General features: G+C 55.3%; 51 protein-coding genes, 1 tRNA gene and 1 riboswitch (1 of these 53 running past the window's edge). Of the genes, 25 read left to right on the forward strand and 27 right to left on the reverse strand.

Annotation, left to right across the window (positions count from 1 at the left end; all coding sequences use genetic code 11):
* Positions 1 to 1,143: 1,143 nt before the first annotated feature.
* The 4 genes from ACPUC8_RS00490 to ACPUC8_RS00505 all read right to left on the reverse strand — a co-directional run bounded on the left by ACPUC8_RS00490 (position 1,144) and on the right by ACPUC8_RS00505 (position 4,274).
* Positions 1,144 to 1,220, reverse strand: a tRNA-Pro gene (locus tag ACPUC8_RS00490).
* A 125-nt stretch (positions 1,221 to 1,345) separates the two neighbouring features.
* Complete coding sequence (gene eptB / locus ACPUC8_RS00495) at positions 1,346 to 3,037, reverse strand: kdo(2)-lipid A phosphoethanolamine 7''-transferase (protein ID WP_039335003.1); 1,692 nt, start codon at positions 3,035 to 3,037, stop codon at positions 1,346 to 1,348.
* A gap of 246 nt (positions 3,038 to 3,283) precedes the next feature.
* Complete coding sequence (locus tag ACPUC8_RS00500) at positions 3,284 to 3,712, reverse strand: organic hydroperoxide resistance protein (protein WP_494925423.1); 429 nt, start codon at positions 3,710 to 3,712, stop codon at positions 3,284 to 3,286.
* Positions 3,713 to 3,809: 97 nt separating this feature from the next.
* Positions 3,810 to 4,274: a MarR family winged helix-turn-helix transcriptional regulator gene (locus ACPUC8_RS00505; protein WP_039335005.1), complete on the reverse strand. Its 465-nt coding sequence runs from the start codon at positions 4,272 to 4,274 to the stop codon at positions 3,810 to 3,812.
* A gap of 61 nt (positions 4,275 to 4,335) precedes the next feature.
* Here ACPUC8_RS00505 and ACPUC8_RS00510 point away from each other — a divergent pair, with 61 nt between their 5' ends.
* Complete coding sequence (locus ACPUC8_RS00510) at positions 4,336 to 4,929, forward strand: HD domain-containing protein (RefSeq protein ID WP_494925424.1); 594 nt, start codon at positions 4,336 to 4,338, stop codon at positions 4,927 to 4,929.
* Positions 4,930 to 4,973: 44 nt separating this feature from the next.
* Here ACPUC8_RS00510 and ACPUC8_RS00515 read toward each other — a convergent pair whose 3' ends face one another.
* The 7 genes from ACPUC8_RS00515 to ACPUC8_RS00545 form a co-directional block, all read right to left on the reverse strand.
* Positions 4,974 to 5,270: an HTH-type transcriptional regulator gene (locus ACPUC8_RS00515; RefSeq protein ID WP_058972838.1), complete on the reverse strand. Its 297-nt coding sequence runs from the start codon at positions 5,268 to 5,270 to the stop codon at positions 4,974 to 4,976.
* A 184-nt stretch (positions 5,271 to 5,454) separates the two neighbouring features.
* The gene (gene uca, locus ACPUC8_RS00520; RefSeq protein WP_494925425.1) at positions 5,455 to 9,054 is read right to left on the reverse strand and encodes an urea carboxylase; all 3,600 of its coding nucleotides are present in this window, start codon (positions 9,052 to 9,054) and stop codon (positions 5,455 to 5,457) included.
* 80 nt (positions 9,055 to 9,134) lie between these two features.
* Complete coding sequence (locus ACPUC8_RS00525) at positions 9,135 to 9,770, reverse strand: urea amidolyase associated protein UAAP2 (protein ID WP_039335013.1); 636 nt, start codon at positions 9,768 to 9,770, stop codon at positions 9,135 to 9,137.
* Positions 9,770 to 10,477 (reverse strand): urea amidolyase associated protein UAAP1, encoded by a 708-nt coding sequence (locus ACPUC8_RS00530; RefSeq protein WP_494925426.1) that lies wholly within the window; start codon positions 10,475 to 10,477, stop codon positions 9,770 to 9,772. Before ACPUC8_RS00530 ends, ACPUC8_RS00525 begins: the two co-directional genes overlap by 1 nt.
* Before the next feature lie 11 nt (positions 10,478 to 10,488).
* Complete coding sequence (locus ACPUC8_RS00535; protein ID WP_494925427.1) at positions 10,489 to 11,250, reverse strand: ABC transporter ATP-binding protein; 762 nt, start codon at positions 11,248 to 11,250, stop codon at positions 10,489 to 10,491.
* A 14-nt stretch (positions 11,251 to 11,264) separates the two neighbouring features.
* Positions 11,265 to 12,077 (reverse strand): ABC transporter permease, encoded by an 813-nt coding sequence (locus tag ACPUC8_RS00540; protein WP_039335016.1) that lies wholly within the window; start codon positions 12,075 to 12,077, stop codon positions 11,265 to 11,267.
* A gap of 14 nt (positions 12,078 to 12,091) precedes the next feature.
* On the reverse strand, positions 12,092 to 13,150 hold the full coding sequence (locus tag ACPUC8_RS00545; RefSeq protein WP_039335017.1) for a putative urea ABC transporter substrate-binding protein: 1,059 nt from the start codon (positions 13,148 to 13,150) through the stop codon (positions 12,092 to 12,094).
* Positions 13,151 to 13,213: 63 nt separating this feature from the next.
* Positions 13,214 to 13,308: riboswitch (guanidine-I (ykkC/yxkD leader) on the reverse strand.
* 49 nt (positions 13,309 to 13,357) lie between these two features.
* Here ACPUC8_RS00545 and ACPUC8_RS00550 point away from each other — a divergent pair.
* From ACPUC8_RS00550 to ACPUC8_RS00610, 13 genes are all read left to right on the forward strand, one after another.
* Positions 13,358 to 13,495 (forward strand): hypothetical protein, encoded by a 138-nt coding sequence (locus tag ACPUC8_RS00550; protein WP_494925428.1) that lies wholly within the window; start codon positions 13,358 to 13,360, stop codon positions 13,493 to 13,495.
* A gap of 219 nt (positions 13,496 to 13,714) precedes the next feature.
* The gene (locus ACPUC8_RS00555) at positions 13,715 to 14,437 is read left to right on the forward strand and encodes a FadR/GntR family transcriptional regulator (protein ID WP_494925429.1); all 723 of its coding nucleotides are present in this window, start codon (positions 13,715 to 13,717) and stop codon (positions 14,435 to 14,437) included.
* Positions 14,434 to 15,429, forward strand: coding sequence for an ABC transporter ATP-binding protein (locus ACPUC8_RS00560; protein WP_039335019.1), 996 nt, complete (start codon positions 14,434 to 14,436; stop codon positions 15,427 to 15,429). The genes ACPUC8_RS00555 and ACPUC8_RS00560 overlap by 4 nt, the downstream gene beginning before the upstream one ends.
* Entirely contained in the window at positions 15,426 to 16,487 is a 1,062-nt protein-coding gene (locus ACPUC8_RS00565) for an ABC transporter ATP-binding protein (protein ID WP_039335020.1), read from the forward strand. Before ACPUC8_RS00560 ends, ACPUC8_RS00565 begins: the two co-directional genes overlap by 4 nt.
* A gap of 18 nt (positions 16,488 to 16,505) precedes the next feature.
* Positions 16,506 to 18,023, forward strand: a complete 1,518-nt coding sequence (locus tag ACPUC8_RS00570; protein ID WP_494925430.1) for an ABC transporter substrate-binding protein — start codon at positions 16,506 to 16,508, stop codon at positions 18,021 to 18,023.
* Positions 18,024 to 18,040: 17 nt separating this feature from the next.
* Entirely contained in the window at positions 18,041 to 18,982 is a 942-nt protein-coding gene (locus tag ACPUC8_RS00575) for an ABC transporter permease (protein WP_039335021.1), read from the forward strand.
* Positions 18,983 to 18,984: 2 nt separating this feature from the next.
* Positions 18,985 to 19,866 (forward strand): ABC transporter permease, encoded by an 882-nt coding sequence (locus ACPUC8_RS00580; RefSeq protein WP_283228603.1) that lies wholly within the window; start codon positions 18,985 to 18,987, stop codon positions 19,864 to 19,866.
* A 9-nt stretch (positions 19,867 to 19,875) separates the two neighbouring features.
* Positions 19,876 to 21,474 (forward strand): gamma-glutamyltransferase family protein, encoded by a 1,599-nt coding sequence (locus ACPUC8_RS00585; RefSeq protein ID WP_494925431.1) that lies wholly within the window; start codon positions 19,876 to 19,878, stop codon positions 21,472 to 21,474.
* A 159-nt stretch (positions 21,475 to 21,633) separates the two neighbouring features.
* Positions 21,634 to 22,347, forward strand: coding sequence for a DUF3053 domain-containing protein (locus ACPUC8_RS00590; RefSeq protein WP_039335026.1), 714 nt, complete (start codon positions 21,634 to 21,636; stop codon positions 22,345 to 22,347).
* 480 nt (positions 22,348 to 22,827) lie between these two features.
* A complete protein-coding gene (locus ACPUC8_RS00595) occupies positions 22,828 to 24,753 on the forward strand; it encodes a PTS mannitol transporter subunit IICBA (protein WP_039335028.1) in 1,926 nt (641 codons plus the stop codon).
* Between the two features lie 92 nt (positions 24,754 to 24,845).
* On the forward strand, positions 24,846 to 25,994 hold the full coding sequence (mtlD, locus tag ACPUC8_RS00600) for a mannitol-1-phosphate 5-dehydrogenase (RefSeq protein WP_039335031.1): 1,149 nt from the start codon (positions 24,846 to 24,848) through the stop codon (positions 25,992 to 25,994).
* 65 nt (positions 25,995 to 26,059) lie between these two features.
* The gene (mtlR, locus tag ACPUC8_RS00605; protein WP_197063363.1) at positions 26,060 to 26,605 is read left to right on the forward strand and encodes a mannitol operon repressor MtlR; all 546 of its coding nucleotides are present in this window, start codon (positions 26,060 to 26,062) and stop codon (positions 26,603 to 26,605) included.
* 77 nt (positions 26,606 to 26,682) lie between these two features.
* Positions 26,683 to 27,045, forward strand: coding sequence for a YibL family ribosome-associated protein (locus tag ACPUC8_RS00610; protein WP_039335039.1), 363 nt, complete (start codon positions 26,683 to 26,685; stop codon positions 27,043 to 27,045).
* 7 nt (positions 27,046 to 27,052) lie between these two features.
* Here the strand turns inward: ACPUC8_RS00610 and ACPUC8_RS00615 are convergent, their stop codons facing one another.
* The 3 genes from ACPUC8_RS00615 to ACPUC8_RS00625 all read right to left on the reverse strand — a co-directional run bounded on the left by ACPUC8_RS00615 (position 27,053) and on the right by ACPUC8_RS00625 (position 30,342).
* On the reverse strand, positions 27,053 to 28,018 hold the full coding sequence (locus tag ACPUC8_RS00615; RefSeq protein WP_494925432.1) for a VirK/YbjX family protein: 966 nt from the start codon (positions 28,016 to 28,018) through the stop codon (positions 27,053 to 27,055).
* Positions 28,019 to 28,200: 182 nt separating this feature from the next.
* Entirely contained in the window at positions 28,201 to 28,818 is a 618-nt protein-coding gene (gene sodA, locus ACPUC8_RS00620) for a superoxide dismutase [Mn] (protein ID WP_058972877.1), read from the reverse strand.
* A 183-nt stretch (positions 28,819 to 29,001) separates the two neighbouring features.
* On the reverse strand, positions 29,002 to 30,342 hold the full coding sequence (locus ACPUC8_RS00625; protein ID WP_494925433.1) for an aspartate aminotransferase family protein: 1,341 nt from the start codon (positions 30,340 to 30,342) through the stop codon (positions 29,002 to 29,004).
* A 172-nt stretch (positions 30,343 to 30,514) separates the two neighbouring features.
* Between ACPUC8_RS00625 and ACPUC8_RS00630 the strand changes: the two genes are divergently transcribed.
* On the forward strand, positions 30,515 to 31,291 hold the full coding sequence (locus ACPUC8_RS00630; RefSeq protein WP_494925434.1) for a DeoR/GlpR family DNA-binding transcription regulator: 777 nt from the start codon (positions 30,515 to 30,517) through the stop codon (positions 31,289 to 31,291).
* 742 nt (positions 31,292 to 32,033) lie between these two features.
* Positions 32,034 to 32,687 carry a TetR/AcrR family transcriptional regulator gene (locus ACPUC8_RS00635; RefSeq protein WP_039334397.1) on the forward strand — a complete coding sequence of 218 codons (654 nt, stop codon included), beginning with the start codon at positions 32,034 to 32,036 and terminating at the stop codon, positions 32,685 to 32,687.
* 44 nt (positions 32,688 to 32,731) lie between these two features.
* On the opposite strand, the gene rhaM is transcribed toward ACPUC8_RS00635, so the two are convergent.
* The 4 genes from rhaM to rhaB are packed head-to-tail and all read right to left on the reverse strand — an operon-like array spanning position 32,732 to position 36,613.
* Positions 32,732 to 33,046, reverse strand: a complete 315-nt coding sequence (gene rhaM / locus ACPUC8_RS00640) for an L-rhamnose mutarotase (protein ID WP_039334395.1) — start codon at positions 33,044 to 33,046, stop codon at positions 32,732 to 32,734.
* On the reverse strand, positions 33,036 to 33,881 hold the full coding sequence (gene rhaD, locus ACPUC8_RS00645; protein WP_039334393.1) for a rhamnulose-1-phosphate aldolase: 846 nt from the start codon (positions 33,879 to 33,881) through the stop codon (positions 33,036 to 33,038). Before rhaD ends, rhaM begins: the two co-directional genes overlap by 11 nt.
* 10 nt (positions 33,882 to 33,891) lie before the next feature.
* Positions 33,892 to 35,148 carry an L-rhamnose isomerase gene (locus ACPUC8_RS00650; protein WP_039334391.1) on the reverse strand — a complete coding sequence of 419 codons (1,257 nt, stop codon included), beginning with the start codon at positions 35,146 to 35,148 and terminating at the stop codon, positions 33,892 to 33,894.
* Complete coding sequence (gene rhaB, locus ACPUC8_RS00655) at positions 35,132 to 36,613, reverse strand: rhamnulokinase (RefSeq protein WP_039334389.1); 1,482 nt, start codon at positions 36,611 to 36,613, stop codon at positions 35,132 to 35,134. Before rhaB ends, ACPUC8_RS00650 begins: the two co-directional genes overlap by 17 nt.
* 288 nt (positions 36,614 to 36,901) lie before the next feature.
* Here rhaB and rhaS point away from each other — a divergent pair, with 288 nt between their 5' ends.
* Both rhaS and rhaR read left to right on the forward strand, forming a co-directional pair.
* Entirely contained in the window at positions 36,902 to 37,723 is an 822-nt protein-coding gene (gene rhaS / locus ACPUC8_RS00660; RefSeq protein ID WP_039334387.1) for an HTH-type transcriptional activator RhaS, read from the forward strand.
* Positions 37,724 to 37,735: 12 nt separating this feature from the next.
* On the forward strand, positions 37,736 to 38,599 hold the full coding sequence (gene rhaR / locus ACPUC8_RS00665) for an HTH-type transcriptional activator RhaR (RefSeq protein ID WP_039334384.1): 864 nt from the start codon (positions 37,736 to 37,738) through the stop codon (positions 38,597 to 38,599).
* 35 nt (positions 38,600 to 38,634) lie between these two features.
* Here the strand turns inward: rhaR and rhaT are convergent, their stop codons facing one another.
* Positions 38,635 to 39,669 (reverse strand): L-rhamnose/proton symporter RhaT, encoded by a 1,035-nt coding sequence (gene rhaT / locus ACPUC8_RS00670; protein ID WP_039334381.1) that lies wholly within the window; start codon positions 39,667 to 39,669, stop codon positions 38,635 to 38,637.
* A 366-nt stretch (positions 39,670 to 40,035) separates the two neighbouring features.
* Between rhaT and ACPUC8_RS00675 the strand changes: the two genes are divergently transcribed.
* The 3 genes from ACPUC8_RS00675 (at position 40,036) to aldA (ending at position 42,109) form a co-directional block, all read left to right on the forward strand.
* Entirely contained in the window at positions 40,036 to 40,359 is a 324-nt protein-coding gene (locus ACPUC8_RS00675; protein WP_039334379.1) for a hypothetical protein, read from the forward strand.
* Positions 40,360 to 40,373: 14 nt separating this feature from the next.
* Positions 40,374 to 40,472 carry a YoaK family small membrane protein gene (locus ACPUC8_RS00680; RefSeq protein ID WP_008108862.1) on the forward strand — a complete coding sequence of 33 codons (99 nt, stop codon included), beginning with the start codon at positions 40,374 to 40,376 and terminating at the stop codon, positions 40,470 to 40,472.
* A 200-nt stretch (positions 40,473 to 40,672) separates the two neighbouring features.
* Positions 40,673 to 42,109 (forward strand): aldehyde dehydrogenase, encoded by a 1,437-nt coding sequence (gene aldA, locus ACPUC8_RS00685; protein WP_039334377.1) that lies wholly within the window; start codon positions 40,673 to 40,675, stop codon positions 42,107 to 42,109.
* A 104-nt stretch (positions 42,110 to 42,213) separates the two neighbouring features.
* Here aldA and ACPUC8_RS00690 read toward each other — a convergent pair whose 3' ends face one another.
* Both ACPUC8_RS00690 and ACPUC8_RS00695 read right to left on the reverse strand, forming a co-directional pair.
* Positions 42,214 to 43,488: an MFS transporter gene (locus tag ACPUC8_RS00690; protein ID WP_039334375.1), complete on the reverse strand. Its 1,275-nt coding sequence runs from the start codon at positions 43,486 to 43,488 to the stop codon at positions 42,214 to 42,216.
* Entirely contained in the window at positions 43,485 to 44,906 is a 1,422-nt protein-coding gene (locus ACPUC8_RS00695) for a M20 family metallopeptidase (protein WP_494925435.1), read from the reverse strand. The genes ACPUC8_RS00690 and ACPUC8_RS00695 overlap by 4 nt, the downstream gene beginning before the upstream one ends.
* A 148-nt stretch (positions 44,907 to 45,054) precedes the next feature.
* Between ACPUC8_RS00695 and ACPUC8_RS00700 the strand changes: the two genes are divergently transcribed.
* Positions 45,055 to 45,960, forward strand: coding sequence for a LysR family transcriptional regulator (locus ACPUC8_RS00700; protein WP_039334371.1), 906 nt, complete (start codon positions 45,055 to 45,057; stop codon positions 45,958 to 45,960).
* Here the strand turns inward: ACPUC8_RS00700 and ACPUC8_RS00705 are convergent.
* On the reverse strand, positions 45,950 to 47,545 hold the full coding sequence (locus ACPUC8_RS00705) for an ABC transporter substrate-binding protein (RefSeq protein WP_039334369.1): 1,596 nt from the start codon (positions 47,543 to 47,545) through the stop codon (positions 45,950 to 45,952). The genes ACPUC8_RS00700 and ACPUC8_RS00705 overlap by 11 nt on opposite strands.
* Positions 47,546 to 47,658: 113 nt before the next feature.
* Between ACPUC8_RS00705 and pepT the strand changes: the two genes are divergently transcribed.
* Positions 47,659 to 48,885, forward strand: coding sequence for a peptidase T (pepT, locus tag ACPUC8_RS00710; RefSeq protein WP_039334366.1), 1,227 nt, complete (start codon positions 47,659 to 47,661; stop codon positions 48,883 to 48,885).
* 85 nt (positions 48,886 to 48,970) lie between these two features.
* Here pepT and ACPUC8_RS00715 read toward each other — a convergent pair whose 3' ends face one another.
* Both ACPUC8_RS00715 and ACPUC8_RS00720 read right to left on the reverse strand, forming a co-directional pair.
* Positions 48,971 to 49,750, reverse strand: a complete 780-nt coding sequence (locus ACPUC8_RS00715) for a transporter substrate-binding domain-containing protein (RefSeq protein ID WP_039334364.1) — start codon at positions 49,748 to 49,750, stop codon at positions 48,971 to 48,973.
* Positions 49,751 to 49,764: 14 nt separating this feature from the next.
* Complete coding sequence (locus ACPUC8_RS00720; protein ID WP_494925436.1) at positions 49,765 to 50,931, reverse strand: methionine aminotransferase; 1,167 nt, start codon at positions 50,929 to 50,931, stop codon at positions 49,765 to 49,767.
* 126 nt (positions 50,932 to 51,057) lie between these two features.
* Here ACPUC8_RS00720 and ACPUC8_RS00725 point away from each other — a divergent pair, with 126 nt between their 5' ends.
* On the forward strand, positions 51,058 to 51,939 hold the full coding sequence (locus tag ACPUC8_RS00725) for a LysR substrate-binding domain-containing protein (RefSeq protein ID WP_494925437.1): 882 nt from the start codon (positions 51,058 to 51,060) through the stop codon (positions 51,937 to 51,939).
* Here ACPUC8_RS00725 and ACPUC8_RS00730 read toward each other — a convergent pair.
* Both ACPUC8_RS00730 and ACPUC8_RS00735 read right to left on the reverse strand, forming a co-directional pair.
* Positions 51,897 to 53,573, reverse strand: a complete 1,677-nt coding sequence (locus ACPUC8_RS00730; protein WP_494925438.1) for a methyl-accepting chemotaxis protein — start codon at positions 53,571 to 53,573, stop codon at positions 51,897 to 51,899. The two genes, ACPUC8_RS00725 and ACPUC8_RS00730, sit on opposite strands and share 43 nt — an antisense overlap.
* Positions 53,574 to 53,786: 213 nt before the next feature.
* A complete protein-coding gene (locus tag ACPUC8_RS00735; RefSeq protein WP_039334355.1) occupies positions 53,787 to 55,304 on the reverse strand; it encodes a carboxylesterase/lipase family protein in 1,518 nt (505 codons plus the stop codon).
* A 192-nt stretch (positions 55,305 to 55,496) separates the two neighbouring features.
* Between ACPUC8_RS00735 and ACPUC8_RS00740 the strand changes: the two genes are divergently transcribed.
* Entirely contained in the window at positions 55,497 to 55,931 is a 435-nt protein-coding gene (locus ACPUC8_RS00740; RefSeq protein ID WP_039334353.1) for a DoxX family protein, read from the forward strand.
* Between the two features lie 67 nt (positions 55,932 to 55,998).
* On the opposite strand, the gene hglS is transcribed toward ACPUC8_RS00740, so the two are convergent.
* Positions 55,999 to 56,944, reverse strand: the 3' portion of a protein-coding gene (gene hglS / locus ACPUC8_RS00745) for a 2-oxoadipate dioxygenase/decarboxylase HglS (RefSeq protein ID WP_494925439.1). Its footprint extends 392 nt past the window's final position; 946 of the gene's 1,338 nt are visible here — the last part of the coding sequence; the start codon falls outside the window, past its right edge — the gene reads right to left on this strand; its stop codon occupies positions 55,999 to 56,001.

The raw sequence follows: 56,944 nt of genomic DNA on the forward strand, positions 1-56,944 counted from the left end.
GGTTCGGGCAGCATGCGAGTGGTTTATTTTCTCCGACAGAAAAACGCTGTCAGGATCGCCCTACTCTGCATGTTATTGACGCATCAATTTGTCAACAGTTGCAAAGAAGGTCAATACAAGGTGGGGTTATTTACACAGAGTGTGAGTAAGTGCAAGCAACGATAAAAAACAGCCTTCTCGCGCTGAGCCAAAATTAAAAAAGGTGATAAAGCGCGCAATGCCGCGTGATTATCTGGCTATGTAGCCAGATGACAGTGATTATCACCGCTAAAAAACACACAAAACTTGTTGGTAAATGTCGATTATCTGAACGATTCCCCGTGCGTTATGACGTTCAGGCAGCGAAATATGCTGGCTTAATGGCATAAGAAATCAGCAAAAAGCAAAAAGCGGTCATAAGAAGAATGTGTCGCGAATTAAGGGAGCAGGGTCGATTGGATAAGGGCTTGAGTATCGAGATAGGGATAAATAGCATGAAATTGGAAGTTTTGATGTGAAAAGGGAGATTATCAACCTTTGTTAAACCTAAGTGCTTTGAGTTTTGCGTATGGCTCAGAGAAGGGGGCTCGATCGCAAAGACGGCGTAAATACATCCCTGTAGCCTCTACCGCCGGAGTATTCGCCCCATCCATGGGGCTCACCCGCAAGCGGGCAACGCTTCGCGTTGTGCAAAATTGCTCCCGGCAATTTTGTCCATGCGGCGGACGCTTTGCTAACCGAGCCCCCTTCCCATCGCTAATTGGCAGCAGTTTCGCTTTTCTAAAAGCACGCAGGGAGTTGGGCAAAGGAGGGAATGCGGGGTCCGGAGTAAAGCGTCACACGCCAGGGATGGCGTGTGCCGAGCGATCAGGGACGAGACAGCGTCTTTACGGAGTGGCCCCGTATTTCATCCTGACAGGTACGTTTTTGAATGGCTTCTATATCGCTGCCCAACACAACGCAGCGGAGTTGAGCAAAGGAGGGAATGCGGGGTCCGGAGTAAAGCGTCACACGCCAGGGATGGCGTGTGCCGAGCGATCAGGGATGAGACAGCGTCTTTACGGAGTGGCCCCGTATTTCATCCTGACAGGTACGTTTTTGAATGTAAGCAGCCTGATCTACAGACGAAAAAAAACCCGCTTTTACAAGCAGGTTTCTTAAATATGGTCGGCGAGAGAGGATTCGAACCTCCGACCCACTGGTCCCAAACCAGTTGCGCTACCAAGCTGCGCTACTCGCCGATGGGGGCGAATATTACTGCTCCCACTTTAGAGCGTCAATCCCTTTTCCATTTTTTCCAGCCGATCGCCTGAAAAGCAAGCAGTGGGGCAAAAAACCCCACCGCTCAATGGTTTCACAGCAAAGCTTACAGCGTTTTAGCTGGGGTCGCGGCAGGCGCCTGACACCAGTTATTCGCTGGGTTAATTCCGCCATCCGGCGAACTGTAGCCCAGACAGCCTAAAATCGTATCAAACAACTCCACATGACGATGGGTCTTACCCACGCGCTGCTGGGCCTGTAAACGATCGAAGTTACTGCGATTGGTCGGGTCAGCCAAATACTTATCGGAAGCCCACACCATCATCGGCACACGGAACTGCTCTGGCGGGGCCATCTCACGCGGTGTGCCGTGCAAATGCATATTCTCGCTGATCGACTCACCGTGATCGGCGGCATAAAACACGATGGCTTTCTTATCACGCAACTGATCGAGCACGCTATCCAACATAGTATCGACATACAGAATCGAATTGTCATAAGCGTTAATCAACTGCGCTTTACTGCAGGTCTCATCCACGCCCATACACTCGGGCTGATAACGGGCGAAACTGCGCGGATAACGCTGTGAATAAAGGTAATGTGAACCCTTAGTATGCAACACCACCAAATGCTTACCTTTCGGGAAACGCTCCAGTGAAGCCTGCAACTCCGGCACCAACAACATGTCATCGACGGCTTTACCCTGATTACGCTTCTCTGAACCAATTTGCTCGCGGAACGAGAAATTATTCACATCGGCGTTATCGTAAAACCACACTTCGCTCTGCATCGCGAACAGCTCGGAAGTGAAGCCCAACTCCTTCATCACCGCAAACACATTCTGCTCTTTCAGCGTGCGTCCTGGGTTATCCATGGTGCCGCCCTCGCGCACAAACATACAACGCAATGACAGCTTGGTTGCGGTATCGCAAGACTCACCACGAAACGCCACCAAATTCTTCTCTTTCGACAGCTTCGGCGTGGTATCGCGGTCATAACCTAACAGGCCCATATGATCCCAGCGCGTGGTCTCGCCAATCACAAACACCACATAGGTATCATCAAGCCCGGCTGGCGCAACGTAAGTAAACTTCTTCGCCGGGTCCAGCAACTCCGCGCCATCCATCTCCTCATCGACCTTGGTCCAGGCAAACAAACCTAACGCCGCAATCCAGTTAGAAGGCAAATAAGAGTGCGCCACCACACCGCCGTAGCTCGGCAAATCAATATTGGTGATCTCTTCATTCACCTTTTGCAGCTTGTCGAAATAACGAATCGGCAGCCACACCAGTGCCACGCTCAGCAGCAACACCAGGGTCGGCTTCAAACGCTGCCCTGGCGTCTTTAACTGCTCAAACAGTGTCTGGCTCAGATTATTACGCCAAATCAACAGCAGCGGCAGGGCGCTCACCAGCACCATCCACACCACAAAATGCAGGCCAATCACTTCTTTTGAAAGATCGACATCGGTGGTCATCACCGACGCGACAATGCCGTAGCCAATCACCACGTTGAAGAAGGTCATGTAATAGGCAGCAGCGACCGAAATCACTACGCACAGGGTGGCGAGAATGCGATAGGCCCACTTTCCACCGAGCGACAACAACCGCATCAGGAAGAAGGTCAGCAACACCGCGGCCAGCACTTCTGCCCCAGCAGACAGCCAATCAGTAAGGGTGGATTTCGTTAAGAAGCCGTCAAAACGGCGATAAAAAATCGGCAAATTCAATAAGATGCCGAGATACAACGCAAGCAGCAGCGACAGCTTTTGCTGCGTTAAACTCTTAATATAATTCATCTATTTTTTAATTCCTGACCCGGTGTCAATAAACCAACCTTAAATGTGACTATTTAAAGTCAATAGAGTTCGTCCGTGAGAGAGAAAAGCGCAAGCAACGAGCAGGAACGGGACGAATCTGAACCGGAACGGCATTGAGGGCGCATGCAGCGCAGCAGTAGAACATTTAACCAATGGTTAGACCAGCGAATTGTATTTCGATCCCATTAAAGGTGAAAAAGGCCCCTTGCGGGGCCTTAAACAACATCAGTTAATAATGTTCAGCGTCACATCAATATTGCCGCGCGTCGCATTGGAATACGGGCAAACGATGTGTGCCGCATCCACCAGCTTCTGCGCCTCTGCTGCGTCCATCGCTGGCAGGTGAATGTTCAGTTTGGCTTCGATACCAAAGCCGGTTGGGATTGGGCCAATACCGACTTCACCTTCAATCCACGCGTCTTTTGGCATGGCGATCTTGTCACGGCCAGCGACAAACTTCATTGCACCAAGGAAACAGGCTGAATAACCCGCCGCAAACAGCTGCTCTGGGTTGGTCACTTCGCCGTCTGCACCGCCCATCTCTTTTGGCACACCCAGCTTCACATCCAGCACGTTATCAGAGGATGTCGCACGTCCATCACGACCACCGGTAGCTTTGGCTTTTGCGGTATAAACAACTTTATCTAAAGACATGATAACCTCACTATTCGCTATATAATCGCGCACGACTTATCAATGCGCAGCTTTTACCTTGATATCCAGAATGCCGCCACAGCGGCATCCACCCTTTTTATCTGGCGCGATTCAGATTATCGCGCAAATCATCCAGCTGGTTTTTCAGTGCCGTCATGGCTTCATTATCACAGGCTGTGGCGCACTGTACCGCTTCGGGAATGGTTTGCGCTTTCTCACGCAGCGCACGACCTTCATCGGTTAACGTCACCACCACCTGACGCTCATCCTGGCGCGAACGCTGACGGCGCAATAATCCGGCGGCCTCCAGACGTTTCAGCAACGGCGTCAGCGTGGCGGAATCGAGGAACAGCTGCTCGCCAATCTCCGATACTGTCACGTCATCTTGATTCCACAACACCAACATCACCAAATATTGCGGATAGGTAATCTCCAGCCCGGCCAACAGTTGACGGTAGACTTTATGCATCGCGAGATTCGCCGAATACAGGGCGAAACAGAGGTGTTGATCAACCTGGAGTGGCATCTGCTTCACTTTTTTGTCATCTTGTTTACTGTTCATGCGATTCAATATAGATAGCGCGCTAGACAATTGCAAGCAACTTTATTCCGGAGCGTGAAAGATGCGTGATTCACTGGAAGAGCAAGCGCGCCGTTATGCCACGCAAGCACATGCTGCTGCGGGACAGCGTCGCAAATACACCGATGAACCCTATATTGTGCATCCAGCCGCAGTAGTCCAACTGGTGCGTAGCGTCACCGATGATGAACAGATGATTGCCGCCGCCTGGCTGCATGACACGGTAGAAGACACCCCCAGCACCTTACAGGACATCGAAAGTCACTTTGGCCCGCGCGTGGCAAAGCTGGTCGATATGCTGACAGACAGCGCCCAACCCAGTGCGAAAAATCGTGCCGCTCGTAAACTGGCGCACTTTCGTCATACCGCCGAAGCCTCACCCGACGCGCAAACCATCAAGCTGGCGGACATCATTGATAACACCCGCGCCATCGTGCAGTTTGATCCCCACTTTGCCCGCATCTATCTGGTGGAAAAACAGATTCAAATTCAGCTATTAAATGAAGGCGATAAACAACTGTGGAAGCAGGCCGAGCAGATTATTCAGCACGGAATCGGCCAACTGGCGCAACCTCCACACAGCGTGCCGGAGAGTTGGTTTGTGAAACAGGCGGCGAAATACGGTGGATTGAGCTAAAAAAAACCCGCCGTGCAGGCGGGTCAGAGAACCGATAATCGATCTTAATCCAGCAGTTGTCGCCCCAGATACGGGTTTGCTTGCAACAACTTCATCAATTTACGTGCCGTAGCGGATGGGCGCGTACGTTGCGCCTCCCAGCTTTTTACTGACGAAACGCTCACCCCCATCACGCGGGCGAACTCATCCACCTGCATGCCGGTCATTTCGCGTAAACGCTGTGGCTCGGGAACTGATACTTCATTGAGGGAGATTTCTGATACGGCGTGCTGCGCGTCACGTGTCAAAACAATCTGCTCAAGGCTACTAAGCAACTCGACCATTGGATCTTTTATTTCCATAGAGAACTCCTTAAAACTCACTATGAAGCACGTGAAAGTAGAGAGGTAAGCGCCAGTTGGCGCTGAAACCGACGTGTTGCACACTGCGAAAGATGTCAAAACGATGCAACAAATAGCCGGGACTCTTAGTATGGGTCAGATCCCCGGCTTTGCTGCCTGATTGCTGATTATTTTTTATTCTTACTTATGTCACAGCGGGATCGATCACCATAAGTAACTGACCCGCCTGCACTTGCTGCCCGGCCTGGCGATACAGCGTATGGATTTTTCCACTCACCGGCGCCACGATCGGGATTTCCATCTTCATCGATTCGAGAATGCCTACCGTGGCTCCCGCTTTAATGTCACTGCCTTCGTCAACCAACCATTGCCACACGCTACCCGCCACCTGGCTCTCTACCGGGCGACAACCCGCAGGCACCGCGATCTCTTCTGAACTCTGTTCCTGCAACTGACTGTCAAACGTAAACTGACCTTCCGCACGCCAGCGCGCCAGTTCGCTGTCGAATGCCTGCTGGCGCTGCTGCTGGAAGTGCTCAATCTCAGCGGCCTGTTCCGTCAGCATCGACTGATAATCTGCGAGGCGGAATTCGCCCTCCTCCACGCGCAGCGGGTAATCCCCCCACGGGAAACGTTCGCGGATCGTCAATAACTCCTCAGCACTGACCGGATAAAATCGGATTTGATCAAAGAAGCGCAGTAACCACGGCTGGGTAAAGGCTGCGGTCTGTCGATCGCGGTTCCACATCTGCATGGTGCGGCCAACAAACTGGTAGCCCCCCGGCCCTTCCATGCCGTACACGCACAGGTATGCACCGCCAATGCCCACCGAGTTTTCCGCTGTCCAGGTACGAGCAGGATTGTACTTGGTGGTGACCAAACGATGGCGCGGATCGAGCGGCGTCGCCACCGGCGCACCGAGATAGACATCGCCCAGCCCCATCACTAAATACGCGGCGCTGAACACAATCTCTTTCACCGCATCAACACTCTCAAGGCCATTGATGCGACGGATAAATTCGATATTACTGGGGCACCAGGGCGCATTGGGGCGCACCGACTGGTCATAACGGGTGATGGCTTCACGGCAAGCGGCATCGTCCCAGCTGAGTGGCAACCACACCGTGCGTGACGGCACGGCCGCATCAGACAAGTCGCCCAGTTGCTGATCAGCGTGCAATATTTGCGCCAACAGCTCACTTCTTGCGCAGGTCTGCGCATCGTAATGCACCTGCAGTGAACGGATGCCGGGGGTTAACTCTTGCTGACCCGCCAGCGGATGCGCTTCCAGCCACTGCATCAGCGCGTGCACGCGAAAACGCAGCGCGATATCCAGCATCAGATCGCCATATTCCACCAGCAGGAATCGGTCGCCCGCTGCACGCACGCTGAGCGACGGACGCCCATTCGATGCCGCATGATGGTGCAACACGGGATCAATCAGGGGCAGTGCAGCATTCACTGTAAGCGGTGCTGATTGCAGTTTGATGATCTCTTCACGTTGCGCCTGCGCCAGACGATCGGCGGTAGTCAGATCGATCGGCAGAAAGCGCACACGATCCCCGGCTTTCAGCTGACCCAGCTTCCACAGATCGGCTTCGACAACCGTGGCCGGGCAAACAAAGCCACCCAGCGAGGGGCCATCGGGGCCGAGGATCACCGGCATGTCACCGGTGAAATCCACGGTGCCGAACGCATAGGCGTTGTCGTGGATGTTGGAGGGATGCATACCCGCTTCGCCACCATCGCTGCGCGCCCAGGTGGGTTTGGGGCCGATCAGACGAATACCGGTGCGGCTGGAGTTGTAGTGCACCTGCCACTCCGCAGCAAAAAATTCCACCATATCCTCATCGGTGAAAAAGGTCGGCGCACCGTGCGGGCCATACACCACCCGCAGCTGCCACTCCCCGTTGAGCGCGGGCACTAATGACGCAGGAAGTGTCGCCTCTGGCAACAGCTTAGGCGAGGCCAGATGCAGTACGTCACCGGCACGCAGTGCGCGTCCCGCGTGTCCACCAAATTTACCCAGCGTAAACGTACTGCGGCTACCGAGGTAATGCGGGGTATCGAGCCCACCCGCCAGTAACAGATAACTGCGGCTGCCCGCACTGACCTCACCGAGCGTCAGGGTTTGCCCCGCTTGCGCACGGATAATCTGGTGCATCGCCAGCGATTGCTGATCCAAATCCGCGGCAATCGGCGCGCCGGTAAGCACAAAGCTGCACGCCTGATTAAAACGCAGGGTCGGGCCATGCAGCGTGATCTCCAGCCCGGCGGCCTGCGCATCATTCCCCAACAGGCGGTTGCCCAGTTGGAATGATCGGCTGTCGAACGGACCGGAAGGTGGCACGCCAACGTGCCAGTAGCCCACGCGCCCCGGCGCATCTTGCACCGTGGTTAAGGTGCCACCGCTGAGAATGTCCAGCGTTGGGGGCTGCCACTGGACGCCGCCCAACGTGGCGGTAATGACACGCCCTTGCTGCACTTCCGGCAGTGCGCAGAGATGGCGCAGCCAGAGCAAATTGGTTTCGATACCGTAAAGCGCAGTTGCATTCAGCGCCTGCGCCAGGCTATTGAGCGCCAGATCGCGATTGGCGGCGTGCACAATCACTTTTGTCAGCATCGGATCGTAGAAGGGCGACACCTCCATACCGCTCTCGACACTGCTGTCGATACGCAGCGTGGCCTGATCGATTTCGGCCGGGAACTGCACATGGCTGAGTAAACCGGCGCTCGGCTGAAACTGCTTAGCAGGATCTTCGGCGTAAAGCCGCACCTGAATGGCGTGGCCGTGCGCCACGGGTTGAAGAGAGGCAAGAGGCGGCAAGGTTTGTTGCGCCAGCTCCACCATCCAGCGCACTAAATCGACGCCGTAGACCATTTCCGTTACGCCATGCTCAACCTGCAAACGGGTATTTACTTCAAGGAACCAGAACTGCTGGCTGGCATCGTCATAGACATACTCTACCGTTCCCGCGCTGCGATAGTTCACCGCACACGCCAGCCGCACCGCCGTGGCCTGTAACTCGGCGCGCACTGCTTCGCTCAATCCCGGTGCCGGCGTTTCCTCCATCACTTTCTGATTACGGCGCTGCGCCGAGCAGTCACGCTCGCCCAAGGCAATCACGTTGCCCGCGCCATCGCCAAAGATCTGCACTTCAATGTGGCGAGCGCGCGCGATAAATTTCTCTAAAAACACGCCATCATCGGCGAAATTATTGCCTGCCAGGCGTTTCACACGGGTAAAAGCCGCTTCCAGCTGTGATGCATCATCACAGCGCTGCATGCCAATACCGCCCCCGCCCGCAGTGCTTTTAAGCATCACCGGGAAACCAATCTCATTGGCCATCACCTGCGCTTCTGCCAGCGAGGTGAGCAGGCCACTGCCCGGCAGCAACGGCACCTGGTTTTCCTGCGCTAATGCACGCGCGCGATGCTTGAGGCCAAATGCCGCCATCTGCTCAGCGCTCGGGCCGAGAAACTGCACGCCAGCCGCGACACAGCGGGTGACAAACTCCGGGTTTTCACTGAGAAATCCGTAACCTGGATGCACCGCCTGCGCGCCACTCTGCGCGGCAATCTCCAGTAGTTTTTCTTGGTTAAGGTAAGTGTCTCGCACCTGCCCATCGCCCAACGACCAGGCTTCGTCCGCCAGACGCACATGGCGGGCATGGCGATCGGCTTCGGCATAAACTGCAATCGCCCGGATATTCATCGCTTGCAGGGTACGGATAATACGCACGGCAATCGCGCCACGGTTGGCAATCAATACGCGATCAATCATGAGTGAACTCTCTTATTACGGCAGGTCGTCCTGCGCGGACCGTGACGGCAAAAAACGGGTCGTCCCGTTGCGTCAAAGGATCACCACACGCTGACTAAAATGGGCGTTGGGTTGTAACCGTTGCAAGGGTTGTTGAGCTGCGGGCAGTTGGAGATCAGCACCAGGATGTTCATCTCCGCCACCATCTCGACATATTTGCCCGGTGCCGAGATGCCGTCGGCAAAGGTCAATCCGCCTTCATTCGTCACCGGCACGTTCATAAAGAAGTTGATGTTGTGGGTGATGTCGCGGCGCGTCAGGCCGAATGCTGGATTCTCTGCCACCGCCAGCATCCAGCTATCGCGACAGGAGTGCATATGCCGTTTTTCCAGATCGTAACGCACGGTATTGCTCTCGCAGGAGCAGGCTCCGCCCAGCGTATCATGGCGACCACAGGTATCGGCGGTGATAGTCAGCATCGGGCGATCGGCATTGGACCGCAGCACGCTACCGGCGCTGAGGAACACATTCTTCTGCCCACGCAGCGTATCGCTCATGCTGTAGCGCTCGGCGGTGTCGTCAGCATTAAAGAACAGGGTATCGGCCGCCTGATTGCCTTCCAGATCGGTAATCCGCAACGTCTGGCCCGCTTCAATGCGCTGTAACCAGTAATCCCCGGCATTGACCTGCTGCTGGAATTGCGCATCGACGAGGTTGAGCACACTTTCATTGATCATCACTCTTCTCCTTGCAGCTGATACAGCGTGTTATTGCGCAGGCCGCGCTGGTTTTCACTGCGTTGCAGGCAGATGTCTGGCAGCGGCGCGCGTTGGGCATCGAGTTCGATCTGCACCGGCTGGCGCGGATAGTCGCTGGCCGTGCTCAATGGATGGGGGCAGGTGTGCAGAATGACTAAAGTGTCCATGGCAAAGCGCAGACGCACGGAGGCACCCGGCGCGCCCTGTTTCTCCAGTTTCAACGTGCCGTTATCATCGGCGCGTACCTGGGCAAACAGGTTGAGGCAGGCCGCCATATCTCGGTGGCCTAAACCGTACTTCGCCAGTTCGGTGAGGAAGCTGTCGTAACCGTTTTGATGACGCAGATTGCGCGCTTCCTGATAGTCACTGACGCCAAAGCGCGCGGCGGTTTGCTGCGCGTTCAGCGTGCCGCACACCGTTTCGTGCCAGCCAAAACTGTCTTGTTCGATGCCGCAAAAAATGCGCCCCATATCGGAGTAGAGGCAGTGCCCCGCCGTCAGGCGGAAGGTGTGTTGGCACTTCAGCGTGTCGGGCGCGTTGTAGCGCTCCAGCAGATTTTCCGGGTTATAAAACAGCAGGCCCACATTGGCACCGCCTTCGATATCGGTCAGCGTCAGCGCAGTGCCGCTGCGCATCACCAGTGACCAGTGTGAACCCGCCGGTAACAGCGTTTGATAAGCATTCATGCTTCTCTCCTTTAAGCCACCTGCGGCTCAGACGGCAAGCCAGCCGTAGGCTGATCGCGGTCGAGTGGCAGGTCATAAGTGATAGTGGCGCCCCAGGCTTCTGGCGCATGCGGGTCGTGACGCAGTTTGTCGAACACCAGCAGGCGCGAAGCCAGGCTGAAGCCCTCTTTCAGGTCATGGGTAATCATAAAAATGGTCAGGTTGTGCTGTTGCCACAGGCGGGTAATCAGCTGGTGCATCTCGCTGCGAATGCCGGGGTCGAGGGCGCCAAACGGCTCGTCGAGCAACAGAATGCGCGGTTGCTCCATCAGTGCCTGTGCCAGTGCCAGGCGCTGCTGCATGCCGCCAGAGAGTTGGTGCGGATATTTGCTCTGCGCATGTTCCAGCCCCACCTGCGCCAGCATCGCCTGCGCTCGCTGGCGAATCTCCAGCCGTTTCTTCCCCCACACGCGCCCCAGCCAGCGTGCGGTGCTGAACTCTTCCGCCAGCATCACGTTGCCCAGCACCGTCAGATGGGGAAAGACCGAGTAGCGCTGAAACACCACGCCGCGCTGAGCATCCGGTTCGTCCGGAATCGGTTCGCCATCGAGCAGCAGTTGCCCTTTGGTCGGTGATTCGGTGCCGAGCAACATGTTGAGAAAGGTGGTTTTGCCGCAGCCGGATGCACCGACAATGGCCACAAACTCGCCCTCTTCCACGTCGATATTGAGTCGCTCCAGCACCACTTGATCGCCGTAATGCTTTTGCAGATTTTTCAGTTGCAGTAATGGCATCGCTCGCCCCTTGGTTATTTCGCGTGATACCACGGCCAGCAACGACGGCTAATTAGCCGCAGCAGCAGGTCGAGCATAAAGGCCAGTAGGGCAATCCATGCTACGTAAGGCAGGATCACATCCATCGCCAGATAGCGACGCATCAGGAAGATGCGATAGCCCAGCCCTTCGGTGGCCGCAATGGCTTCGGCAGCAATCAGGAACAGCCAGGCGGAGGCCAGCGACAGGCGCACCGCATCAAACAGGCGCGGCATCAGTTGCGGCAGGATCACGCGCCACAACACCTGGGCACTGTGGCCGCCCAGCGTCTGCGCTTTCACCAGCTGTTCACGCGGAATTTTCTGCACCTGTAGCTGCAAATCACGCGCAATCAGCGGGGTGATGCCAATGACAATCAGCACCACCTTTGACACTTCACCTAAGCCGAAACAGATAAACAGAATCGGCAGAATCGCCAGCGGTGGCACCAGCGCCACTACCGTCACCAGCGGTGCCAGCACCGCACGCACCACCGGTAATGCCCCGGTGAACAGGCCCAGCGCCAGCGCCAGCAGGGCGCTGATCACTACGCCACTGAGCAGGCGCATCAGACTGGCGGCAGTATCGGTCCACAGCAGGTATTCACCGGTGCGCGGGCTGGGTTCAAACGCCATACGGCTGATGGCCTCGCCCATGGCATTAAATCCCGGCAACAGTTTGTCTGCGGCGTTCAGGCTAAGACGCGCATCCGACGCGAACAGATAGACCAGTAGCAGCGCCAGCAGTGGCAAGATGCCAAGCAGCAGGCGGCCGAGCGGCAGCGGTTGGTAGTTGATCAATTTACGCATCGGCTTCGCCTCGCTTACAGCTGCCCAGCGGCCGCCAGTTTGGTGTATTCATCGGTGAAGCGCAGTTTCAGGTTATTGGCATCCCCCCAGTTACCGGCTGGCGTTTCGACCCCCACCACATCGGCACTCGGTGCGCCTTCACCTAGCAAGCCGTGTTTGAAGGAGAACTCGGCGACCAGTTGCATGGTGGCTTTAAGCTGCGGGCTATCAACAAAATCGAGGGTGGTTTTGGCATCGCTGAACAGGTGTGTTGCCGCCAGTTGCTGATCAAATCCCGCCAGATCGGTGCCTGATGCCTGCGCCATTTGCGTGCGTGCTGCTTTCGCGCTTTCGCTCTGGCCCGACATGGTTTTCAACGTTTCATACCAGGCACCGGTCAGCGCTTTGCCGAGCTGCGGGTACTTTTTCAGGGTTGCGGTGTTCACCACCAGCAAATCGAGGATTTCGCCCGGGATCTGAGCAGAGGAGAAGACTAAGTGACTGTCCGGCTGCTTTTCCGCTTCGGCCAGCAGCGGGTTCCAGGTCACGATGGAGTGCACATCCTGAGTGCCAAACGCGGCCACCAGATCGGCATCAGCGGTATTAACCACTTTGACATCCTTCTCGCTCATGCCGGATTTCTCCAGCGCACGCGCCAGCAGATAGTGGGACACCGAGAGTTCCACCAGATTGATCGGCTTGCCTTTAAGCGAGGCGATATTGCCTTTGCCTTTCAACAGGATGCCGTCATTGCCGTTGGAGTAGTCGCCGACTATCAGCGCGGTGCTGTCCACGCCACCGGTGGCCGGAATGGTCAGCGCATCCATGTTGGTCATGGTGCAGCCGTCAAAACCACCGGCGGTGTACTGGTTCACCGATTCGATGTAGTCGTTAACCTGAACAAACTGGATATCAATGCCGTATTTATCGGCCCATTTTTTAACGATGCCGCTTTGTTGGGCAAAGTCCCATGGCATCCATCCTGCGTAAATGGACCAGCAAATCTTGAAGGAGGGTTTATCGGCGGCCAGCGTGTTGACGCTGAACAGCACGGCAGTGCAAAGCAACAGCAGGCGAAGGCAGGCTTTGATCATGAGGATTCCTCTGACGTTAACGGGCTGAAATAAAGCAGGAGGCGGCGAGCAACGATCTCGCTTTCCTCCCGGGCTTTTATCCCGCCGTGTAACCGTCAGAGGACGGTCGGTCACTCTCGGACCAGCATCTTTCGATCGGAACCCTAGTGACCCATTGCAAATTGTCTGGCGACGTCGGTTGCCCGCTATCGCTCCTGCATCTGATTAATGACATTCAAAAAAAGTGCCAATATTTATCTCATTGAAAAACAAAAAAATTATCAAATGCACCGCCGGATGATGACCGATCACTGCACAGCCATGCAGCAGCTGCGCACCAACATGTCGCAAGCTGCACTTGCCTGAATTTGATACAGCTCGCAATTTCTCACTGGCACTAAAAAAACTTTTACTGACTGTTCAAAGGGTTATTCCTTTCTTCGCACCGCCACAACCGAACCAATCCAACATTGGTTCACTTCTTGCCTAAGCTGAGAAAGCCCATTGCTCAGCGTTTCATCAATAAAACTGCTGGATAAGCCGGAATACCGATCTTTTTCTGATGTTTAAACAGGCGAACCAATCATGAATCATTCGTCAGAGAGCGCCCGAAATTCCAGTTCTGCCCTGGAGCAATTGCGTCAACTGATCCAGCAACACGAGCAACAACCGGATCGCGCCCTGCCAACGGAACGTGAATTGGCGGAACGCTTTAACGTCGGTCGTCGCGAAATCCGCCGTGCGCTGGATGTGCTGGAAGAAGAAGGACGTATCTGGCGTAAACAGGGTAAAGGCACCTTTGTGGGCCCGGCAGCGCCAGTACAACCTCTGGCGCTGCACGATCTGCCACAGCAGTCCAATCTGCTGGAAGTGATGGAAGCGCGTTTGCAGCTGGAGCCGGGCCTGGCAAGGCTTGCCGCCCTGCGCGCCAGCAAAGAGCAAATTGCCCTGATGCAGCGTCTGCTGGAGCGCATGCACGGTATCACTGCGCCAGAAGATGGCGATCAGCACGAACTGTGGGACAGCGCCTTTCATCGCGCCATCGCGGAAGCGGCGGGTAACCGCCTGATGCTGGGTCTGTTTGATGCGGTGGATGCCGTGCGCCGCGACCCCGGCTGGCAACATTTGCGCGTGCAGGCACGCACTCCGGCCCGTCTCGATACCTACGACAGCCATCATCAGCGCCTGGTCAATCACATTGCGCAGCGCCAGCCGCACGAAGCCGCCGCCGCGATGCGTGAGCATTTGCTGGCACTACAACAGGCGCTGCTGGAAGCGCTCTACTCTCACCAAGAGGAGTCGCCATGAGCGGTCACCCGGTTTTAGCGGTACGCAATCTGCGCGTCAAATTTCGCGGTTCTCCCGTCACGGTGCTGGATGATATTTCCCTGACGCTGCATGCCGGGGAAACCCTGGCGCTGGTCGGTGAATCCGGCTGCGGCAAGAGCATCACCTCATTAACCTTAATGGGACTACAGCCCAACAGCGCCGAGATTATGCAAGGCGAGATGACCTTTGATGGGCGCGACCTGCGGAATCTCAGCGCCAGCGACTATGCCGATTTGCGAGGCAATCAGCTGGCGATGATTTTCCAGGAGCCGATGACCTCGCTCAATCCCGCCTTTACCCTCGGCGACCAGCTCAGTGAAGCGGTGATGCGCCACCGTAACGTCAACCGCCGCACCGCGTGGGAAGCCGCTCTAAGCATTTTGCAAAAAGTGCAGATCCCCGCACCGGAGATGCGCCTCAAAGCCTATCCACACCAGCTCTCTGGCGGCATGCGTCAACGCGTGATGATCGCCATGGCGCTGATTAACCAGCCGAAACTGCTGATTGCCGACGAACCGACCACCGCGCTGGACGTCACCATTCAGGCGCAGATTCTGGCGCTGCTGAATACTCTAAAGCAGGAAACCGGCACCGCCGTGCTGATGATCACCCATGACCTGGGCGTGGTCGCCGAAGTCGCCCAGCGTGTGGCGGTGATGTACGCCGGACAGGTGGTGGAAAGCGGCAGCGTAGAGGAAATTTTCAACGACCCCCAGCACCCTTACACCATTGGCCTGATGGGATCGATTCCCAGCCTGAGCGGCCGCAGCGGCGCGCTGGCGACCATTCCCGGTCAGGTGCCGCTGCCGGAAAACATGCCGGCAGGTTGCCGATTCGCCAACCGCTGCCCGTTTGCTGAAACGCGCTGCCAGCACAATCGCCCGGCGCTGCGGGCGCTGGCCCCCGATCATCAGGTGGCGTGTTTCCGCGCACCGCTGGAACAGTACGTTGCGCTGGGAGAGATCGCATGAACCCGATTTTAGAGTGCCGTGATTTAAGCAAAACCTTCGCTGGGCCCACCCGCCTGTTTCAACGCAACCGTGGCGTCACGGCGGTGGACCGCGTGTCGTTACAGGTGATGCCGGGCGAAACGTTGGCGATTGTCGGTGAATCCGGCTCCGGTAAATCGACGCTGGGCCGCTTGCTGTTGCGCCTGCTGGCAGCCAGTGCGGGCGAAGTGTTGTATCAGGGCGAAAGCATTACCGATGCCAGCGGTGCGCGCCTGAACCAACTGCGCCGCGAGCTACAAATCATCTTTCAGGACCCTTTCGCCTCACTGAATCCGCGTATGACGGTGCAACAGATTGTCGGCGAACCGCTGTGGCTGCATGAAAAGCTGAGCCGCGAAGATCGTCACGCGCGCGTGGCCGAGTTGCTGCGCACCGTGGGTTTACCCGCCGCCTGGGCTGAGCGCTATCCGCACGAGTTCTCCGGCGGTCAGCGTCAGCGTATCGGCATTGCCCGTGCGCTTGCCTCTCAGCCCAAACTGCTGCTGGGCGATGAGCCGGTTTCGGCGCTGGACGTTTCTGTGCAGGCACAGGTAGTAAACCTGTTGGAGAGCCTGAAACAGCAGTTCGGCCTGACCATGATCATCGTCGCCCACGGTCTGGCGGTGATCCGCCATATGAGCGATCGCGTGGCGGTGATGTACCTCGGGCAGATCGTGGAAGTCGCCAGCGTGGACGAGATTTTTGATGCCCCGCTGCACCCTTACACCCAGGCACTGATCGCCTCTGCCCCGCAGATGCAGCCGGGGGCCAGCCGTCAGATTCCGATGCTGCAGGGCGATCTGCCTAATCCGGCCAATCCACCGTCCGGCTGCCGCTTTCACACCCGCTGCCCTTGGGCCACCTCGGATTGCCGTCAGTTTGAACCGATCAATCAGGTATTGAGCGGTGGACGCCAGATTGCCTGTCATCGCTGGCAGGAGATTAACCGCGATCGCAGCGTCATCACCATCGCACCGCCTTCCGCTGCCTTTTTACGACGCCGCGCGCTGTTTGAGCAGGCCGTCAAACAACAAGCTTAACCCTCTGGAGATTCGCCTGTGAACAAAGCTCGTCATACGTTATTCACCGCCTTAAGCGGCTTGTTACTGCTCGGTGCCAGTGCCCACAGCCAGGCTGAAAGCGTTATTCGCATTGGTCTGGGGGCCGATCCGGACATGCTCGATCCCCATCTGGCGCGCACCTATTACGGTCGCTTTGTCTTTGCCGCGATGTGTGACCGTCTGGTGGATGTGGATGAAAATCTGAAGGTGGTGCCAGGACTGGCAACCGACTGGGCATGGAGCGATGAGGGCAAAACGCTGACCATGAACCTGCGCAGTGGCGTGACCTTCCAGGATGGCGAAAAATTCGATGCCAACGCGGTGAAGTTCAATATTGAGCGCGCGTTAACGCTACCGGGATCGCTGCGTAAAAGCGAAATCTCCTCGATTGACAGCGTCGAAGTGAGCGGCCCAATGCAGGTGAAATTCCACCTGAAAAAACCCGATGCGGCGCTACTCAGCCAGTTAACCGACCGCGCCGGTGCCATGCTGGCCCCGGAAGCGGCGAAAAAATCCGACTTCGCCACGCATCCAGTCTGCTCGGGTCCGTATCAGTTTGTCAGCCGCGTGCAGCAGGACCGCATTGTGCTGCAACGTTTTAACAACTACTGGAACAAAGACGCCTATCACTTCGATAAAGTGATCTTCCTGCCGATTCCGGATGCCTCAGTGCGTCTCGCTAACCTGCGCGCAGGCGATCTCGACCTCACCGAAGGCGTCGCCGCCAGCGATGTGAAAACCGTTGAAGCTGACAGCAAGCTGGCGTTAGCCAAAGTCACCGGCCTCGGTTATCAAGGCATTACCTTCAATATCAATAACGGCAAAGTCGATGCCAATAGCCCATTGAAAGATGCGCGCGTGCGTGAAGCCTTCTCGCTGGCGATCGATCGCGATGCCCTGAATCAGGTGGCATTTGAAGGGCTGTATACACCAGCTAATCAGGCGTTTTCTCCGGTAAGCCCTTATCACGTCAACACGCCTATCGCCGCACGCGACGTGGAGAAAGCCAAGGCGCTGTTGAAAGCCGCTGGCGTCACCACACCACTGAATCTGACACTGATGGTGACCAACAACCCCACAGCACAGCAGGTCGGTCAGGTGATTCAGGCGATGGTGGGCGAGGCAGGCTTTAACCTCAATTTACAGATGAGCGAGTTCGCCACCTTACTGGATCGCCAGCAGCGCGGCGATTACCAGCTCAGTTTGTCAGGCTGGTCAGGTCGTCCCGATCCGGATGGCAGCATCTACTCCTTTATCAACAGTAAAGGCACGCTGAATGACGGGCGCTACAGCAGTACGCAAGTCGATGAGTGGCTGAACGCTGCCCGCCTCACCAACGACCAGGCACAACGCCAGGCGCTCTACGGCAAGGTGGTGAACCAACTGCAAACCGATATGCCTATCGCCTATCTCTACTTTGAGCCGCGTATTTTTGGCATGACGAAAAAGTTGCAGGGCTTTAAAGCCTGGCCGGATGGTTTAGTCCGTCTGGCCGGTGTGAGCCTGGCGCAGTAAACCGCTGAGGAGCGATGATGCTGGAACTGATTGTTAAACGCCTGCTGCTGGCCATTCCGACGCTGCTGCTGGTGAGCATTATGGTGTTCGCCTTGCAAAAACTGCTGCCGGGCGATCCGGTGCTGGCGATGGCCGGAGAGGAGCGCGATCCGGCGGTGATTGCGCAGCTGCGTGCCGAGTATCACCTTGATGATCCGATTTCTACCCAGTATTTCTCGTGGGTGGGGAGTGCGCTGCAAGGCGATCTTGGCATGTCACTGCGCACCAAAGAGCCCGTCACCGCACTGATCGCCAGCAAACTGCCGGTGACGCTGGAGCTGTCGCTGTTGGCGATGATCATTGCGCTTTCGATTGGCATCAGCATGGGCATCATCGCGGCGGTGCGTAAAGACAGTTGGGTCGATCACACCACCAACTTTGTCGCGCTATCCGGCATTTCGGTGCCGCATTTTTGGTTGGGTATCCTGCTGATCCTGCTGTTTTCCGTGCATCTGCAATGGTTGCCCGCCTCCGGGTTTGTGCCGATCAGCGAAGATGTGGTGCAGAACCTGAAAACCTTGTTGCTGCCTGCGCTGGTATTAGGCACCGGCCTGGCGGCGACGCTGATGCGGCATACCCGCGCCTCAATGATCGGCGTGCTGAAAGCGGATTACATCCGCACCGCACGCGCCAAAGGGTTGCTGGCACCAAAAGTGGTGCTGAAGCATGCCTTCCGCAACGCGTTAATGCCGATCGTCACACTCACCACGCTGCTGTTTGGTGAACTGCTGGGCGGTGCGGTGCTGACTGAGCAGGTTTTCACCCTGCCTGGTTTCGGCAAGATGATTGTTGATGCGGTCTTCAACCGTGATTACGCCGTGGTGCAAGGCGTGGTGCTGGTGGTAGCGATCGGCTTTCTGCTGCTGAATCTGCTGGCGGATGTGCTCTATCTGTTAATCAACCCGAAAATGCGAGGCTAGCCATGAGCGAGGTTTTAACAGCGGGCGCAGTGCCCGCGGTCACACGCCCTAAGCGCCGGGTACTGAATAAATTTCTGCGCAACAAAAGCGCCATGATAGGTGCAGTTATCGTTGTGCTGTTTGTCGCCGTGGCGCTGCTGGCGCCCTGGCTGGCACCCGCCGATCCGATCAAGGCTAATTTCCTCGCCGTGCGCAAAGCGCCTTCGGCACTCTTCTGGTTTGGCACTGACGAACTGGGCCGCGATATTCTGTCACGCCTGATTTGGGGTGCTCGCACCTCACTGCTGGCGGGCTGTATCTCGGTGATGATCGCCATTTTGATTGGCGTGCCGCTGGGCTTGATTGCTGGCTACTGGCAAGGATGGTGCGACGGCATTATTTCGCGCTTTATCGAAGCCCTGCTGGCCTGCCCGTTTTTGATTCTGGCCATCGCCTTGGGTGCCTTCCTGGGACCGAGCCTCTCGAATGCGATGATCGCGATTGGCCTGTCGGCGATGCCGATTTTTGCCCGCCTGACGCGAGGCCAGGTGATCGCCATCCGCCATGAAGAGTATATCGACGGCGCACGTGCCATTGGCTTGCCGGATCGCTGGATCATCTTGCGCTATGTGCTGCCCAACGTAATGTCTCCGATTCTGGTGCAGGCCACCCTGGCAATTGCCTCCGCCATTATCACGGAAGCCAGCTTGTCCTTCCTCGGCCTGGGTCAGCAGCCACCTTCCCCTTCCTGGGGAGCGATGCTGAATACCGCCAAAGGCTATCTGGAGCAGGCACCCTGGATGTCGATTTTCCCAGGTCTGGCTATTTTTCTTACCGTGCAGGGCTTCAATCTATTGGGTGACGGACTGCGCGATGCGCTTGATCCGCGCAATGACTCACACTAAGGAACCGTTATGAGTGATTTGGATTTCAACGTTAGCTACGCCTCACACCGTGCCCCGATGATGGGACGCAATGCAGTGGCAACCTCACAGCCGTTGGCGGCACAAGCAGGCATGCGCATGTTGCAGCAAGGCGGCAATGCGGTGGATGCCGCGATTGCCACCGCCATGGCGCTGACCGTGCTGGAACCCACTGGCAACGGCATTGGCAGCGATGCGTTTGCGATTATCTGGGATGGCAAACAGCTGCACGGCTTGAATGCTTCCGGTCGCTCCCCCGCCACCTGGAGTGCGGATCGCTTTGCCGGGCACAGCACCATGCCGGAAATCGGCTGGGAAGCAGTGACCGTACCCGGTGCGGTTTCCGCCTGGGTTGCGCTGGCCGAGCGCTTCGCCACCCTGCCGCTTACCACACTGGCGCAACCGGCCATCGAATATGCCCGTGATGGTTTCCCGGTTTCGCCGTTGATTGCCCACTTGTGGCAGCGCGGTTACAACAAACTGAAAGCCCAACCGGGCTTTACCGCGTGCTTTGCACCGGATGGCCAGCCCCCGCGCGCGGGTGAACTGTTCCGTAACCCGGCGCAGGCTGCGACGTTGCAGAAAATCGCCGAAACGCGCGGCGAAGCGTTTTATCGCGGGGAACTGGCGGAGAAAATCGTGGCCTTTGCCGAGCAGCATGGCGCAGCGCTGAGTATGGCCGACCTCAACCACCACCGTGCTGACTGGGTCGATTTGCTGTCACGCCCCTTTGCCGGTGGATCGGTGCAGGAACTGCCGCCGAATGGTCAGGGCATCGCCACGCTGATTGCATTGGGTATTCTGGAGCAGTGGGATATTGGCCGTTATCAGCCTGATTCGGTGCCGTGGCTGCACCTGTCGATTGAGGCAATGAAGCTGGCACTGGTGGATCTGGATCGCTACGTCACGGATTACGATCATCTGGAATTCCCGGCAGAGCTGTTACTGAGCGACCGTTATTTGCAGCAGCGTGCGCAACTGATCAATCCTGACCAGGCCGGTGATTTTACCTTCGGTTCACCGCAGCAAAGCGGCACCGTCTACCTCTCAACCGCCGATGCCAGCGGTATGATGGTGTCGTTCATCCAGTCCAACTATATGGGCTTTGGCTCTGGTGTTGTGGTACCGGATACCGGCATCAGCCTGCAAAACCGTGGCTGCGGCTTCTCACTCGATCCACAGCATCCCAACGTGGTGGCAGGCGGGAAACGCCCTTTCCACACCATTATCCCGGCATTTGCTCTGGATGCCGCAGGCCAGCCATTGATGTCATTCGGCGTGATGGGCGGACCGATGCAGGCGCAGGGGCATTTGCAGCTGGCGTTGCGCATCATGCAGCATAAACAGAACCCGCAGGCGGCGATTGATGCCCCACGCTGGCGTGTCGAGCAAGGCCGCGCAGTGGTGGTGGAACCAGGGATTGATCGTAACGTGCTGGCGAAGCTGCGTGAGATGGGGCACCAGATTACGGTGGAAGATCCGCTGCAAAGCTACAATTTCGGCGGTGCGCAGGCGATTGTGCGCGATTCGCAAGGCTTCTACATTGCCGCCACCGAAAGCCGCAAAGATGGGCAGGCACTGGTGTTTTAATATCGGTGCGCATTAATGCGCACCCTACGAAAAATTGCATCCAACTTTGTGAGGTCGCCATTTATGGCGACCGCCAGCCGTTGTACACGCCAGGCCATTGCACTATTCTTTAGGACCATTCCCACTGAATCGTATATATAGCCATAACAGGAGTTCAACATGGCGTCAGGATTATCCCGCATCTGGATGCGTACCGGCATGCTTATGGTCAGCGCACTGGTAGTGCTGCAACTTACCGCCTGTGGCGATAAAGAAGGCGATCAACGTAAAGCCTTCACCGATTTCCTGCAGAACACCGCCATGCGTAGCGGTGAACATCTGCCCAGCCTGAGCGAAAACCAGAAGCAAACCTTCGGTAACTACGCCAGCGACTACGCCATCCTGTATGGCTTCTCTCAGCAGGCCAACCAAGCGGTTGAACAAGGCATGCGTCCCGTGGTGGATGAGCTGGCGGCAATCCGTGTACCGCAAGATTATCTGACCCGCCGTGATTCTCTGCGCCAGGCGAGCGGCAACCTGAGTGTGCTGTCGCAACAGATTCAAAGCGCCAAAATGCAGGCCGACAGCAGCAAAGCCACGCTAAAGCAGCCCGACGATCTGAAAAAAGTGTATGACAACGTGTATGCCAAAGTGGTGACGCAGCCTGCCAGTACCCTGATTCCCCTGCTGCCTCAGCTGCAGGCATTGAGCCAGGCGGCGGTGCAAACCGGTGACTATCTGCAATCACAGGGCACTCGCGTGAGCTTTAACGACGGCGGCGTGCAGTTCCCAACTCAGGATCAAGCCACGCAGTACAACACGCTAATGAGCAACCTCTCCAGCAATGCACAAGCACTGACCCAAGCGCAAAATGCCGTGCAGGGTGGTTTGTAACCGCGCGATGTAACCTGATGCCGGGCGGCCAGACGGTCGCCCCTACAGTCGTTATCCCTCCGTCCTTCTTTTCAGATTTTTCGTCACTTCCTTACAACTGACTTTTCTGCGTAGACAGAGTGTGATCTGGCGCATTTTCGACCAAAAAATGTTTGTGATCCAAATCACATTTACGAGACAAACCTCATCCTTGCAAAGGTGACTTAAGTCACATTTATCACCTTGTTTTGCTTAATATTTCGCCACCGTACTTTTCTTACACCCCAATAGTGTGATCTACGTCACCTTATAGCACCCCAACCACCCCAATATTGCGTGATCTGCATCACACTTATCCCGGATGCTACGCAGCGTAATAAACTAGTGCTAGAGTCCGCGTGCATACAGTGATGCCACGGCCCGCGCCGGAATGGCTCAATAAAAGTCTTAACAAAAACAACCGCGCTCTTATTGCAGCGCGTCTCAATAAGGGGTGGGTTTATGTCCTCATCAGCGAAGGTCAAGGTCCAGAGCTTTGGTCGCTTTCTGAGTAACATGGTGATGCCAAACATCGGTGCGTTTATCGCCTGGGGTATCATCACAGCACTGTTCATCCCAACCGGATGGATTCCTAACGCAACGCTGGCGAAACTCGTCGGCCCAATGATCACTTACCTGCTGCCACTGTTGATCGGTTTCACCGGTGGACGTCTGGTGGGCGGCGATCGCGGCGGCGTGGTCGGTGCTATCACTACCATGGGCGTGATTGTCGGTGCAGATATGCCGATGTTCCTCGGCGCGATGATTGCCGGTCCACTGGGCGGCTGGGCGATCAAAACCTTTGACCGTATGGTTGATGGTAAGATCAAAAGCGGCTTCGAGATGCTGGTTAACAACTTCTCAGCCGGTATCATCGGTATGCTGTTGGCGCTGCTGGCGTTCATCGGCATCGGTCCGTTGGTAGAAGGTTTGTCGCACATCCTTGCGGCGGGCGTAAACCTGATGGTGCAGAACAACCTGCTGCCATTGACCTCGATCTTTGTTGAGCCAGCGAAAATCCTGTTCCTCAACAACGCCATCAACCACGGCATCTTCTCTCCTCTGGGCATCCAGCAGGCGAGCGAAGCCGGTAAATCTATCTTCTTCCTGATTGAAGCTAACCCAGGCCCGGGTATGGGCGTGCTGGTTGCTTACATGATTTTTGGTCGCGGTAGCGCCAAACAGTCTGCAGGCGGTGCGGCGATCATCCACTTCCTCGGTGGTATCCACGAAATTTACTTCCCGTATGTGCTGATGGCACCGCGTCTGCTGCTTGCAGTTATCCTCGGTGGTATGACCGGTGTGTTCACCCTGACCGTGCTGAACGGCGGCCTGGTGTCTCCTGCTTCTCCAGGTTCAATCCTGGCTGTGCTGGCGATGACACCAAAAGGGGCTTACTTCGCTAACATCGCTGCCATCATCGCCGCGTTTGCTGTCTCCTTCGTGGTCTCTTCTATCCTGCTGAAAACCAGCAAAGTGAAAGAAGATGACGATATCGAAGCCGCGACCCAGCGCATGCGTGATATGAAAGCGCAGTCAAAAGGCCAGACCGTTGCGGGTTCGCCAGTGATTGCCGATGCCAACAGCGTTGACGTCAGCCACGTGCGTAAAATCATCGTCGCTTGTGATGCCGGTATGGGTTCCAGCGCCATGGGTGCAGGTGTGCTGCGTAAGAAAGTGCAGGATGCCGGTCTGAGCAATATTTCGGTGACCAACAGCGCGATCAACTCGCTGCCGGGGGATGTTGACCTGGTGATCACCCACCGCGATCTGACCGAACGTGCGATGCGCCAGGCGCCGCAAGCGCAGCATATTTCGCTGAACAACTTCCTCGACAGCGCGCTGTACAGCAACCTGACCGAGCGTCTGGTGGCCGCCAACCGCAGCGAAGCACATCGTGAGACGGTGCAGACCACGCTGGCAGACAGCTATGACGACGGCAGTGCCAATCTGTTCAAACTCGGTGCAAACAACGTGTTCCTCGGCCTGACCGCCAGCAACAAAGAGCAGGCGATTCGCTTTGCCGGTGAGCAGTTGGTGAAAGGCGGTTACGTCCAGCCGGAATACGTCGAAGCGATGCTGGAGCGTGAGAAGCTGACCCCGACTTACCTGGGTGAGTCTATCGCCGTACCGCACGGTACCGTGGAAGCCAAAGATCGCGTGCTGAAAACCGGTATCGTGTTCTGCCAGTATCCCGCCGGTGTGCTGTTTGGTGAAGAAGCGGATGACGTTGCGCGCCTGGTGATCGGTATCGCGGCACGCAACAACGAACACATCCAGGTGATTACCAGCCTGACCAACGCGCTGGATGATGACAGCGTGATTGAGAAGCTGGCGAACACCACCAGCGTTGAAGAAGTGCTGGCGTTGTTGTCGCCTAAAGCGTAAACCACGTTTTAACTCCCTGGGGCGGGCAAGCCCGTCCCACATTTCCGGGGCGGATTTGCCCGCCCTTTCGTCATTTGATATGGGTCAAATTTATGAAAGCGTTACATTTTGGAGCAGGTAACATCGGCCGCGGTTTCATCGGTAAGTTACTGGCTGATGCCGGTATTGAACTGGTGTTCGCGGATGTCAATCAGGTGGTTCTTGATGCCCTTAACGCCCGTCATGAGTATCCGGTTCATGTGGTTGGCGAGCAGGCAAAAGTTGAAATGGTGACCGGCGTCAGCGCCGTTAATAGCACTAGCGACGACATCGTGACGCTAATTGCTGAGGTTGATATCGTTACCACGGCGGTTGGTCCGCAGATTCTGGAGCGCATCGCAGGTGGTGTCGCGAAGGGGCTGGCCAAACGCAGCGATAACGGTAATGTCCGTCCGCTGAACATCATCGCGTGTGAAAACATGGTGCGCGGCACCAGCCAGCTGAAACAGCACGTGTTGAAAGCATTGCCAGAGCAGTATCACGCGTGGGTAGAAGCTAACGTCGGCTTCGTCGACTCCGCTGTGGACCGCATCGTGCCGCCATCTGAAGCCGGCAGCAACGATCCGCTGGAAGTCACCGTGGAAACCTTTAGCGAGTGGATCGTTGACAAAACCCAGTTCAAAGGTGCACTGCCGAACATTCCGGGCATGGAACTCACCGATAACCTGATGGCGTTTGTGGAACGCAAGCTGTTCACCCTGAACACCGGCCATGCCATTACCGCTTATCTTGGTCAGTTGGCCGGCCACGCCACCATTCGTGATGCGATTCTCGATGAGAAAGTGCGTGCCGTGGTTCAGGGTGCGATGCAGGAAAGCGGCGCGGTGCTGATCAAACGTTACGGTTTTGACGCCGATAAGCACGCGGCCTATATCCAGAAAATTCTCACCCGCTTTGAAAACCCGTACCTGAAAGACGATGTTGAGCGTGTTGGCCGCCAGCCGCTGCGTAAGCTGAGCGCCGGTGACCGTCTGATCAAGCCAACGCTGGGCACGCTGGAGTACAGCTTGCCGCACGCCAGTCTGGTGCAGGGCATTGCCGCCGCCATGCATTATCGCAGCGAAGCCGATCCCCAGGCGCAGGAACTCGCTGCGCTGCTGGCAGAGAAAGGCCCACAGGCCACGCTGGCGGAGATCTCTGGACTGGACGCCAATAGCGAAGTGGTCACCTCTGTGGTGAGTGCTTACAACGCTATGGCATAATGCGCGCCCTTTAATAGCTCATTCGGGCACGGTGGCCAACCGTGCCCGTCGGCGGTATCTGAACGATGCAGGCAATAATGGAAGAGAAGCAAGCTTTTGAAAACCGGGTGCTAGAGCGCCTGAACGCCGGTCGATCGGTGAGAAGCTTCCTGATCGCCGCCGTTGAGTTACTCGCCGAAGCGGTGAACCTGCTGGTCTTGCAGGTGTTTCGCAAAGACGATTATGCCGTTAAGTATGCGGTGGAACCCTTGCTGCTGGGTGATGGCCCGCTGGGGGAACTCTCCGTGCGCCTGAAGCTAATCTACGGCCTGGGCGTGATCAATCGCCACGAATATGAAGATTGTGAACTGTTGCTGGCGCTGCGTGAGGAGTTGAATCACGACACCAGCGATTACCGCTTCACCGACGATGAAATTCTGGGTCCGTTTGGCGAACTGCATTGCGTCGTGGCCTGGCCACCGCAGCCCGACTTCACCCGTGAAGACGATGCGCTGCGCAGTATGCAGCAGCAACGCTATTTGCAGATGGTGCGTTCCACCATGGTGCTGTCGTTGACGGAGCTGATTTCCCGCATATCGCATAAGCAGGCGTTTAAGAAACCTGCGGTTTAGGCAAATCCCCGCTTTGCTGCAAATTCACCCCAATTTGATGTATCCTTTGCCTGTTTTCCTTAACGAGTTTCCCCCTGATGAAAGAACAAGAAAAAGCCGAGATCAAACGCCTCAGTGACCAGTTAGACGCGTTGAATCGCAAAGAACCGCAGCTGCTGGAAGCGGGCGATGCCGAAAAGCTCGGCGAGCTGTTGAAAGAGAAAGAGACGCTGGTGCAGGAAATTGAGCGTCTGCGTAATGTGCGTGATGAAAAACTGAGCAAAGAAGCGCAGCAGTTGCAGAAGCTGGGCTTCAGCCGTGAAATCACCAAGAAAGAACAGGCTAACATGGGCGCATTAAAGAAAAGCGTGCGCGGCCTGGTGGTGGTGCATCCGATGACCGCGCTGGGGCGTGAGATGGGGCTGAAAGTGATGACCGGCTACGCGAAGCAGCCGTTCTGATACGTGATTACGCGGCGTGTGATACGTCGCGTTCTACGCCGCCCGCGGCCAGCAGCACCTGCTCATTGAGCGTATCCAGCATGGCGTAACGGCGGCGATACTCTGCGCGTTTCTTGCTGGCAATCTCTTCAAGATCCTTCCGCTCCATACGCAGTGGCAGCGTAAACATTTCATCCTGACGCATTTCCCCGCCCAATGAGCGCCAAAACTCGCTGTAGCTGGCAAAGAATTTGTCGCTCTTGCTGTGACGATAGCGCAAACTGCGAAACACATGAGTGGTATCCCCCACCGCCGTGATAGCTTGTACGCCGCACTGCTGCGCTAAAATAAACACCGCTTCCATCAGTAAACGTTTCGGGAAGACACCCTGCGCGGCTTTTGTCGCATCACGGATGACATCGTTAGAAATGTGTTTCCGCGGCCCCTGTAATCCACCAATCAATAATGTTCGCGTGTTTTTTTCCTGAATGATGGAAAACGAGAGTGAAGCAATATTCATGTTTTGATAATGCAGCGTCAGGGTTATTTCACCTTCACGATCAAAATGTCCCGGACAGCAGTGAATAACAAACGCCTCATCATTTTTTCCCGTAAAGGCAGCAATCACGTTTTTTGCCGGGCTTAACATCAGTTGACGCAGGCTGGCATTATCCAGCTTATTCATCAACTGGTAATGGTCCAGCAATGCTTGTGCACGCTGTGCCACACTGAAACCGGCACACAGATAAGGGCGATGCGGTTTGGCAGGCAGTAAACCCTGCATACACAACAGCTGTGGCAGAAACGGCAGCTTCGCCAGTTCGTTGAGGTAATTAAAGGTGCTAATTGGGAATACCAGAGAGCGTAACGCATATTTAAAGCGGAACATTTTACTGTTCCATAATTTATCCGGTGTGACTTTGCCACTGATTAACGGCAAAAACAGCGCGGTCGACGAATCATTATCCGTCACAGAGGTTGTGATAGTAGACATAGTTATTTTAGCTTCGCGAGATCGACTGCGGCTACTGTATGCCCCAAATTATCAACGACGCGTTAATAACGACCACAAGGGAATTATCAGTGAGGGAAATATCGGAGTGGTTGAAGAAGTGTTTAGGTTTCGTAAAGAAGAAACCGGTGAAACAGGTTCACCGGTTGAGCACGATGGCAGGATTACTTAGCAGCAGCGAAACGTGCAGCCGCTTCGTCCCAGTTCACTACGTTCCAGAACGCTTTGATGTAGTCAGGACGTTTGTTCTGATACTTCAGGTAGTAAGCGTGTTCCCACACATCCAGACCGATGATTGGGGTACCTGATGCGCCAGAGATGGCTTCACCCATCAGTGGGCTGTCCTGGTTAGCGGTTGAAACCACAGCCAGTTTGTCGCCCTTTTTCACCAGCCACGCCCAGCCTGAACCGAAACGGGTGGTAGCGGCTTTCTCAAACTCAGCCTGGAAAGCTTCAACGCTGCCGAAATCTTTTTCGATAGCCGCTTTCAGTTCGCCCTGCAGCGAGGTGCCCAGTTTCAGGCCTTTCCAGAAGAAGCTGTGGTTAGCGTGGCCGCCCGCGTTATTACGCAGTGGGCCTTTTTTGTCTGCTGGCAGCTGATCCAATTTAGCGATCAGTTCTTCAACCGGCAGGTTAGCGAATTCGGTCCCTTCCAGCGCTGCATTGGCGTTGTTAACGTAAGCCTGGTGGTGTTTAGAGTGATGGATTTCCATCGTCTGCTTGTCGAAGTGCGGTTCCAGTGCATCGTATGCGTAAGGCAGGGATGGCAGTGAATAACTCATGTTCTTCCTCTCCATTTAATGTTTTGCAGCATCACCTTCGCAGTGTGCCGCGTAAGCAGTCGGATCATTATAGTTAAAATCATGATCTGGAAAAGGGTTATCAATGCCTTAGAAATGATAAGGATTTGATGATTCTGGAAAAAGGTGCGCACAGACCGCTACACACCTTCTTATGGGGAGTGATTAACGGCCTAATTCGGTCAGAGATTTGTCCAACGCACCGACCAGCCAGTCGATATCCGCTTCCTGGAACGCCAACGGTGGACGCAGCTTCAGCACGTTACCGTATGGCCCTGCCACCGAGGTCAGCACATGGTGATCGCGTAGCTTCTCAGTGAGGTCCAGCGCCAGTGCTTTATCCGGGGTTTTGCTCTCACGGTCCTGTACCAACTCGAAGCCGATAAACAAGCCTGCACCACGCACATCACCTATGCTGTCATGGCGATCCATCAACTTCTGCAATTCGGTCAACAGTTTGGCACCCACCACGCGGCTATGCTCCTGCAAACCTTCTTCTTTAATCACGGTGAGCACCGCCTGCGCGGCGGCCATCGCCACCGGGTTACCGCCAAAGGTATTGAAGTAAGGGATGTCGTCACTGAACGCCGCCAGCACATCACTCTTCGCCAGCAGTCCAGAAACCGGAATACCGTTGCCCATTGGTTTGCCAGTGGTCACCACATCCGGCACCACGCCGTGACGGGCGAAGCCCCAGAACGCATCACCGGTACGACCAAAGCCGGGCTGCACTTCATCAGCAATGAAGATACCGCCGTTGGCATGTACCACATCCACCGCTTTCTGCAGGAAGCCCGCTGGATTCGGCAGCACACCATCGGATGAGAAGATGGAGTCAGCGAGGAAGCCAGCAAATTTAATGCCGTGGGCTTTCATGTCGTCGATTTGCTTCTGAATTTCATTGGCAAACCATTCACCCAGATCCGGTGCATTTACGCGGTAAGCATCCGGCGGTGACACTAAGCGCGTGGTTGCCGCCAGCGGTTGGCCGCTGCCCAACGCAGGAGAGACGCCTGAGGTGAGGTCGCTGGTGCCATGGTAGGCTTCCTGCGACACGATAATCCCAGTACCTCCACTGAAAGCACGCGCGATACGAATCGCCAGATCGTTCGCTTCAGAACCGGTACACATATACATGGCGCGGTCGATGGCATCCGGTGTGGTGGCCAGCAGCTCATCGGTGTAGTCCAGAATACGTTCATGCAGATAGCGCGTGTGGGTGTTCAGCATTTTCATCTGCTGATTGACGGCTTCAATCACCGCTGGATGGCAGTGCCCAATGCTCGCCACGTTGTTGTAGACGTCGAGGTATTTGTTACCTGCGGCATCCCACAGATACTGGCCTTCACCGCGCACCAGATGCACCGGCTTACGATAGAACAGGCGATATGACTCGCCCAACACTTTGCTGCGCTTGTCTGTCAGCTTGCGGGTTGCCGCATCCAGACCGTCGGCGTGCTCAGCACGAAAACTGTTGGTGTCCATGATGGTGGAACGTGTAGCCATGGTAACTCCCGTTGCGAAGGTGAAGGGGTGCATGATGAATAACCGTTTGCAGACATCATGCCTGCTTTACTGAGAAATGCAACTAAATACACAAATACAACCAAATACACATGACGCCGTGATGACACTCAGGTAAGCTTAGGCTCAGATCATTAGGCTACAGGGAAATGTCATGCTGCAGGAAACCCGCTTACACCGCATTCGCGCCCTTCTGACCACGCAACATCAGGTCAGTACGGAACGCATTATTAAAGAATTGGGCATTTCGCGGGAAACGGCACGGCGCGACATTATTGAACTGGAAGCGCAAGGGTTAGCCCGCCGCGTACACGGGGGGTTGGTGGCGATGGACAGCCAGCCGGAACCACCGTTACAGGTGCGCCGCAATGCGCAGGCAAAAGAGAAGCGCGCTATCGCCGTGGCGGCTGCACAGCATTTACAACCGGGCCAGACGCTGTTTCTCGACGCAGGCACCACCACCACCATGCTGGCAGAAGCGCTGCGCACCATGTCAGGCCTGACGATTATCACCAACAGTTTGCAAGCCGCCCTGGCGTTGAGCGCTGCTGAAGAGCATGAGACGTTGAATAATCAGGTGATTTTTCTCGGCGGTATGATGATGGCGGGCGCACAGCAGACGCGTGGTGAGATGACAGTGGGTGAGATTTACCGCTATCGCGCCGATGTGGCGCTGCTTTCGCCGGTGGGTATTGATGCCAAAAACGGCGCCAGCAGTTTCCATCCGCACGAAGCTGCCATTGCCCGCGCCATGGTGCAGCAGGCCAGTCGCACTATCCTATTAGCCGACCACAGCAAACTCGGTGTGATAAGCCGGACGGTGTACGCGCCCATCAATGAGGTGGATCTGCTGATCTGCGATGGCGGCCCGACAAAAGCAGGCGCACTGGCAGCATTACAAAAAGCGCTGCCGGACGTGCAGGTGGTTTAACGCCATTTGCGGCGTGATGCTCGTCAGTTAAGAACTCAGGCCGCTGATGAATGAGTGGCCTGTCTTTTCAGTGCGGGCTCTGCCGCCACTACTGCCCCCTCTGGGCCGTCCTCGCACCGCTAAAGCGGTACCTTCGACTTCCACGTCGTGCCGGACGGACCGTTCGCGGATGACCATCCATGGTCGGCCGCGAACTGCCCCACGCCTCCCCGCGTGGGTCTCCTGGCCCAACGTAAAAGTCTCAGCGCTGCGGATAGCCCTGAGGGTGCAGCAGAGGCGTCAGAGCTTCAGACTGTGTGCCCTTTTTGACAAGTCGCACTGAAGCTCATGAGCTGGCTGGGGCCGCACCGGGGCAGGCATTCCGCAGCGCTGAGCTGAGCGAGAATGCCAGGAGAGCCCGCAGGACGCGGGCGAAAGGTGGCGCTGGAACATGGATGTTCCATCGTGAACTGAACCCCTTAACCTGGACTCTTTAAGTCAGCTTAATTTGATTATGAGTCCGGTACTCCACCGGACTCAGTCCGCCCAGTCCCATCTTTATCCGCTTGTCGTTCCAGANCACCGGTCCGTAAGGCAGACGAGTGAAGTGAAGGCACCGCGAAGCGGCGCGAGGACCGCCAGCCCCGGTGCGGCTCCAGACGGCGTTAACGCCATTCTCTTAACTGGCAAGCACTACGACGCTTGCATCTTTATTTAATGATCGGTAATTTATTTGTATGTTCAAAACGCATTGAGGTGCGCTATGACGGAAGTTATCGACACGGTTAACCGCAAAACGCGTGGCCGCCCAAAAGTGTTTGACCGCAACGATGCATTAGACAAAGCATTGATGTTGTTCTGGGCGCATGGCTATGAAGGCACATCGCTGTCTGATTTGGTCAATGCAACCGGTGCAAAAGCGCCAACGCTGTATGCAGAATTTGAAAATAAAGAGGGTCTGTTTCGCGCCGCGATGCAGCGCTATATCGAAACCTTTAGCGCCCAGCGTAACGCGGTGCTTAACGATGACACTCTCGATGTGAAAACGGCTATTGAAGCCTATTTCCGCGCCACTGCGGCCTGTTTTACCGAGTGTGATAAACCGGCTGGATGCTTCTTTATTTGTACATCCAGCGCCCTCTCATCGGGTTCGGAAGAGATCGCCCATATGCTGGCGCAGCAGCATCACGCTCAGGAACGCGCTTTGCAGCAGTTCCTGGATAGCCGACAGCAGCGTGGTGAGTTGCCGCAATGCGCTGACAGCGCAACCCTGGCGCGTTTTTTAGCCTGCCTGTTGCAAGGCATGTCCGTGCGCGCACGCGAAGGTGCAGCACGCGATGATTTAGACAAAATTGTGGATACGCAGATGGCCATTTGGCCCGCGTTGGCGGGATACTGTGAGCTAACCGCGAAGTAACCGGTTGGGCGCACCGCACCAGGGTGCGCCCTTCAACTCCGATGCTAAGGCATAAAAAACATCGGTTTTAATGCAGCACTGACCGGGCTGTTATCCGCGTTTGACGGCATCAAATCTTTCATCGAGGCCCACCAGCGCTGGCATATTTCGGTATTCGCCACCGCTTCCCAGCGCGCTTCTGATTCAATCTCCACGCTGGCGAACAACAGGTCACGCTCGGCATCCAGCCAAATCGCATAGTTGTGCGCACCGTGGGCCTTCAACGTTGCTTCCAACTCCGGCCAGATGGGCGAGTGTCGGCGCAAGTACTCATCGTGACAGTGCGCATGCACCTGCATCACAAAGGCTTTACGCAACATCGCTGCGCTCCGCCTGCAGTGCCGCTGGCCAGGGTTTGACATTAAAGCGTTCACCCAAGGCGACCAACTGTTCCGTGGTGATACTCTGGCGAATGCCGCCCATCGACAAGGCTTTCACCACCACTTCAGAGGACTTCTCTGCGGTATCGATCAGGCCAAAAGTTTCATCCAGATTCGGGCCTGCACCAAAGATACCGTGGAACGGCCACATCACCAGACTGTGTGATGCCATGGCATCCGCAGTAGCCTGGCCGATCTGATCGGTACCCGGCACCATCCACGGCAGGATGCCAACGCCATCCGGGAACACCACCAGACACTCGGTGCTGCCTTCCCACAGCAAACGGGTGAAGCGTGCAGAATCAAGGTTCACCACATAACTCAACGCCATAAAATTCGTGGCATGGCAGTGCATAATGACGCGGTCAGCGCCGTTAGAGACCTGCTTGCGCACGCTGTGCGACTGGAAATGAGCCGCCAGCTCTGACGTTGGCAAGCCACCGTGACTCAAACCCCAGTGAATTTTGTAGGACAGCCCTTTGTCGTCAACCTGAAGTAACGCCAGGCAGTCGGCGGGATCAAGCTGCACATTGCGGAAAAATTTGCCCGAGCCGGTCACCAGGAACCAGTCATTCGCCAGTGCCGGTGCGGGTTTGGTTAACTCGATGCAGCGCGGTTCGGCATAAAAATCAGCTGACCAGGCCAGCGCCTCTTCCGGCAGCAAGCGCAAACTGACATTGCCCCCGTTGCGCTCGTCCCAGCCTTTTAACCACATATCACTGGTCGCCTTGACCATATCCTGCACAAATGAAGAAGCGAGAATCGTGTTTTGCATGGGTTATCCCTTAACGTAGACGCAGTGTTTGTTGTTCATAATGACGGACTTCGCTGAGCCAACTGGCATCAGCAGGGACATCGTGACGCAAGCACCAGGCTTCCCAGACAGCCTGCCATGGCAATGACTTTTGCTCCTCCAGCAGCGCCAGACGTGCGGTGTAATCCCCCTCCTGCTCCAGTTTGCGCAGTTGGTCACTCGGCTCCAACAGCGCACGCAGTAACGCCTTTTTGGCATTGCGGGTACCAATCACCCACGCCGCGATGCGGTTGATAGAAGCATCAAAGAAGTCGAGGCCGATATGCACTTTGTTGAACAGCTTGTTACGCGCAATTTCAGTGGCAATAGCCTGGGTTTCATCATCCAGCAGCACCACATGGTCGCTGTCCCAACGCACCGGACGGCTGACGTGCAATAACAGGCGCGGGACATACAGCATCGCGGTGGAGATTTTGTCGGAGATCACTTCAGTGGGATGGAAATGCCCGGCATCAAGCGTCAGCGCGGTCTGGCGGCTGGCAGCGTAGCCAAGGCAAAACTCATTGGATCCCACGGTGTAACTCTCGGCACCAATCCCGAATAACTTACTTTCGACGGCGTCGATATGATGACTGGCATCGAGTTTTTCGCTGATCACTTCATCCAGCGCGCTGGCTAAACGTTCACGCGGCGCCAGGCGATCAATGGTGAGATCTTTCATACCGTCCGGAACCCAGATGTTCATCACTGAGGGCGTGCCCAGTTGTTCACCAAAATGTGCCGAGATGCGGCGACTGGCCTTGCAGTGATCAATCCAGAACTGGCGGATGCCTTTGTCAGCGTGTGACAGGGTAAAACCATCGGCACTTAAAGGATGCGAGAAGCAGCTTGGATTAAAATCGAGCCCTAATTTATGCTGTTTTGCCCACTCCACCCAGTGGCTGAAGTGTTGCGGTTCGATAGCATCACGTTCTACCGGCGTGTCGCTTTCCAGATAGATGGCGTGCAGATTGAGGCGCTTAGCGCCTGGAATCAGCGACATGGCTTTTTCGATATCGGCGCGCAGTTCATGCGCATTACGCGCGCGTCCCGGATAGTTACCTGTGGCCTGAATCCCGCCGGTGAGTTCGCCGTTGGGGTTTTCGAAGCCGCGCACGTCATCCCCTTGCCAGCAGTGCATCGACACAGGAATCCCATCCAATTGCGTCATCACCTGCTCCACATCAATTCCTACGGCAGCGTAACGTTGTTTAGCCAGTTCATAAGCTTGTTCAATCAGCTTTGTCATAAGCAAGTTCCTTAGCAGGTTGGCTCAGCGCGGAAAATCGTGCCTGGTGGGCTGCGAAGACGCTTGAGCGCTGAGGTTCAAAAGTTTCTAACGGGAAATTCTGGCTGATGCAGCGGCGTAAATCGGCCACATCGCGCAACTCACCGAGTGCAATCAGCTGGCAGCCGACATTCCCCAGGGTTGAGGCTTCAATCGGTCCGGCGAGTACCGGTAACTGACAGGCATCGGCGCATAACTGGTTCAACAGCGGATTCTGGCTCCCCCCGCCCACCACATGGAGCTGGCGTATTGGCGCATCGCGCAACTGGCTAAGCTCGCCGATCACCTGGCGGTACAGCAACGCCAGGCTGTCAAAGATGGTGCGCGCAAGAGCCGCAGGGGTGTGCGGAATTGGCATATGTTGCTCGGCACAGGCGTTCTGTATTTCCTGCACCATGCTATTGGGATTAATAAAACGGTGGTGGTTGGGATTGATCAACGTGCGACAGGCGGGCTCTTGCGCTGCCTCGCCAATCAAGACGCAGAGATCTGAGATATGCAGCTCACTGCATACGCGCTGGAGGAGCCATAAGCCCATGATATTCTTTAATACCCGGTAACCCTCTGCACCGCCTTCATTGGTGATGTTGGCTTTCAACGCAGCGGCGCTGACACAGGGCTGCAAACTTTCAATGCCCATTAACGACCAGGTGCCGGAGCTGAGGTAGGCAGCATCATCCTGCATCAGTGGCGTGGCGACTACCGCACTGGCGGTGTCGTGGGTTGCCACGGCAATAACGGGAATCGCTTTACCCGTGGCATTTGACCAGTAACCCACGGTGTTGCCTGGCGCGCTGGGCTTGCCAAACCAGGCGGCATCAACGCCCGCCCAGGCCAGCAGATCGCTGTCCCACTCACCGGTTTCGATGTTCAGTAACTGCGTGGTGGTGGCGTTGGTGTATTCCCAGTTCATCCTGCCGGTCAGACGGTAATGCAGATAATCCGGGATCATCAGCGCGTGTTTCACCTGCGCTTGCCAGTCTGGCTGCTGCTGGTGCAGCGCGCGCAGTTGATAGATCGTGTTGAAGGGCAGAAACTGAATGCCGGTGCGTTGGTAGATGGCCGCCTTTCCGAGATCGTTGATGGCCTGCGACATCTGCCCGTCAGTGCGCGGGTCACGATAACTCACCGCCTCACCGACACGATTCCCGTTGGCATCCAGCAGCACCAGGTCCACGCCCCAGGTATCAATACCGATACTGTCCAGCACGATGCCCTCATCATCCAGCTGTGCTAACCCAGCCCGAATCTCTTGCTCCAGACGGTCAAGGTCCCAGCAGTCGTAGCCCGCACGGCGTATACGTTGATTGGGAAAGCGGCACACTTCACGCAGGCTTAGCTTTTGGCTGGTCGAGGTCCACTGCGCGAGCATCACGCGCCCGCTGGATGCGCCTAAATCAATGGCAACAATGTTACGCATACTCATGGCGTTTCTTCCTGTGATGAGAGGGCTCTAGCGTATAAATCCTGAGGTTCTGGCACCTTCCCCTTACTGCCAGCGCGTGAAAGTGTCTGGCAGACGGGCAAAGATGATCGTGAGAGAGCTCACAGAACCGCATCAGGGTAGAGTTGTGAGCGTTACCGCATTTCCATCAAACACTTGGGCGATCTTGAATAAAACGCCATTTTCCTGCGCTGGACGGTTCAAATTTCAAGGTAAGGTGCCGAACGCCTGAGTAGACTCGGTTGCAAAGTTGTTAACGAGAGGCGCATCATGACCGTTTTGCACAGTACAGATTTCTTTCCTGAGGGAAACTACGCGATTGCCATTGAGCCGCGCGTACCGCAGTCGGCCTTCCCCGAACATCATCATGATTTCCATGAAATTGTGCTGGTTGAACAAGGTTCCGGCATCCACGTGTTTAATGGTCAGCCGCAAACCTTATGTGCCGGTTGCGTCTGTTTTATCCGCGATCACGACCGTCATCTGTATGAACAAACGGACAATCTGTGTCTGACCAATGTGCTGTATCGCAGTCCCGCGGCGTTTCGCTTTCTTTCCGGCTTGCAGTCACTGCTGCCGGGAGAAGAGGATGGCAACTACAGTTCGCACTGGCGTATTAACAACAAGGTTATGGCGCAGGCGTTGCACATTGTGACGCAGATGAAGCAGCAAGCGATCTGGTCACTGGAGCGCCAGGCGCACCAGGAGCAACTGTTTTTGCAACTGCTGGTGCTGCTGCGCGAAGCCGGTCACAACGATCAAGCGCAGGATCAGGAAGCACGTCTGCATCGGTTGCTGGACTGGCTCAATGAGCACTACAGTGAAGATATCGTGTGGGATGCGTTGGCCGATCGTTTCTCGCTGTCGTTGCGTACGCTGCATCGTCAGATGAAACAGCAAACGGGTAATACGCCGCAGCGCTATCTCAATCGGTTGCGTCTACTGCAGGCAAGACATCTATTGCGTCATAGTGATATGCGCATTACCGACATCGCTTACCAGTGTGGATTTGGTGATAGCAACCACTTTTCTACCCTGTTCCGGCGAGAATTTGGCTGCGCGCCCCGAGCGGAGCGCCAGCAGATGATGTAATCGGAGTTTTTCATGTCGCTGATATTGAAGCGCGAAGACTATTTCCCGGCCACCAGTCTGCCGATAGCGGTGGCCGAACGCATGCCGCAACCCTCCTTCCCCCCTCATCGCCATGAGTTCAGTGAGATTGTCATTGTCTGGCGTGGCAATGGCTTGCATGTGCTGAACGATCGCCCCTGGCTGATTACCTGCGGGGACGTGTTCTACATCCGTGATAATGACTGTCACAGCTATGACAGCGTCAACGATTTGGCGTTGGATAACATCCTTTACTGCCGCGATCGTTTCCGTTTGAGTCTGGACTGGAGCCAACTGCTGCCACCGGAAGAGGCTGATGCGCCCAGCTGCTGGCGCTTAACCACGCGCGGCATGGCGCTGGCGCGCGGAGTGATCAGTCAACTTGAACGCGAAAGCCGCAAAAGTGATTCATTATCCATTCAACTTTCTGAAGCGCTGTTCCTGCAATTAGCGTTGATATTGCGTCGCCATGGCTATGCCGCCGATCGCCCGTGGGCGCTGCCAGAGGGAGAACAGCTCGATCTACTGATGTCGGCTTTACAAGGCGCGCTGCATCGTCCGTTCGATCTCAATCTGTTCTGCCAGCAAAATCAACTCAATGAACGTGCACTGAAACAGCTTTTCCGGCAACAAACAGGAATGACGGTTGGGCACTATTTGCGCCAGCTGCAATTGTGTCAGGCGAAGTATCTGCTGCGCACTCAGGATTGTTTGATCAGTGAAGTCGCCGCACGCTGCGGCTTTGATGACAGTAACTACTTTTCGGTGGTGTTCACGCGGGATACCGGCTTGACGCCGAGTGCCTGGCGTCAGCGCTTTGTGCCACAGCGCGAGCCTCAGGACACCTCAAAAGCCTGACGATGCAGATAGCACGTCAGGCTCTCATGGCGTCTTTAGTTAGCCATGCCCAAGCCGACAATGTTTGCGGCGATGATGATCACCACACACCCCAGGGACAACACGCGCACCGGACGTTTCCCTACCGCATTCCATTCTTTCAAAATCAAGCCAACCAGCCCGCCGCACAATACATACAGGCTCATGTGCAGCATCCAGCTGACAAAATCATACTGTGGCGGGATCTTGGCGTGGCCCCACGCATAGAAGAAGAACTGCAGATACCACATGGTGCCGCCAAGAACCGCGAAGGCGATGTTGGCTATCAGCATCGGTTTGGCCACCGAGAAATCCCGACGAACCGACAATTCTGGTTTCACCGCCAGGCGGATAAAGCAGAATGCCAGATTCACCAACGCCCCGCCGCCCATAATCACCACATAGCTCGGCAGTGCCACATACAGCGGGTCAATGCCCAGGTTCGCCGCTGCTTCATGCATCGGTTTTGCTGCATCCATGGCGAACGACATGCCCGCCGAGAAGATGCCGCACAGCACCGCCAGCACTAACCCTTTCTTCAGGTTAAACTCTTCCGCATTGATGCCAAGTGCACGCTCTTTTAACAACCCCGCACGCGAGACAATCGCCACCCCCACTAACGCCACCAACACGCCGAGCAGTGTCATTCGTCCACCCGGTGAACTGAACAGCTCAACGAAGCGGCCCTGCAGTAGCGGTGTCATCAGCGTGCCGACCACCAGCGTAATCCCGATGGCAATCCCGATGCCCATCGACATGCCGAGATAACGCATGGTCAAACCGTAGTTGATGTTCCCGACGCCCCACATGGCACCAAACAGAAACACCGGCAACAGTTGCGAGAGGCTAAAACTGCTGTAGTACGCCCAGAAGTTGGGCAGCAGCACGGCACTGACCGCCCATGGCAGGATCAGCCACGACATCACGCCACCCACTGACCACATTGTTTCCCATGACCACTTTTTTACCTGCTTAAACGGAGCATAAAAACATGCGGCACTGGCGGCACCCACCAGATGCCATAAAATACCGGCAAGAATGGCACTGTTCATTGTTATTCCTTCGTAAGGTTGAGGCCCACAGGAAACCGAGAGTTTCCCGATTACTGGCAGTCTACGGTGCGCCGCTTTTCGTCAGCCTTTGAATGGCTGCCGGAAAGCGTAGAGTGCTGGCAATATTCGGCGGGTCTTCAACACCAGGATCACAAAATCGGTTTTGCAGTTAAAACAGCGATTATTTTTTATAAGTGACTTATTATTGGGGATATTTTTCTTTTTTGTTGTGTTGATCAACACAGTTTTTGACTGACTGCCAGCTTGCTGCGTAACATGGCACCCATACAAAGTCGGCCTCTGTGCTTCCCCAGGAGACGTTATCGCCGTATAACGTTGGAAAAATCATCGGAACGAAGGATTGAGATGAATAGCAAAAGGTTGACGCTGCTGCTGTCACACCCGGTAAGCCGCGTGATGCTGGATGACATCCGCGCCATCGTACCGCCTCAGGCGTTGAACGTTTTCATTAATGGATTAGATGAAGATCGCTATGCCACACTCGATTGTGTTCAGAGTGAAGAGAACTGCGCCTTGCTGGCGTCGGCGATTGTGGTGTGGCGTCAACTCGGGCACGTTCACCGTATTCATTATCAAAAAGGCGAACATCTGCGCCAGGTAGATGACGCTACGCAATTCCAGTTATTTAGTATGATGAAGACGCACCGCGCCATCGTTCAACTCGCTTAACACTCAGGATCGCTATGAAAATCGGACTGCTTTTCCCCATTGCCATCATCATTGCTGGCGTCAGTTTCCTTGCCTGGTTTATCGCCAGTGGCGCCGCGATGCCCGGTTCCTGAGTTTTTAAGAACAATTCCTTCGGATTGCTAACCCGCTGAATGCGCGGCATTTCATCAGGAATGCTGCGTCTGTCGTGCTGTTCTTCCCTTCTCTGCCATCCCCTCATCTGCGCTGGCAATGACAAAAAGGTGCTACACCTTGATCTGTTTCACTCTGCATTTCACACAAAATTAACGAAACCGATCGCGGAGCCCTACATATGACAACACACCATCAACATTACATTAATGGCGCGTTTGTAGCCGACCAGCATGATAAATGGATTGAAGTGATCAACCCTGCCACCGAAGCGCTGCTCTCACGCATCCCTGAAGGCACCCGGCAAGACGCCGCACAGGCGATTGCTGCTGCAGAAGCTGCGCAACCCGGTTGGGAAGCGCTGCCCGCAGTGGAGCGTGGTCAATGGCTGCGTAAGATTGCCACCGCTATTCGTCAGCGTGAGCCGGAACTCACCGCCACCATCGTGGCAGAAGGCGGTAAGACGCAAGGCCTGGCGCAAACCGAAGTGATGTTCACCGCCGATTATCTGGACTATATGTCCGAGTGGGCGCGTCGTTACGAAGGCGAAATCGTTAACAGCGACCGCCCAAATGAAAACATTTTCGTGTTTAAGAAAGCCATCGGCGTCACCACGGGCATCCTGCCATGGAACTTCCCGTTTTTCCTGATTGCGCGTAAAGCGGCGCCTGCCCTGATCACCGGCAATACCATCGCCATCAAACCCAGCGAGTTGACGCCAAACAACGCGGCTATTTTTGCCCAAATTATCGATGAGATTGGTCTGCCGAAAGGTGTAATCAACTTCGTGTATGGCTACGGTCCAGAAGTGGGCCAGGAACTGGCCGCTAACCCTACCGTGGGTTTGGTCAGTTTAACGGGCAGCGTAGGTGCGGGCATCGCCACCATGGAAGCGGCGGCCAAAAATGTCACCAAAGTGTCGCTGGAACTCGGCGGTAAGGCTCCAGCTATCGTGATGGATGACGCCGATCTTGAACTGGCGGTAAAAGCGATTGTCAGCTCTCGCGTGATCAATACCGGACAAGTGTGTAACTGTGCAGAACGTGTTTATGTGCAGGAAGGCATTTACGACCGCTTTATCACTGCGCTCACCGCGGCGATGAAACAAGTGAAATTCGGTAACCCGGCGGAACAAACTGATATCGATATGGGGCCGCTGATCACAGCAGCGGCGCTCGGGCGCGTAGAGCAGAAGGTGGCCAATGCGGTAGCGGACGGCGGTAAAGTGGTGTTAGGCGGCAAACGCGCAGGCGACAAAGGCTTCTACTTTGAGCCCACCATCATTACCGGCGTGCGTCAGGAGATGGAGATCATGCGTGAAGAGATCTTTGGACCCGTCCTGCCGGTGATGACATTTAAGACGCTGGATGAAGCAGTGGCATTGGCCAATGACTGCGAGTATGGCCTGACCTCATCGATTTATACCCAGAATCTGAACACCGCAATGATCGCGCTGCGTCAGCTGAAGTTTGGCGAAACTTACATCAATCGCGAAAACTTCGAAGCGATGCAAGGCTTCCATGCGGGCTGGCGTAAATCGGGAATTGGCGGTGCCGATGGACGTCATGGTCTGGAGGAGTATCTGCAAACACACGTGGCGTATTTGCAGTTCTCTTAATTAAAACTTCAGGCTGGCACCCTGCCAGCCTGAAGTTTGCAGGGAAACGTAGCGGCGCAATTTATTGCGCAAACAGGGGGCGGCCTTCAGGCCGCCCCCGCAACTCAGGACACGCGCTTCTGGCTGCGCAGCAGTGCCAATCCACTTAGCACTGACATCGCCATCAGGTAGTAACCTGGTGCCAGGCTGGTACCTGTCGCATTGATCAACAGCGTACAAATCAACGGTGCAAAGCCACCAAATACCGTCACTGCCACGTTATAGCTGATCGCCATGCCGCTGGCTCGGGTACCAATCGGGAACAAGTCCGCCATCACCGAGGGCACGGTCGAGAAGTAGATCGACTTAAGCAAGGCCATCCAGCACACCAAAATAATCAGGGTGGTCGGCGTGGTGTGATTGACCACCAGTTTGAACGCCGGATAGATAGTGACGATCAGCAAAATCAGTGAGCCCCACATCAGCGGCACACGTCCTACACGCTCTGCCCACAACCCCATGACTGGCGTCACAACGGTAAGAATCACGCCCGCCAGCAAAGTAGCGGTAAAGGCAACCGAACCGGATAAATGCAGATTTTTGGTGGCGTAGGTCGGCACGTAGTTCAGCATATAGTTGACTGCCGTTGAGATCACCATCAGGCCAATCGCCAACAACATCAGCTCTTTCTGACGCCCAAACAGACGCTTGAGCGGTGCGGCTTCAGGCTGTTGTGCCTCGAAGCTGGCAGGTTCATGCACGTGGCGACGGATATAAATCCCTAACGGACCAATCAACAGGCCGAAGGCAAACGGTATACGCCAGCCCCACTCCTGAATCTGGCTTTCACTGAGGATCTGCGTCAGCCCAAGGCCAAACGCCGAAGCCATCAAAGTACTGGCACCCTGTGTAGCAAACTGCCAACTGGCGATAAAGGCTTTGCGCTCGGGAAAATGTTCCACCAGAAACGCGGTTGAGCTGCCAAATTCCCCGCCCGCAGAGAACCCCTGCACCAGACGCGCCAGCAAAATCAGAATCGGTGCCATCAAACCAATACTGGCGTAACCCGGCATAAAGGTAATCACCGCGCCGCCCAACATCATCAGGTTGATCGATAACAGTAAGGCTTTTTTACGACCATGACGGTCGGCATAGTTACCCAATACAATTGCGCCCAGCGGACGGATCAGGAATGAAACACCGAAGCTGCCAAACGTCAGTAACAACGACACCGAGGGGTCGCTGGTTGGGAAGAAAGCATGGGCAATATAGCTGGCAAAGAAGCCATACACCGCGATATCAAACCACTCCAGCGCATTACCGATACAGGTGGCAAACAGCGTTTTGTGCAGATTTGGCTTGGTCGCACTCAGCGGTGCCGCCGTGTTGAGGGTGCTCATGCTGCACCTCCTGTATGTTTACGATGCTGTGCCACTAAATCGCTGCCTTTCTCACCGAGATCCCACAGCAGCCGGGTCATCATTTGCAGACCTTCACGCGCGATCGACTTCAACATATTTTCGTTGACGCCATGCTGACCACAGGCCGGATAAGAGTGCGGAACCCATAGCGTGGGGAGGCCGAGAATGTCGGAGAACACTTCGTTAGGCAGTGAGCCGCCCAGATTCGGTAACAGCGCCGGCTTTTTGCCGCTGGTTTCTGCCATGCTGGATAACACCCAATCCACCAGCGGATCGGTCGGATCCAGCCTGGTGGCCGGTGATCCCCGCATAAACTCGACCTTCACATAGCCAAAGCTCTGCTGCGCAAGATGGTCGCTGATATGTTGCGCCAGATTCTGCCAATCGGTGCCGACCACAAAGCGCAGCTGACATACCGCTGTTGCTTCACCAGGGATGGCATTCATCGGTCGCGCGGGGTTACCGGTCAGGAATGACAGCACCTCCAAGGTATTCCAACCGTACAGACGCTCTGTTGGCGTCAATAACGGCTCGCCCCAGTTCGCGTCGATTTCGGGGTCGCCTGGCATGCCACCCACTTCGATATCACTGAGGATGTCGCGCACCTGCTGGGTCAGCGAATTCGGTTTTAGCGCTTCAACCTGTAACACGCCCTGCGCGTTAACCAGTGAGGCAATGGCATTCGCCAGTTGTGTACCCGGATTGGTGAGTAAGCCACCCCAGTTGCCAGAGTGGTAGGCGTTGTCGCGGGCGGTAATGGTCAGACGGAAATTCACCGCGCCGCGTGAGCCGAGGAATAAAGTCGGTCGCACCGCATTCAAACGCGGACCATCGGAAGCGATAAACAGGTCCGCTTTTAACAGTTCACCATGCTGCTGGCACAGTTGCGCCAGACCCGGTGAGCTGATCTCTTCGCCCATCTCAAACAGCAGTTTGCAGTTAAAGCCGAGGCGGCCACCGCGCGCTTGGAACACCTGCTCCAACGCCGCCAGATTCACACAGTGCTGGCCTTTGTTGTCTGCGCTGCCGCGCGCGTACCAACGATCGCCTTCTTCGACCAACTGCCAGGGCGATAAACCTTCGCGCCAGTTTTCATCATCGCCGAATACCACATCACCATGCCCGTAACTCAGCAAGGTCGGCAATGCGGGATCTTCGATGCGCACGGCCACCAGGAAAGGACGATGAGCGGCTTCGCTGTTCTCAATAAAATGCAGGGTAAAGCCCAGCGCAATCAGCTGCGGGCCAATCTCATCCTGTAAATAACGCTGTAATTCGCTGTCGCGATCCTGACGCTGGCTTTCGGTACGCTGCGTGACGCGCCGTGCCAGTATCCGCTGAAATTCCCCGCTATCGAACCAGGCGGTGGCCTGTTGTACCGCGTGTTGTGCTGTCATGTTTGCTGATCTTTTATTCGTATTATGGTTTTGTCATCTTTGCTGAAACACTGCTTTGCCACAATTATCAATTTATCGAGTAAGATTTGCTTTTAAAGCAAAGCTTGGTTGCCCGTTTTCGAGGCATGCACCAGCATGAGGCACGCGCATGTTAAGTAATGAAATCCGCTATTTTCTCGCTGTCGCCAATACGGGATCGCTCAGTGCGGCCAGCGAACAGCTGTTTGTTGCCGTCTCCGCCATCAGCCGTCAGATTCAACGCCTGGAAACTCAGGTTGGCGTGCCGCTGTTTGAACGCCATGCCCGGGGCATGGTACTGAACGAAGCCGGGGAAATTTTTGCCAGTCACGTGCGCAAAAACATGCTGGATATGGAGTATGCGCTGGCGGAGATCAAAGGGCTGAAAGCCGTGCGCCGCACGCAAATACGCGTTGCCTGCACCGATGGCTTGGCTTTCACGCTGTTGCCCACGCTGATAGCCACCTTTCGCGAAGGCAATCCAGGTATTTTGTTTGATATTAAAGTCGCCAGCACGCAAGGCGTGGCGGAACTGTTACGCAGCGGCGAGTGCGATGTCGCGTTGCAATTCAGCCTACACGCTGAGCGCGGCGTTGAGGTTATCGGTTCCTGGCCCGCGCCGGTGCTGTTAGTGATGCATCAGACGCATCCGCTGGCCAGCTCACCACAGGTGGCTCTCAGCGACATCAGCCACTATCCGCTGGCCCTGCCACAGCAAAACACCACGGTACGCCAACTGTTCGAGCTGGCGAGCCATATGAGCGGCAACCTGATTGAGCCGGTTATTACCTGCGATACCTTTTCAACGCTGTTCCAGTTTTTACTACGTACGCCGCTGGCCTTAACGATTTGCAGTGCCTTTACGGTGTTGCAGGAGGCAGAAACCCATGGCTTGGTGCTGCGGTCGGTGGGGATTGATCAGCTTAGCCAGCGTAATCTGCAATTGCAGGCGCAATCAGGGCGGCCCCGTAGCGCCGCCCTGAATGTGTTTTTGGCTTTTTTACAGCAGCAGCTGAGTGCGTTGACTAATTCTTAATATCGACCGGATAGAAGATATGTTTGCCAAAAGGATCAATTGTATAGCCGCTGACCGACTTGCTCACCGGCTCGAAAATCGTGGAGTGCGCAATCATCACGGCAGGCATTTGGTCGTGCATGATCTGCTGTGCTTCGCGATACAGCGCTATACGCTTGTCGTGGTTCTGCTCAGCGCGCGCCTCGGTAATGATCTTCTCAAACGGTTGATAACACCATTTAGATGAGTTAGAGCCGCCGTTTGCCGAGGTGCAGCTGTAAAGTGGGCCAAAGAAGTTATCTGGATCGCCGGTTGCCGTAGTCCAGCCCATCAACGCCGCCTGATGCTCGCCGCCCTTCACGCGTTTGAGGTATTCACCCCACTCATAGCTGACAATATTGGCTTTGATGCCCACCTGCGCCCAATCGGCCTGAATCATCTCGGCCATGCGTCGCGCATTAGGATTGTAAGGACGTTGCACCGGCATCGCCCATAATGAAATTTCGGTGCCCGGCTTGATGCCAGCTTCCTGTAACAAGGCTTTGGCTTTCTGCGGGTCGTAGTCGTAATCTTTCAGATCCTTATCCGCGCTCCACACATCCGGCGGCAGGATATTTTTCGCCACGGTTCCGGTGCCTTTGAAAATCGCGTCGATGATCGCCTGCTTGTTGATGGCCATCGCCAGTGCCTGGCGTACTTTGACGTTATCCAGCGGTGCTTTGGTGGTATTGAACGACAGGAAGCCAGTGTTCAAGCCGGATTTTTGCTCCAGCGTTAAATCTGGGTTAGTGCGCATCTTGTCGAGATCGGCCGGATTAGGAAATGGCATCACCTGACACTCATTTTTCTCCAGTTTGGCATAGCGAACCGAGGCATCAGGCGTGATGGAGAAGACGATGCGGTCCAGTTTCGCTTTGCCCTGCCAGTAGTCCGGGAAGGCTTTATACAGAATGCGCGAGTCCTTCTGGTACTGCACCAACTCGAACGGTCCAGTGCCAATCGGTTCCATATCCACTTTTTCTGGCGTACCGGCTTTCAACATCTGGTCTGCGTATTCGGCTGAATGAATCGAGGCAAAATACCACGCCAGATCGGCGAGAAACGGCGCTTCGGCATGTGCCAGCGTGATGCGCACTGTATTGTCATCGACTTTATCGATGCCTTTGATCAGCTTCGATAATTCAAGGCTGTCGAAGTTAGTGTAATTGCCCCCCGAGACGTTGTGGTACGGATTTTTCGGGTCCAGTTGGCGCATAAACGAAAAGATCACATCATCGGCATTCAAATCACGCGAAGGCTCAAACAGTTTATTGCTCTGGAACTTCACGCCCTTACGCAGATGGAAGGTGTACACCGTGCCATCTGGGCTGATGTCCCAGCTTTCCGCCAGGCTGGGCACCAGCTCAGTGGTGCCGGGTTTGAAATCGACCAGCCGGTTGAAAATCGGCACGGCACTGGCATCCACACTGGTACCGGAGGTGTATAGCTGTGGATTGAAGTTTTCCGGAGACCCTTCAGAACAGTACACCAACGTCTTCGCTGACACCCCGCCAGCCAGTGCCAGACCTAAGGCACTGAGTGTGAACTTCACCATCATCTTTTTCATTTTCGACCTCGTTTTTATTGACTTCCATGAGCCCTCATCGGTATGTATTGATTATTAACATGATTTATCTGCTGTGTGTAATGCACATCGCGCAAAGCTTATAAGGAATAGTGATGACAGAGCCTCTTGTTCGCCAACTGACCCAGCGTTTCTATCGTTATCTGGCGGTCTCCAGCCAGAGCGATGCCAAATCCACCACCTTACCCAGCACCCCATCGCAACATGCTATGGCGGAACTGCTGGCAGAGGAGTTGCGTGAATTGGGTTTGAAAGATGTGGTGATTGATCAGCATGCCACCGTGACCGCGGTGAAACCTGGCAACCGGCCCAACGCACCGCGCATTGGCTTTATCACCCATATCGATACCGTGGACGTTGGCTTATCACCCGATATCCATCCACAAACCCTGGCGTTTAAAGGTGAGGATTTGTGCCTCAACAGCCAGCAAGATATCTGGCTGCGTGTGGCGGAACATCCGGAGATTGCACCTTATGTGGGTCAGGACATCATCTTCAGTGATGGCACCAGCGTGCTGGGAGCCGACAACAAAGCCGCCGTAACGGTAGTGATGACCTTGATGGAAAATCTCAAGGGCGATCATGGCGACATCGTGGTGGCGTTTGTGCCTGATGAAGAGATTGGCCTTCGCGGCGCGAAAGCTCTTGATCTGGAGACACGCTTCAACGTGGATTTCGCCTGGACCATTGACTGCTGCGAGCTGGGTGAAGTGGTGTATGAAAACTTTAATGCGGCGGCGGCTGAACTGGTGTTTACCGGTGTACCGGCGCATCCGATGTCGGGCAAAGGGGTGCTGGTTAACCCGCTGCTGATGGCACACGATTTTATTTCACGTTTTGATCGCTTAGCCACGCCTGAACATACCGAAGGCCGCGAAGGCTATATCTGGTTTAACGATATCAACGCCAATGCCAGCCGCGCGGTGCTGAAAGCTTCGATACGTGATTTCGACCTGGTCGGATTTGATGCGAAGAAACAGCAGTTGGTGGAAGTGGCGGATGAGATTGCTGCGCTCTATCCCACCGGGCATGTGGCGTTAACCATCAGCGATACCTACAGCAATATCAGCAATGCTGTGGGCGAAGATCGTCGGGCGATTGATTTGATTTTTGCGGCGTTGGATCAGGTGGGCGTGGAGCCGAAAGTGATCCCGATGCGTGGAGGCACGGACGGTGCAGCGCTGTCGGCTAAAGGCTTGTTGACGCCGAACTTCTTCACCGGCGCGCACAACTTCCACTCACGTTATGAGTTTTTACCGGTGCCATCGTTTGTGAAGTCGTATCAGGTGGCCGAAGCGTTATGTTACTTAGCCGCTAAATAATTTTGTGTGGTGATTAACCAGGTGCGCATGAATGCGCACCCTACGACTGTAGAGTCGCCATTTATGGCGACCTGGCTAACAGCTGTTATTTGCTGGCTGTTACATCAATACCCGGGAAGAATTTCGCCGCCAGCCTGGTGACAGTACCGTCAGCCTGCACTTTGCTGATCGCCGCATCCAGCTCACCCTTCAGCTTGGCATCGCCCTTACGCAGACCAAAACCAATACCAGAACCAAGGATGGTGTCATCTTCAACCGGTTTGCCGACGAAGGCGAAACCTTTGCCCTGCGGCTTATCGAGGAAGCCAGACTGTCCCGCGGCTGACATCACCAGCGTGCCGTCAAGGCGACCTGCCACCATGTCGTTATAAACCTGGTTCTGATCCTGATAAGAGGTGACGGTCACGCCCTGCGGTTCCCAGTGCTTCTTCGCGTAAGTTTCCTGGATAGAACCCTGCAGTACGCCAATGTTTTTGCCTTTCAGCGACTCCGCGGTTGGCAGCAGTTTCTCACCCTGCTTCACGATGAGCATGGTAGGAATGCGGTAGATTGGCTTGGTGAAGTCGATGCTCTTACCACGTGCTTCGGTGATGTTCATCGCCGAGTTGATGGCATCGAATTTCTTCGCTTGCAGCGCAGGGATCAGCGCATCAAAGCTGCTCTCCACCCACTTACAATCAAAGTTACCCACCTGACAAATCGCTTTGCCCAGTTCGATATCAAAACCTTCCAACTCACCCTGCGCGTTGCGGCTTTCGAACGGTGGATACTGTGATTCCAGTCCGTAACGTAAGGTTTCCTGCGCCAGCGCGTGTGCAGAAGTCAGCATACCCACAGCCACAAACAGTGCGTTTAACTTTTTCATTATTCTTCCCCTAATTACCCTTTAACCCGGCACAGCGCTTCTGCGCCAGCCTGCAGTGTTGCGTCGTCTTTCGCGAATGACAGGCGAATTAATTTATTGTCAGTGCCGTCCATATAAAACGCCGACAACGGAATGGTGGCCACACCGTGATCGACGATGAGACGTTTTACCATTTCACTGTCGCTTTCGTCACTGAAATGTCCGTAACTGGCCAACATAAAGAAGGAACCGGCACTTGGCAGCAGCTTAAATGGTGAATCTTGCATCAAGGCCAGCAGGCGATCGCGCTTTTCCTGGTAGAACGGCGAGAGCTGCAGGTAATTTTGCGGGTCCTGTAAATAGTGGGCAAAACCGACCTGCATTGGAGTATCTGCCGCATACATCATGAACTGATGCACTTTGACGATCTCCTCCATCAACGCTGCTGGCGCCAGCGCATAGCCGACGCGCCAGCCGGTGACGTGGAAAGTTTTACCAAACGAAGAGACCACCACGCTGCGCTGCGCCAGTTCCGGATGCGTTGCCATACCGCAATGGGCACGACCATCAAACAGAATGTGTTCATAAACTTCGTCTGACAGCACCACGATATCGGTGTTGCGCGTGAGTGCCGCCAGTTGTTCCAGATCAGCTGGTGTCAGCACCTGTGCGCTCGGGTTGTGCGGCGTGTTGATGATGATCATGCGGGTGCGTGGTGTGATGCTGGCACGCAGCTCATCCCAGTTGATGGCGAAATCAGGCACCTGCAGTTTCTGGCCTATCGGCGTGGCACCCTGTAAGCGCACTACTGGTGCATAACTGTCGAAGGCCGGCTCAAAGAAAATCACCTCATCACCGGGATGAACTAACGCGGAAATCGCCATATAGATGCCCTGGCTGGCACTGCCGGTGATCAGCACTTCGCTTCCTGCATCATATTGCTGGCCGTAAAGCGTGTGGACTTTCTCTGCCAGCGCTTCACGCAGTGCCGGTAAACCGGTCATGGACGCGTACTGGTTATGTCCTTCACGCATCGCTTTGCTGACCAGTTCCACCAACTTCGGATCGCAAGGGAAATTCGGTGCGCCCTGAGACAAGTTGATAGCTTTGTGCTGTGCTGACAGTTGGCCGATGACGCTAAAAATCGTCGTGCCGACATCAGGTTGTTTGGAAGAGATGTTAACACTGCTATTGAGGGTCATCGTTGCTCCGCAAGGTTGCATAACCAATTAGGTAAAGTAGATTTCTATTCAACGGCGTGCTGCTTGAGTCGACAAGCGATTTGTTGTCATAATAGCCATGATTAAAAATCATAGCTTGAGGCCGCCATGTCCCGTTCTGCTCTACCGCTAAATGCCATCCATGCATTTTTGGTGACCGCACGCCATCTCAATCTGACGCGTGCGGCCATTGAGCTGTGCATCACCCAGGGTGCAGTGAGCCGCAAAATCGCCACGCTGGAGAGTTGGCTGGGATTTGCTCTGTTTGAGCGCCATGCGCGTGGGCTGCATCTCACAGCACAAGGTGCAGCCTTGCTGCCAGAGCTGCAACAAGGTTACGCGATGCTGCTCAGTGCCACGGAAAAAGCCAGCCGTAGCAACGCCTCAATACGATTAAAAGCCCCCACCTGCGCGATGCGTTGGTTAGTGCCACGTCTGGTGGCACTGGAACAGCAGCGCCCTGAGGTTCATGTGGCACTCACCACCACGCTGGATCATGCCTCGCTGCTGGAGAACTATGACGCCGCAATTGTGTTTGGCGCCCCACCGGCGGGGTCAATCCGCCTGTTTGATGAGCAGCTGACACCCGTGCTGGGCAGCCACATTTCCCCTCCGGGTAGCATCAGCGATCTGGCTAAGTTCACCTTTTTACATCCCACCAATGATATGCGTGACTGGCAGCTGTGGTTTGCTAAGCAAAACGTGCATCTGCCCATGTCGCGTAACCAGCATTTCGCCACCATGGATTTGGCAATCAGTGCAGCAATGCAAGGGTTTGGCGTGACGGTGGCAGATGTGACGTTAGTGCAAAATGATTTAGCCAATGGTCGGCTAATTGCCCCGTTTGCGGATTGTGTCGCAACCGGGGCCGCCTATAGCTTGTTACAGCGTTCGGAAGAGGATGCGCCACCGTTCCTGCCGGAACTGGTGGCGTGGCTATGTCAGTCTCAGAATGAGACCCAATCGTCGGCACTGGCCGATTTAGGCTGAACGGCGGTGGCAGGAGCCAGCACGGGACGGCGCAGTTCGCTGTGTTTAGATGCTGAAGCTACCTGACTCACCGGTGTGCTATCGGATAAGCGGAATTTCGCCACCGATGCCTGCAGCTCTTGCGTCTGACGCTCCAGGGCGCTGGCCGCAGCGGAAACTTCCTCAACTAATGACGCATTTTGCTGGGTGACGCTGTCCATCTCGGTCACCGCGGTGCCCACTTGTGAGATGCCCTTGCTCTGCTCTTCGGATGCCGAGGCAATGTGCTTCATGATCTCATTGACGTCCTGAACCGATTTGAGAATCTGGCTCATGGTCGTGCCTGCGCTGCTCACCAGTTCGGAACCTTTGCCTACACGCTGCACTGAATCCTCGATAAGCGTGGCGATCTCTTTAGCGGCGTTGGCACTGCGCTGTGCAAGGTTACGCACTTCACTCGCCACCACCGCAAAACCACGCCCTTGCTCACCCGCGCGTGCGGCTTCTACCGCGGCGTTCAGCGCCAGAATATTGGTCTGGAAGGCAATACTATTGATGACGTTGGTGATCTCAGCAATTTTCTTCGAACTACCAGAGATGCCTTCCATGGTGGTCACGACTTCACCCACCAAATGACCGCCCTGCTGCGCCGTGCTGGTGGCTGTTTCGGCCAGAACACTGGCCTGACGCGCGTTGTCGGCGTTGAACTTCACGGTGGCGGTTAACTGCTCCATGCTGGCAGCCGTCTGCTCCAGTGCCGCTGCCTGCTCTTCAGTGCGCGAAGAGAGGTCATTATTGCCCGATGAAATCTCTGCCGCACCGCGGTAGATATTTTCCGTGCCGCTGCGAATCGCACTCACGGCGTCGCGCAGACTGTCCTGCATAGCACGTAGCAGCGGCACCAGCTTACCCACACAGTTACGGCCAAAATCCTCAATTGGCTGGCTCAAATCCCCTTGGGCGATCACCGTAAAGTGATTGCGCACACGCTCCAGCGGTTTTACCAGCATCGCCACCAGGTAGCGATCGGTGAACAGCAGAATCACCAGACCAAACACCACCGCGACCAGAATGATCATCTTGGTCATGTTAGTGAGTTTATCGACATTGACGCGGGTTTCATCCAGCTTGCTGCCTGCCGCTTTGTTGAATGCATCAGCACTGGTACCAAATGCGCGGCTCAACGCTGGCGTCACGTTATTTGCCTGTGCCCGATAGGCTTCCACTGTGCCCTGTTGTGCTAACGAAACCTGCGGTGCAATGCCCTCGTCCAACAGTTTTTGCCAGTTAGCAATCACGCTGTTGGCGGTTTCGCTGTCCATTGGACCGGGCGCCATGGTTTTAAATTGCGCGAGCTGATCTTTCATATTGTCCAGCGCTTGCTGTACCGGTGCGAAGGCTTCGGCGGTAACGACAGCGCCCGCTGCGCGCCCCTCCATCACACGTGACAAACGTGTGACTACGCGGAAATATTGATCGTTTCCTTTGCTCAGTACCGTCATCTGATTGACTAACTCACGGTCAATCTCATTCCCATCGCCGAGGGCATTAAGCGAGTGAACGCTGAATAACCCAACTGCACACCACAACAGGCAGAACAAACCCAGAATGGTCAGCATCACGGCGCGAATAGTGAAGTTTTTTAAGATACCCATACATAATCCCTTGGTGTGAAACGCGAAGGAGGCCCGATAAAATAGGGCATATTGCGTTTATCGGCATCGGTTAGGGAAAATGTAACGGTTTAATAAGCTAATTAATTGCTGGCTGCTTAAGGCGGATAAAACTGGCTATCAATATTAATCAGTGGGTTAGCGGAAAATTTGCCTTAAAAAATCATTTGCGCAATTTCACTATTAGCGCACTTATCAAAGTTTGACGTGGTTGCGCATCATCATGCGGAACAGCCGCAGGCGTCCTCGCATAAATTTCGCCTTTAATACTGACTGAGGCTGACCGTCGTGACCAAAAGCTAAAGTCAGGTCTGCATGCGGTCGCCAAACCGGCCAGGCTAACTCCCCCCGGAGTTCCGAGCTAAACTCCGTGGCATCACGCGCAAAAGTGACCCAAAACGCGCTGACCTTTCGCGCGAAAGCTTGATCCGTCTCGGTGTAAGCCTGCGCTACCGGCGGTGTCAGCGTGCAAAGCGTATTGAACACATAAGGAATTTCATTGCCGTGCCAGGTGCCGTGTGGATAGAGATCGCGCGCATTCTCTGAGACATAGTCGAACCAGTAACGCCAGGCCGGCATTCCAATATCGTGTTGAGATTGCGCGACCAGCAATGGCATCACCGTGAAGGCCATGTCCCGCGCTACCGAGCGGCCTAATAACGTATCGTCATGAATATCGTATAACCATTTCATCAGGCTATAACTAAAACGGTTTTTCTTACGCATCTGCTGCAACACCTGCGCGGCATCAACACCAAAATAGTCCAACACGCTGGCTTCATCACTGTTGCTACCCACCATCAGCGGCACGCGATGCTGTTTGCCTGCCATAAAAGTGTCCAGCATCGGTTTAGGCAATACCGTATCACCACTGATTGCCACCGGTCCTAATCCCAGCGATCGCTGCAACGACCAAAACTGGTCGGCAGGTAATTCACGCAATTGCGCTGCAGTGGCCTGTTCGGGCAAACCAAAGTGTGCCGCGACCTGCTTACCAATCTGCTGCGCTTTTTTACGTGGCACATCCGGCAAGCTATAAGCACTCTGCACAATCCCTTTGTGAAACAGCCCTTCTGCCAAGGGTGAACAACACAGCGACAGCACGCTGCGCGCCCCCGAAGACTCGCCGAACAGCGTGATATTATGGCGATCGCCGCCAAATGCCGGAATATTACGCTGAACCCACTGCAATGCCGCGATTTGGTCTAACAGGGCGAAATTATTGACTACCGATTTGGCCTGATATTCGGCATCCAGCGCAGGATGCGCAAAGAAACCGAAATGGCCCAAACGATAATTGAGCGTCACCACAATCACGCCCTGCGCTGCCAGGGCTTTACCACGGTAGGGATCGAGGCTGCCAGCGCCGATGGTAAAGCCGCCGCCATGCAGCCAAACCATCACTGGCATCGGGTGCGAAGGCTCGACGTCCGGCGTCCAGATATTAAGGTAAAGGCAGTCCTCACTAAAACAGCCCGGATCACCACCGCCAACGGCCACACAATAGTCACGATTCTGCCAACTGGCATTGCCCCACTCGGTGGCATCACGCACCGTTTTCCAGGGGGCGACCGGCTGCGGTGGACGCCAGCGTAATTCGCCTACCGGTGCGGCGGCGTAAGGTATTCCCTTGAAGACAAAGAGATCATCATCAATCAGGCCTCTGAGTTCGCCCTCTGCGGTCATAATCCTCAGACGTCGTTCGTTTTTCATCTCGGGTTCCCGGATAATGCGTAGTTCCATTATTTGCAGGCCTTGCACGAATGTCCATGTTCCGAAAGCATTTGCAGATTAAGCCGAAGCAGCATTCGATCCACTGAACAACACCATCAAATTTTTTGGCTAACCCTGGCATGGCAATTTGTTCTAGAGTTTTAAGTTAACCTGGCGAGACGGAGAAGCGCGATGTTCGGTGGAATCAATCAGATGTTCAACCGGATGAGTGATCACCCGGATTTCGGTAAACTGCTGTTACGTCTCACATTTGGCGGCCTGCTACTGTTTCATGGCGAATTCAAAGTGATGCATGGCGTCGACTGGATAGCCCATTTGCTGGCCGTAAAAGGTATGCCAGGTTTCATCGCTTACGGTGCTTACATCGGGGAAATAGTGGCACCTGTGATGGTGATCATCGGTTTAATGACGCGCCCAGCGGCCTTCATTATTGCGGTGAATATGATTGTCGCGACCTTACTGGTAAAAATGGGCGCCATCTGGCATCGCACGGATGTGGGTGCCTGGTCTCTGGAAACAGAAGCCCTTTATTTGCTTGGCGCGCTTGCCATCATGTTTTTGGGTGCCGGGAAGTACACGCTGGTGCGTGATTCGCGCCTGCAATAAATAATAGAAGAAAAAATAGCCGGTCCGATGGAGGGGATTGCCCCTCCACAGGCCGGCTTTCTCAAGCTTAGACAATGCCGCAACGCGCCAGACTGCGCTGTTGCATCTGCTGATAGAGCGCCATTTCGTCTTGCACCTTTGCACCCAAGGCGGCTTCAAAATCCGCGCGACTGGCATTTCCGGCGCTACGCGCCTGCACTTCATCACCCAGATTAGACTGGAAAATGCCCGCTGCACTCACTGGCAGAAAATCTTCATAGATAATTGGCTCGGCCTGCAACCGCCCCTCAGCGAGCAACTGCGCCACGCTTTCACCCGGCTGTGGACGCTGATGTTCCCCTTTATCGGTTAAACGGTAGCGGAACCATGCCAGCTCCTGCTCCCGCAGCGAGTCCTCAACATCGGGAAAGTCACGAAATACGGCACTGAGATGCTGCTGATGATGCTGGTTGTCGCGGCCGGTTCCCGCTTCCGCCAACAGACGGTCATAGAGTGCACGGCCTTTCGGCGTCAATGCGGCACCGCGCTGCTCAATCTCACCAAAGCGCGCGGTGTGGGTACCCGGCGATCCATCGTTAAAATGCACTGCCTCTTCCAGCGCTTTAAAGCTGGTTTGACGGAGCAAAATCGGCACCTGCCGTTGAGGTGGCCCCTCAATCAGCGTTTTCGGATCAATACCGCGTGAGGGCATCAGCGCTTGCACGCGGTCAATATCAAGGGTGCGCGGTGTGAGATGGTTAATGTGACAGCCCTGGAAGCACACAACATCAGCCACCAGACGATGCTGCTGAGACAAGGCGTGGTAAGTGTTACTGTCCACCGTGGTATGGGCATGCCAGCGGAAGGTTTCCAGTGCCTCTTTGACGAAACGGGCCGCATCAGCGGCATCTAATCCACCCTGTTGCTGATGCCGGGCAATTAACGCTCGACACTCTGCAGTGAAAATATCCCGCGCCGCTAAAATCGCAGCGGCCTGTTCGCGCAATGCCGGATCATCAATCAATTCCAGTCGC

The sequence above is a fragment of the Pantoea sp. CFCC18177 genome, from assembly GCF_059412425.1.

Excerpts from the sequence above, each read along its gene's own strand:
- eptB (WP_039335003.1), bottom strand. The coding sequence starts at position 3,037 with ATGAATTATATTAAGAGTTTAACGCAGCAAAAGCTGTCGCTGCTGCTT.
- ACPUC8_RS00500 (WP_494925423.1), bottom strand. The coding sequence starts at position 3,712 with ATGTCTTTAGATAAAGTTGTTTATACCGCAAAAGCCAAAGCTACCGGT.
- ACPUC8_RS00505 (WP_039335005.1), bottom strand. The coding sequence starts at position 4,274 with ATGAACAGTAAACAAGATGACAAAAAAGTGAAGCAGATGCCACTCCAG.
- ACPUC8_RS00510 (WP_494925424.1), top strand. The coding sequence starts at position 4,336 with ATGCGTGATTCACTGGAAGAGCAAGCGCGCCGTTATGCCACGCAAGCA.
- ACPUC8_RS00515 (WP_058972838.1), bottom strand. The coding sequence starts at position 5,270 with ATGGAAATAAAAGATCCAATGGTCGAGTTGCTTAGTAGCCTTGAGCAG.
- uca (WP_494925425.1), bottom strand. The coding sequence starts at position 9,054 with ATGATTGATCGCGTATTGATTGCCAACCGTGGCGCGATTGCCGTGCGT.
- ACPUC8_RS00525 (WP_039335013.1), bottom strand. The coding sequence starts at position 9,770 with ATGATCAATGAAAGTGTGCTCAACCTCGTCGATGCGCAATTCCAGCAG.
- ACPUC8_RS00530 (WP_494925426.1), bottom strand. The coding sequence starts at position 10,477 with ATGAATGCTTATCAAACGCTGTTACCGGCGGGTTCACACTGGTCACTG.
- ACPUC8_RS00535 (WP_494925427.1), bottom strand. The coding sequence starts at position 11,250 with ATGCCATTACTGCAACTGAAAAATCTGCAAAAGCATTACGGCGATCAA.
- ACPUC8_RS00540 (WP_039335016.1), bottom strand. The coding sequence starts at position 12,077 with ATGCGTAAATTGATCAACTACCAACCGCTGCCGCTCGGCCGCCTGCTG.
- ACPUC8_RS00545 (WP_039335017.1), bottom strand. The coding sequence starts at position 13,150 with ATGATCAAAGCCTGCCTTCGCCTGCTGTTGCTTTGCACTGCCGTGCTG.
- ACPUC8_RS00550 (WP_494925428.1), top strand. The coding sequence starts at position 13,358 with ATGACATTCAAAAAAAGTGCCAATATTTATCTCATTGAAAAACAAAAA.
- ACPUC8_RS00555 (WP_494925429.1), top strand. The coding sequence starts at position 13,715 with ATGAATCATTCGTCAGAGAGCGCCCGAAATTCCAGTTCTGCCCTGGAG.
- ACPUC8_RS00560 (WP_039335019.1), top strand. The coding sequence starts at position 14,434 with ATGAGCGGTCACCCGGTTTTAGCGGTACGCAATCTGCGCGTCAAATTT.
- ACPUC8_RS00565 (WP_039335020.1), top strand. The coding sequence starts at position 15,426 with ATGAACCCGATTTTAGAGTGCCGTGATTTAAGCAAAACCTTCGCTGGG.
- ACPUC8_RS00575 (WP_039335021.1), top strand. The coding sequence starts at position 18,041 with ATGCTGGAACTGATTGTTAAACGCCTGCTGCTGGCCATTCCGACGCTG.
- ACPUC8_RS00580 (WP_283228603.1), top strand. The coding sequence starts at position 18,985 with ATGAGCGAGGTTTTAACAGCGGGCGCAGTGCCCGCGGTCACACGCCCT.
- ACPUC8_RS00585 (WP_494925431.1), top strand. The coding sequence starts at position 19,876 with ATGAGTGATTTGGATTTCAACGTTAGCTACGCCTCACACCGTGCCCCG.
- ACPUC8_RS00590 (WP_039335026.1), top strand. The coding sequence starts at position 21,634 with ATGGCGTCAGGATTATCCCGCATCTGGATGCGTACCGGCATGCTTATG.
- ACPUC8_RS00595 (WP_039335028.1), top strand. The coding sequence starts at position 22,828 with ATGTCCTCATCAGCGAAGGTCAAGGTCCAGAGCTTTGGTCGCTTTCTG.
- mtlD (WP_039335031.1), top strand. The coding sequence starts at position 24,846 with ATGAAAGCGTTACATTTTGGAGCAGGTAACATCGGCCGCGGTTTCATC.
- mtlR (WP_197063363.1), top strand. The coding sequence starts at position 26,060 with ATGCAGGCAATAATGGAAGAGAAGCAAGCTTTTGAAAACCGGGTGCTA.
- ACPUC8_RS00610 (WP_039335039.1), top strand. The coding sequence starts at position 26,683 with ATGAAAGAACAAGAAAAAGCCGAGATCAAACGCCTCAGTGACCAGTTA.
- ACPUC8_RS00615 (WP_494925432.1), bottom strand. The coding sequence starts at position 28,018 with ATGTCTACTATCACAACCTCTGTGACGGATAATGATTCGTCGACCGCG.
- sodA (WP_058972877.1), bottom strand. The coding sequence starts at position 28,818 with ATGAGTTATTCACTGCCATCCCTGCCTTACGCATACGATGCACTGGAA.
- ACPUC8_RS00625 (WP_494925433.1), bottom strand. The coding sequence starts at position 30,342 with ATGGCTACACGTTCCACCATCATGGACACCAACAGTTTTCGTGCTGAG.
- ACPUC8_RS00630 (WP_494925434.1), top strand. The coding sequence starts at position 30,515 with ATGCTGCAGGAAACCCGCTTACACCGCATTCGCGCCCTTCTGACCACG.
- ACPUC8_RS00635 (WP_039334397.1), top strand. The coding sequence starts at position 32,034 with ATGACGGAAGTTATCGACACGGTTAACCGCAAAACGCGTGGCCGCCCA.
- rhaM (WP_039334395.1), bottom strand. The coding sequence starts at position 33,046 with ATGTTGCGTAAAGCCTTTGTGATGCAGGTGCATGCGCACTGTCACGAT.
- rhaD (WP_039334393.1), bottom strand. The coding sequence starts at position 33,881 with ATGCAAAACACGATTCTCGCTTCTTCATTTGTGCAGGATATGGTCAAG.
- ACPUC8_RS00650 (WP_039334391.1), bottom strand. The coding sequence starts at position 35,148 with ATGACAAAGCTGATTGAACAAGCTTATGAACTGGCTAAACAACGTTAC.
- rhaB (WP_039334389.1), bottom strand. The coding sequence starts at position 36,613 with ATGAGTATGCGTAACATTGTTGCCATTGATTTAGGCGCATCCAGCGGG.
- rhaS (WP_039334387.1), top strand. The coding sequence starts at position 36,902 with ATGACCGTTTTGCACAGTACAGATTTCTTTCCTGAGGGAAACTACGCG.
- rhaR (WP_039334384.1), top strand. The coding sequence starts at position 37,736 with ATGTCGCTGATATTGAAGCGCGAAGACTATTTCCCGGCCACCAGTCTG.
- rhaT (WP_039334381.1), bottom strand. The coding sequence starts at position 39,669 with ATGAACAGTGCCATTCTTGCCGGTATTTTATGGCATCTGGTGGGTGCC.
- ACPUC8_RS00675 (WP_039334379.1), top strand. The coding sequence starts at position 40,036 with ATGAATAGCAAAAGGTTGACGCTGCTGCTGTCACACCCGGTAAGCCGC.
- ACPUC8_RS00680 (WP_008108862.1), top strand. The coding sequence starts at position 40,374 with ATGAAAATCGGACTGCTTTTCCCCATTGCCATCATCATTGCTGGCGTC.
- aldA (WP_039334377.1), top strand. The coding sequence starts at position 40,673 with ATGACAACACACCATCAACATTACATTAATGGCGCGTTTGTAGCCGAC.
- ACPUC8_RS00690 (WP_039334375.1), bottom strand. The coding sequence starts at position 43,488 with ATGAGCACCCTCAACACGGCGGCACCGCTGAGTGCGACCAAGCCAAAT.
- ACPUC8_RS00695 (WP_494925435.1), bottom strand. The coding sequence starts at position 44,906 with ATGACAGCACAACACGCGGTACAACAGGCCACCGCCTGGTTCGATAGC.
- ACPUC8_RS00700 (WP_039334371.1), top strand. The coding sequence starts at position 45,055 with ATGTTAAGTAATGAAATCCGCTATTTTCTCGCTGTCGCCAATACGGGA.
- ACPUC8_RS00705 (WP_039334369.1), bottom strand. The coding sequence starts at position 47,545 with ATGAAAAAGATGATGGTGAAGTTCACACTCAGTGCCTTAGGTCTGGCA.
- pepT (WP_039334366.1), top strand. The coding sequence starts at position 47,659 with ATGACAGAGCCTCTTGTTCGCCAACTGACCCAGCGTTTCTATCGTTAT.
- ACPUC8_RS00715 (WP_039334364.1), bottom strand. The coding sequence starts at position 49,750 with ATGAAAAAGTTAAACGCACTGTTTGTGGCTGTGGGTATGCTGACTTCT.
- ACPUC8_RS00720 (WP_494925436.1), bottom strand. The coding sequence starts at position 50,931 with ATGACCCTCAATAGCAGTGTTAACATCTCTTCCAAACAACCTGATGTC.
- ACPUC8_RS00725 (WP_494925437.1), top strand. The coding sequence starts at position 51,058 with ATGTCCCGTTCTGCTCTACCGCTAAATGCCATCCATGCATTTTTGGTG.
- ACPUC8_RS00730 (WP_494925438.1), bottom strand. The coding sequence starts at position 53,573 with ATGGGTATCTTAAAAAACTTCACTATTCGCGCCGTGATGCTGACCATT.
- ACPUC8_RS00735 (WP_039334355.1), bottom strand. The coding sequence starts at position 55,304 with ATGAAAAACGAACGACGTCTGAGGATTATGACCGCAGAGGGCGAACTC.
- ACPUC8_RS00740 (WP_039334353.1), top strand. The coding sequence starts at position 55,497 with ATGTTCGGTGGAATCAATCAGATGTTCAACCGGATGAGTGATCACCCG.